Origin of the sequence: Sphingobacterium sp. UBA7249 (assembly GCF_002472835.1) — a bacterium.
In the GTDB taxonomy this organism is placed as follows: Bacteria; Bacteroidota; Bacteroidia; order Sphingobacteriales; family Sphingobacteriaceae; genus Sphingobacterium; species Sphingobacterium prati.
The window spans coordinates 1-57,671 of sequence record NZ_DKST01000030.1 but is presented as its reverse complement, the minus strand read 5'-3'; the positions used below and the strand labels follow the sequence as shown (position 1 = coordinate 57,671).

Here is a 57,671-nt window from a genome sequence, read left to right as displayed (position 1 = left end):
CAGGTAACTTACGGTAGCATGATCGGCACAGATTACAAATAAGGTATTATTAAACCAAGGCATTTTAGAGGCCGTCGCAAAAAATTCACGCAGCGCATTGTCGGTATAGCCGATCGGTTCCTGTACCGGCAGTGGTCCTTTGGGAAATTTCCCCTGATATTTTTCAGGTACTTTAAAGGGATGGTGTGAGGACAACGAAAAGAAACTTGCAAAAAATGGCTGTTTTAATGTATTGATCCTATTGGCGGTGAACTGTAAAAAAGGTTCATCCCAAATTCCCCAGATTCCATCAAAATCCTGATCGTTATTGTATTCGGTTTTACCAAAATAGTGTTGTATTCCCGCTAACTTCATGTAGGCGGAGAAGCCCATACTTCCGTTGGGGGCACCATGAAAAAATGCGGTCTCATAGCCCTTTTTCCCCAGGAGTTTAGCTAGGCTGGTGGTTTCATTACCAGAATACACCGAGAGTACAAAGGGCTCACCGATGGAAGGGATACCCGTAATGACCGAAGGCAATGCATCAATGGATTTACGGCCATTGGCATAAGTATCTGTAAAGGTATAGCCATTGCGAATCAACGAATCTAGAAAAGGTGTATAGCCTTTGTATTGACCACCTTGAATGTCTTTGTTCAATTCGCCAAAATGTTCTTTCGCGAAACTCTCCAAAATCAAGACAACGACATTTTTTTTATTGAAGGGCTTGTCCGTTTGCGGAAGATGAATTGGATCATAAATCTTTACCAGCTCCTGTTCCGGATAATAATTCACTGGTTTAAGGCTCACGGCTTTTAAAGTTTTCAAAATGCTAAATGGCGTATTCAGCACAATATTCATTTCCTCGGGGGTATCTACGTAATCACCGGCATTGCTCAAAGTGATTGGACGGGTGCTATGTGCCCATCCGCCACGGACTCCACCGATAAACAGAAAAGCGGTCAGGAGAAAGAAGGGAACCTGTACCACAAAGGATTTCCATGAATAACGCTTTGGCTTTTCCAGTTGGATCAGCTGATAGGATTTCGACAGCCCATAAACAACCAGTGCCAATACCAGCAGGAGATACCAATAATCAAGACAAAAGTCGAATGCCAATTTAAAAAGATTGGATTCATTTGAGAATTGACTTAGCACCGTACCTGTCGTCCGTTTTAGTGTAAAAGGATAATAGGCATAATCGATTAAATTCAGTGCTATTCCTATCGCGTTGACCACCACAAAAATCCATTTGGCAATCCTTTGATAAATCTGATTATAGGTGAATGGTCCCGGAATTGTTTGCATGACAATGTATAGGATATTCAGATAAAGCAAAGCCACAATATCGAAACGTACGCCACCACCAAACATCACAAACAGTTTTCCCGCATTTACATTAGGGAATAAAGAGGCATTGACGAGATAAAATCCCCATCGCAGTAGGGCATAAACGATTAAAAGAAAAGCAAAACGCATGGCGACTGCAAGGTAAGGTGCTAATATTCCTCTTAATTTCATTGGGTTAATATTTTAGAAATTCACGATAGACCTGCTGGTAGTACGCTTTGGCAATATTCAAGATACTGTCCGTTTTGGCCGCAGGATAGTCTTTATTGGATCTATAATTGATGATTCGGCCAACATTATCAAAAGATACCGCCTGCTCGGGTGTGATTGCGCCAAAGGCATCTTTGGAATTATAGAAAGCGATCTGTGGAGTCGTCGGATTAAATAAATCACGGCTCCAATGATATCTATTGGTCGGAAGCTTGAGCTGTGTCAATAGTGTTGTTGCCAAATCCGTTTGATTACCGATCCGATTGAAGATTTTTCCACGGTATTCAGGTTTGATGACATCCCCAAAAAAGATCAAGGGAATATGGAATCTATTCGGATGGTACAGTTCCCATTTTTCCGATGGCAGACGATGACCATGATCGGCTACAATTACAAAAAGTGTATTTTTATACCAAGCTTCTTTCTTGGCTTTACTGATAAAATCAAAAACAACCGAGTCCGTGTAATTTGCCGTACTTCGGAACTTGTCAGCATTGTTGGTACTTCCGAATTTATAACCGTGTTTTAGTTCAAACGGTTCATGATTGATCAGCGTGAAAATAGTGGAAAAGAAAGGCTGTTTTTCCTTACTAAAATCTTTGATCATCTGATTGAATACCACATGATCGTACACCCCCCAGGAAGCCCGTTCAGCATCGAGTCCAAAATTGGCGTTATCAACTACTTTGGAGATACCGTGTGTGAGCATATAAGATTTGAAATTATAAAATTCACTTTGCCCGCCATGGTAAAACGAAGTTTCATAGCCTGCATGGTCGAATTCTTGGCCAATAGCAGGCATATTTTCATGTTTGTCAATATATTTAATGATACTTTCCGGTCCCTGCGCAGGGAATCCACTCAGGATAGCAACCATTCCTTTATCCGAACGATCAGCAGCAGCGTAGATGTGATCAAACAAGATTCCGCCCTTGATCAATTCCTCCATATGTGGTGTAACCCCCTTCTCGCCGCCCAAAGATTGGATGAGATCACCTACGAAACTTTCCAACATAAGAATCACAACATTGGGCCGAGTGGTAGATAATACCTCGACAGTCGAATCGGGCTGGCTCTGAAAAACCGGCTTCAGATGCGCTCGAATAGTTTGTTCGTCCGAGCCATAGAAATCATAAGGACTTTTCAACTTCGTGCTTTTGGTAAAAAAGTCGCGCAAAAGCGCCCATTGGGTATTCACAGCCGCGTGATTATAAAAAGTAACTTCAGAATAGTAAGCCTTACTTGGGTTTAATGTCGCACGGCCATATCCCCCGCGAATAAAGGTGAAGAGTACGAAAACACCTAATGCTAGTTTCAGAAAGTTTCCAATTGGTGACTTAACATTATAAAAATAGACTTTTTTGAACATCCAACGATAGAGAAAATATCCGCAAAATATCCCCACCAACATGCCCAAGATTGGCAGAAATACGGGCGTTGACTCCGCTGACGCAACAGCGCCCGAAGGCGAGGCAAGGAAAGCATCTATAGCCCGTTTTGATATTTTATCTCCCCATTCGCGATAGATATTGACATTGATAAAACTCGTCACAAAAAACAAAACGAGTACGCTAATCGTATAAATATCAAGGATGGTACGTTTTGGCCGAACCTTTGGAAAAAATCCCAGTATACAATAAATAAGAAATGGAAGGGCGCAGATATAGGATACTGCCGAAAAATCAAGGCTTAGTCCATGAAAATAAATTCTAAAAATTTCGGTGAAATGCCCCGTTCCGATCTTCTCAAAAAAAGCAAAAATAAAAATAAATCTATCTATAAAACAGATGATTAGCCAAAACAAAAAATATTGTGTTAATGCCCTAAGTTCGTTCGCAAATCGTTGCATTCTCTCGTGTAAAAATAAAACAGGCAAATTTACATTAATTTCATGCTAAATGGCTAGTAATATGAAGAAAAGATTAAAAAAGTATTAAGGTTTGAGTATTGCCCCCCTATCCTTGGTCTTTGATCTACAATCAATAACAAGATCAATGATAGCAAGGAAAATAACATAGAATTCCTTACTTTTGTATTCCTTAAAAATTTGAATATAAAATTTAAAATGAGCATAGCGAAAACTTACAATCCAAAAGAAGCTGAAGAAAAATGGTACAGCTATTGGAAAGCGAACGGATTTTTCCGATCTACTCCTGACGAACGTGAACCTTATACGATTGTAATGCCACCACCGAATGTCACTGGCGTATTGCACATGGGGCATATGCTGAACAATACCATTCAAGACGTTTTGATTCGCCGCGCACGTATGCAGGGTAAAAACGCTTGTTGGGTACCGGGGACTGATCACGCCTCCATTGCCACTGAAGCTAAGGTCGTCGCTATGTTAAAGGAGCAAGGCATTGATAAAAAATCCTTATCGCGTGAGGATTTTTTAAAGCATGCTTGGGAATGGAAAGAAAAGTACGGTGGCATTATCTTAAAGCAATTGGAAAAACTAGGCGCTTCCTGTGACTGGGACCGTACCCGTTTTACCATGGATCCTGAATTGTATCAATCGGTGATCCGTGTATTTGTTGACCTTTACAATAAAGGATTAATCTATCGTGGTTACCGCATGGTTAACTGGGATCCAGAAGCAAAAACCAATATTTCCGACGAAGAAGTTATTTACAAGGAAAAGAACGGTAAATTATACCACCTAAAATATCAGGTTGAAGGAACGGACAAATATATTGTCGTTGCCACAACCCGTCCAGAAACAATCTTTGGTGATACAGCTGTATGTATCAATCCAAATGACGAACGTTATACCTGGTTAAAAGGAAAACAGGTAATCGTACCGATTGTAGGCCGTAAAGTGAATATCATTGAAGATGAATATGTGGATCTTGAATTTGGTACGGGTTGCCTTAAAGTAACTCCGGCGCACGATGTCAATGACTACGAACTCGGCAAAAAGCATGATCTGGAATTTGTGGATATCTTTACTGATGAAGCAAAATTGAATGACAATGGCCTGCATTATGCCGGTATGGATCGCTTCAAGGTACGTAAAGAGATCGAAAAGGAACTTGAAGAAAAAGGATTATTGGAAAAAGTAGAGAACTACAGCAATAATGTCGGCACATCGGAAAGAACCGGTGCGGTTATTGAACCAAAAATCTCCAACCAATGGTTCCTGAAAATGGAAGACCTGGCAAAACCTGCCCTGGATAATGTCATGGACGATACCATTAAATTCCATCCAACGAAATTCAAAAATAGCTACCGCAACTGGATGGAAAATGTAACAGATTGGAACATTTCAAGACAATTGTGGTGGGGACATCAAATACCTGCTTATTTCTATGGTGATGGTAACGATGATTTTGTCGTTGCACAGACCGCCGAAGAAGCGCTTTCACTGGCCCAACAAAAGTCGAACAATGCCAATCTAACGCTTGCAGATTTACGCCAGGATGAAGATGTGCTTGACACTTGGTTTTCAGCTTGGTTATGGCCAATTTCTGTATTTAACGGCATTAACGAGCCTGAAAATGAAGAAATTAACTACTACTACCCTACACAAGATTTGGTCACTGCACCAGATATTATTTTCTTCTGGGTGGCACGTATGATCGTATCGGGTTATGAATTCCGTGGACAATTACCTTTTGAAAATGTTTATTTCACTGGTATTGTCCGGGACAAGCAAGGCCGCAAGATGTCAAAATCTTTAGGTAATTCGCCTGATCCTATTGATCTGATGAATGAATATGGAGCCGACGCAACACGGATGGGAATGCTATTGACGGCTCCTGCCGGAAATGACTTACCTTTCGATGTCGAGCTTTGTGTGCAAGGCCGTAATTTTGCCAATAAAATCTGGAATGCTTTCCGTTTGGTAAAAGGGCTGGAAGTTGTGGATGCTCCGGCTTCGGAATCCGATAAAATTTCGGCATCCTGGTTTGATGCACGGTTCAACCAGGCATTGGTGGAGATTGAAGAAAATTTCAAGCACTACCGTTTATCGGATGCCTTGATGACAACCTACAAATTAGTATGGGATGATTTTTGTGCCTGGTATCTCGAACTGGTCAAACCGGCTTACGGTTCTCCTATCGCCTCGGAAACCTTAGAAACGGTAAAATCTTTCTTTCAACGCATATTGACTTTGGTACATCCATTTATGCCTTTCTTAACCGAAGAACTTTGGCATGATGAACTGTTCGGCGTTAAAGACGAGAAAGACTGCATCATTGTCGCTGAATTTCCAACAATAAACCCGTTTGATGAGCAGCTGATCAAAGATTTTGCGGTAGCGCAACAAATTATTTCTGAAGTGCGTAACATTCGCAACTCAAAAGGTCTTTCTCCAAAAGTAGCATTACCTCTGGCGATTAACCAACAATCTGATATTGATCTTGCGCAATACATTGCGATCATCACAAAAATTGCCAACCTCGAGGCAGTCACATTCGTTACAGAGAAAGTCGCCGGTGCGACAAGTTTCCTGGCTGGTAAAGATGAATGTTATGTGCTATTGGAGAACAATATTGACGTCGATGCTGAGCGTGAACGTATCGAAAAAGAGTTGGACTATCTAAAAGGATTCTTGGTATCTGTTGATAAGAAACTTTCAAACGAACGCTTTGTACAAAATGCAAAACCTGAAATCGTTGAAAACGAAAAAAGTAAGAAAGCAGATGCAGAGGCTAAAATTAAGATCCTTCAAGAAAGCTTAACGGCTTTAGGTTAAAAACATAATACCCTAATTTTTCAAAGTCCCGCGAAGTCCGCGGGACTTTTTTTGATGTCCGCTTTCCCTTCCATTAATGGCTTGTTAGAATCGTACTATTTTTTATAGGCTAGCCCTTTGTTGATTTTTAACTTTATAAGGATTCCTATAAAAAAATGAATAACTTTATAAGAACGAACTTAAATTATATCATTATGGGATTCAAGGAAACATTTCAAATCAACGGAGAAAACCTCTTACAAAAGATCAAAGAAATCATTGCAGAGGGTAATGTAAATAAAATCAGTATCTCGGACAAGCATGGTAAAGAAATCATGAGTTTTCCGATTACTGTTGGTGCGATCGGACTGATCTTGGCACCTGTATTTGCCGCAATTGGCGCCGTGGCAGCCCTGCTCACTGAATATACAATCACAGTAGAGCGCAACAGCGAAAAGAAAGAAGAGGATAAAAAGGATGGTCCCGCAGAACCACCCACAACGATCACTGTCAACTAAGTCGGCCTTTAAATTTACGATCATGAAAATCCTAAAGAATATCGTTTGTGTTTTGTTTGGCCTACTTTTTATGAATGCAGGCTTAGATAAAATCCTTCATTATATGCCTATCCCACCAATGGACATGAATATGCAAAAGGTGTTTGAAGCTTTCGGCACGATAAAATGGTTGTTGCCCCTTGTCGGTGTCATCGAAATCATCGGTGGCTTGTTATTTCTCCTCCCTAAGACAAGAACTGTCGGTGCACTGGTTATCCTGCCGATACTAATTGGTATTTTTACGCATAATATGGTTTTTTATAGCCAACAGGGATTGATGATCTGGGCTGTACTTTTCATCATTTGGCTATGGGTGGTATTTGAAAATTGGGGAAAATACAAAAAACTTATGGTGTAGTTGTCTTGTTCTTCCTAATAGAAGCGAAAGATTCTCGAATGTAAACAGCTATCTTTGGACAGATGGATAGGAATCATTAGCTTTTGTTAACATAAAATTAAAAAACAGAAAAGTTTATACTCCAAAAATGGTTTGGTCAATTATTTGATGTGTTTTGTATAATACCTCCTCTTTGACAAGATTTTTAGGCACAGATGGGGAATTAGTTCAAATTTGCTTGTCCATGTGAGCACAATTAACTTGCATATACAAGCAAATTTATCTTAGTTTGCTGAAAAAGCAGTGATATAAGTTAATATCTGAAAAACTTTGCAAACTTTTTTCCGTTTTAATTTTTATTAATAGATACTTAAATCAAATTATACGTTGAACAGATTTACCCGAATTGCATTCAAAACAATATTGTGGATTATTGGAGTAATAATTGCGCTGGTTATTCTAGTTGTATTCTTAATCCGGATACCCTCCGTTCAAAACTATATCGCCGGAAAAGTAACGCATTATGTCGAAGGGAAAATAGGCACTCCAGTTAAAATCGGTTACATCAATATTGATTTTCCGAAAAAGTTAGTGTTACAAGATATCTATATGGAGGATCAGAGCAAGGATACGCTCGTTGCCGGAAAAAGCATTGCTGTGGACATCAACATGCTCAAACTTCTGAAAAATACCGTAGAAATCCAAAGTATCGAAGCGGAAGGGATCACTACAAAAATTCGAAGAACATTACCTGACAGCTCCTTTAATTTTGATTATATCGTCAAAGCATTTGCCTCCGAAAAGGAAAGTAAAGCTACCGCAGATACCACTTCTGCCCTCGTTTTTAACCTAGACAAAGTAAAGCTTGATAAATTTCATATCGTTTACGCTGACGATGTTATTGGAACAAGCGCTGATGTGTATCTGGGCACGCTAAATACCAATATTAAAAAATTTGACCTGACCAAAAACATGGCCTTCAACCTACCGAAGGTAAAAATAGACGGTTTGAATGCGAGCGTAAAACAATGGAAGCCGGTCGTTGAAGGTACTGCTCCATCGGTCGAAGATTTTGGGATTACGGACAAGACGGCGCAAACAACGACGCTCCTTCCAGACGTAGGGATACAGATCGCCGAGCTGGCCAATATCCTTGTTCGGTATGAGGATGAATCCAGTGCGCTGAAAACCAAGTTTAATATCAAGAATCTTCGGGCTGATATCAACAAAATTGATTTAAACAAAGAGATTGTCGACCTCCAAACCATCCAACTTGATGGCGCCGATAATGAGGTGCTCTTTGGAAAGGTCCCTAAGAAAACTCCACCCAAAGGCAGCACGACAGCCGATACCACAAAAATCAAGTGGGTTGTCTCTGCCAAGGATATCAGCATCAATAATACAAGCCTGGCCTACAGAGATGATAATCAGGCACGCATGAAAGGCTTTGATTACTTCAATATTAAAATTCCGGGGATAAAAACAAATCTAACCGACTTATATTACAGTGCTGACTCCATTAGTGGGTCACTGAATGAGCTGACCGCATCCGATCACTCAGGCCTGGTCATCAAACAGCTTAAAGGTGACTTCAAGTATACAAATACAGGAGCAGAAATTAAAAACCTCTACGCGGAAACACCGCGTACACTTATTCGGGATTACTTCAAAGTAACCTACCCTTCCCTGGATATCATTACCAAAAAACCGGAACTGATCTATGTGAATGCGACGCTTAAAAAGAGCCATGTCGATATGCGCGACATTTATTACTTTGCTCCTTTCCTCGATACAATGCAGGTCATGAAACCCTTGATGGACAAAAAGTTCAATATTGATGGACGCGTGATAGGCAAGTTAAACGACCTCAATATTCCTAATATTGATTTCCAGACCCTATCCAATACGCGGGTAATCGCTAGTATGCGACTGAAAGGATTGCCAAATGTGGATAAAATGTCCATGGACCTGAATCTGAAAAAATTAACCACAGGACGTTCCGATATTGAAAAACTCGTTGCGAAATCCATGCTGCCAGCCAATATCGAACTGCCGAATACGATCGGACTAACAGGTACCTTTAAAGGCGGTATGACGGCTTTTGACACCAATCTTTCATTGGTGACCGAAAAAGGAACGGCAAAATTTGACGGTAAAGTCAGCATGGCAAGCAGAGATACCAGCTACGATGCTCTTGTTAGCATCCGCGATTTTGATATTGGGAAGATCATGAAAATGGATAGTACCTTAGGTATTCTTTCCTTTGAAGGGAAAATAAAAGGACATGGCACGGATCCCAAGAAACTTGTTGCCAATTTCGATGGTAAAGTAAATCGTATGGATGCCATGGGCTATCGGTATCAGAATATCGATATGAATATCACTGCAGATAAAGGAGACATCAAAGCATCGGTTGTGAGCCCCGACCCCAATATTAAGCTGAAACTGGATGCCACGGCCAATATGAAATCCGCGTATCCCCAGGTAGATTTTGAATTGATGGTCGATACCATCAACCTCAAAAATCTGAAGCTAATGGCGGATGATTTCAAATACCATGGTAAGATGGTGGGTCATTTTACTTCAGCTGATCCAAACTTTCTGAATGGAGAGGCACATATCACCAACTCGTCCATTGCCTACAACGATGCCTACTATTCCTTGGACAGTATTTCCCTGATTGCAAAATCGGATACATCCAGAAATTTGCTGCTCCTAAAATCTGCTTTTTTCAATGCACACTTGGTTGGGAAATATAAGATTCTAGAATTACAAAATGCTGTTCAGGATATTTTGCAAGTTTATTATCAACCCGGAAAACCTGTCAGCGTGCCCAAATACGAACCGCAGAACATCGAGTTTTCAGCACAATTGACCCGCACCAAATTTGTACAGGATTTTGTTCCGGAATTGACAGAAATGAAAGATATTACCTTAGATGGAATGTTCAATAGTGCCACGAAAACCATATTGGCCAAACTCGATGCCCCTAAAATAATCTATGATGGAACAGAAATAAATAACGTTACCCTAGATATCAATACCCTGGACAGCACCCTTTATTATTCTGCTTTGATCAATAAGATCAAGGTCAGTAATATTGAACTAGTCAATACGGTGTTTAGTGGTAAGGTCATCCAGAATAACCTGGACTTCGGGTTATGGATCAAGGATAAGAAAGAGAAGGAACAATATCATTTAGGTGCCAATATGCGCGTGGATAATGGAGCTTTCGTCTTTAGTCTACTCCAGGACGGACTGATGCTGAACTACGACAAATGGACTGTAAATCCCTCCAACGTGCTCAAATTTGGAAGCACGGGGATTCAGGCAAATGACTTTGTACTGAGCAACAAGGGACAAGAATTGAGTATCTCTTCACAGGACAGTGTATTGAATTCGCCCGTCAATATTTCCTTCAAGAATTTCCGTATTGAAACTATAAGTAAAATGCTCGAAAGCGATATTATGGATCTGGGCGGTGGCATCAATGGGCAAGCGACTATATCACGACTAGAAAGTAACCCTGTATTTGTTTCGGATCTGGTCATCGATAAATTCTATGTCGGAAAAGACACCGTTGGAAACGTGAATATCAAAGTCAATAATGAAAAGGAAAACACCTATAATGCAAACATCAGTATCAGCGAAAATGGCAACAACGTTGTGTTAAGCGGAGATTTTATCAGTCCACCGAAAGGAGAATCGAGTCTGGATTTCACCTTGGATATTCAGCCATTGACCATGCAGACTGTGCAAGCATTTAGTTTAGGCTATCTGAAAGAATCAAAAGGAAACCTCGAAGGTCAACTAAAAATAACGGGCTCCCCTTCCAAACCGCTTATAGATGGCGATGTCAAGCTTAAAGATGCTCAATTTAACATCGCGATGCTCAACGCCCTTTTCAAAGCAAAAGATGAGACGGTGCATTTTGATAATAGTGGAATCAGCTTCCCGAAATTTGCATTGGAAGACAAAAAAGGAAATATCGCTAAGGTAACAGGTTCGATCGATACAAAAACCTATACTGATTTTGATTTTAATCTCAACGTCAATACCGACAATTTTGAGGTGTTAAACTCTACCCAGACAGACAATGACATGTTCTATGGCAAGATGTACCTTACCTCCAATCTGCGGATCAGAGGAAATCTAGATAAGCCTGTTGTCGATGGAACAATTAAAGTACTTGACGAAACTGACTTCACCTTTGTCATGCCAAATGAAAACCCAGGGATGGCTGACCGTAAAGGGGTGGTCGAATTTGTTGATAAGAGTGATACAACCCGTGCGAATGTATTTGCCAAGTTGGATTCGATGACCGTTACCAAATTGACAGGAATGGATGTGGATCTGAACCTGCAGACAGACAAAGAGGCTAAATTTAAAATTCTTCTGGATGCGGGCTCCCAGGATGCCCTTAATATCCAAGGTCAGGCGGAATTAAATGCCGGTATAGATGCCAGCAGTAAAATTACTTTATCCGGAACATTTACTGTAGACAAAGGAAGTTACTCGTTTAGTTTTGGTCCAGTGAAAAAAGATTTTACTTTCCAAAAAGGAAGTACCATCACCTGGAACGGAGACCCTTTGGATGCACGACTGAATATCACAGCAGCATATACGACCAAAGCGCCTACTTTGGAACTAGTTGCGACGCAATTGGGCTCAGAAAACGCAAATCTGTATAAACAACGTGTACCATTCAACGTGTTGCTAAAAATTACGGATAAGCTCTTCCAGCCGCAATTGGGTTTTGACATTGATTTGGATGAGAACAACTCTATTGTATCCCAAGAAGTGGTCAGTAAGGTAAACAATGCACTGACTACCCTCCGTGAAAACCCGTCAGAACTTAATAAACAGGTATTCTCGCTGATTGTATTGGGAAGATTTATGTCGACCAATCCGTTTGAAAGTTTATCCGGGGGCGGTGGCACAGAAGCCATTGTCAGAAACAGTATCAGTTCGTTTTTGAGTGGGCAGTTAAATCGTTTGGCTTCAGAATTGATTACGGGTGTAGAATTGGATTTCAACTTGACTTCTGAAGAGGATTATGCTACTGGTGCTGGGCAGACAAGGACAGATCTGAATATCGGTGTCTCAAAAATGCTCCTCAATGACCGGCTGAAAATTACGATAGGTTCAAATTTTGAGGTTGAAGGCAATACCCGTCCTGGCGAGGCATCCAATAATATCGCCGGTGATATTCAATTGGATTACCAACTTTCACAAGATGGTCGCTATTTTGCCCGCATGTATCGCAAAAACCAATATCAGGTGACGCTTCAAGGACAATATGTAGAGACCGGTATCGGATTCATTATCAATATGGACTATAATAAGTTTAAAGAGATATGGATGAGTTCAAAAAAACTCAAAGAGTACTATGATACCGACAGCAAAGGATTTAGAAAACGTTTTAATGTGGAACGGATGGAAACCGACTCTGTCTATCGGGACAGTGTACGTACAGTGATTAGAGACAGTTTGATGCTTCATAGCCCAGCATATCGAAAACGTATTGAAGAACGCGAAAAAGAAAAACGTAAACAAGAATTGGACTCAAGCAAGAATGCACCAAAAAATCCGAGTCCAAAAACAAATTTAGATACGATCAGAACGACTGCGATTAAAAATGAAGATGAGGAAAGGAGTTATCATGCGAGCTAAACTGAAATTTGCTATCGGAATATTGACACTGACTACGATCATAGCATCCTGCTCTTCTACCAAGAATTTGAAAGAAGGGGAAAGCCTGTATGTCAAAGGCAATGTCATTATAGATTCAGACACCATTTCAAAAGAGAACAAGGAAAAACTTTCGACCTTTCTCCAGTCGTCCTTGATGCCCAAACCCAATAAGCGCCTGGCGGGTGTCCCATTTAAGCTATATTTTAATAATATGGCCGGTGATTCAGCTAATAAAAACATGATCAAAAGATTCTTCAAGAAAATTGGAGAAGAACCCGTTCTGTTGAGCGACGTCAACCGTGAGTACAATGAAAATCTCCTACGTAACCGCATGGAGAACATTGGCTTCTTCAACGCCGAGGTTAGATCAGATACCCTAGTTGAAAAGAAAAAGGCAACTATCAATTATACAGCCAAACCGAATCTGATCTATAGGATACAATCGGTGAAATTTGACATTGATAGCACAAGCCAATTGGGGCGGGATATCCTTTCATCTTCAGACAAAAGCTTACTTCAGATAGGGAAAAATTACAGTCTTGATATTATTCTGAATGAGCGTGACCGTATTGACAATGATCTTAAGAACAAAGGCTACTACTATTTTAGTCCGGATTATATTTTGGTGGAAGTCGATAGCTCACATCGAAATAATCGGGTAGACATGTATGTGACAGTAAAAAAGGAAACACCTGCCCAAGCGAAGATCCCGTCCAAAATCAATAAGATCTATATTTTCCCCAACTACACAGAGACCAGTTCGGGCTACCAGCGGTCAACGCGTAATGCCGAACTCTTTGATAGCAGTTACTATTTTATTGATCGAAGGCGAACCTTTCGCAAGCCTGTCATTGCCAACCATATTTTCTTTAAGCCGGGGGATGTCTATAACCGTACGGCACACAATCAGACCATCAGTCATTTGGTCAATCTAAATAGCTGGAAATTTGTGAAGAACAATTTTGTCGATAGCAAGGAAGTCCCCAATGCACTGGATGTCTACTACTATCTGACACCGTTGCCAAAAAAATCGTTGCGGGTAGAGCTTTTAGGAAAAATGGCATCGGTCTACAACGGTACAGAGGTTAACGTCAACTGGACATTGCGCAATGCATTTAAAGGCGCTGAGCAATTGAGCTTTAACGTCTTTGGCGGATATGAAACCCAGACTGGGGGAAATGCGGATCTAAATTCCAGTTATTACCGTTACGGGATGGAGGCTACAGTAACTTTTCCGAGGATACTCTCTCCCTTCGGGCGTATCAACCCCTCGCGTCGTTTTATTCCCAAAACCTATGTGAAAGGCCGGTACGAATTCTTGAACCGCCGCAAGGCATATACCCTCAATTCCATTGCATTGGATTATGGTTACATCTGGCAAGAATCGGAAGAGAAGCAACATGATTTGGCTTTACTGGAAATTACCTATGTACAGCCAAAAGGCATTTCGGAAAATTACCAAAAGCAAATGGATACGATTCCTGCTTTGCGGCATGCGATCGATCCCCAGTTTACAATCGGACCAAATTACAACTTCACGTTCCAGAATACGATGAAGCAGCATTTGAAGAATACGTTCTATTTCAAAGGAAATCTAGACCTCTCGGGAAATATCCTCGGTCTGATCAAAGGAGCGGATTTTAATAAAGGTAAAACCTTCAAATTATTCGACGCTTACTTCTCTCAGTATATCAAAATAAGCGGTGACGGAAGACATTATCTTAAGTTATCGGAGAATTCACAACTCGCCTCAAGGGTGAGCCTTGGTTTGAGTTATTCCTACGGAAACTCGCGCTCCCTTCCCTATTTGAAACAATATTATGTCGGCGGTCCAAACAGTATCCGCGCTTTCGGTGCCCGCGCTATTGGTCCGGGAACCCTGGCTCCAGAAAAACTGAGCAATGGCCTGTTTTATGCTGATCAAACCGGTGATATCAAATTGGAATTGAATACCGAATACCGTGCTAAGCTAGCGGGTTTTGTACACTGGGCAGCATTTATTGATGCCGGTAACGTCTGGTTGCAACGTGAAGATGTCAACAAACCTGGAGCAAAGTTCAGCAAAAACTTTTTAAATGAACTTGCTGTAGGTGGTGGCGCCGGTTTACGTTTTGACTTTACTTTCCTGATTGTCCGGACGGATTTTTCGATTCCCTTCCGTATCCCTTACTTACCAAAAGGCGAACGTTGGGTATTTAAAGATATCGATTTTGGCAGTTCGAAGTGGCGAAAAGATAACCTGATGTTCAATTTGGCCATTGGATATCCCTTCTAGCGCAAAATCAAGTTATTCCAGTGAATTGATTGATTTACTGATAATAATTCATTAAATTCAAGCATTATTTACTAATTCACATTAATGCTCATGAAATATCCATGCAAAAGAACGGTAAAAGCATTCATTCGTGAAAATGGACTGGATATTCCATATGCCCATAATAAACAAATAATTTACATATGAAAGTAACTATTGTTGGTGCTGGAGCTGTAGGCGCAACTACAGCAGACAATTTAATCCGTCGAAATGTCGCCGAGGAGATTATATTATTGGATATCAAGGAAGGATTTGCGGAAGGAAAAGCGCAGGATATGGCTCAAACGGCTGCCTTATTGGGATTTGAATCCAAAATCAAAGGTGTAACCAATGACTATCTGTCTACTGCGGGCTCCACTGTTGCTGTCATTACTTCCGGCATTCCCCGTAAACCGGGAATGACCCGTGAAGAATTGATCGGAACAAATGCAAATATCGTCAAATCAGTGGTAGAGAATTTAGTAAAACACTCTCCCGATATCATTATTGTCATTGTTTCAAACCCTATGGATACGATGACTTATCTTGCCCTCAAATCGAGTGGCTTGCCTAAAAATAGGATTATCGGGATGGGAGGAACATTGGATTCAGCACGCTTCAAATATCAATTGAGTGAAAAATTAAACGCTTCGGCAGCGGATCTCAACGCCATTGTCATAGGTGGCCATGGAGATACCACCATGATTCCGCTGATCAAGCACTCCACGTGGAACAGCATTCCGGTCAGCAACTTCCTTACGGCCGAAGAGCAGGCAGAGATCGTCCATAAGACGATGGTCGGTGGGGCCACATTAACGAGCCTGATCGGTACTTCAGCTTGGTACGCCCCTGGTGCTGCTACCGCTGCCGTTGTGGAAAGTATCGTACGTGATCAAGGTAAATTATTCACTGCTTCCGTTTACCTCGAAGGTGAATTTGGACAAGAAGATATTAATCTCGGTGTTCCGGTTATCATTAACAAAAAAGGATGGGACCGTATTATTCCATTGCAGTTGGACGAGGAGGATAAAGAAAAATTCAGTAAGAGTGCCGATGCGGTACGCGCAATGAATAATGTATTGAAGGAAATAAACGCATTATAATTGGTATAGGCAAATGAAAGAAAGGCTGTTCTTTCAAATGACAGCTTTTTTTGTAATATCCTGACCAGACCAATCCACTTTACAGTTCGCCATTAACGGAATAGATTATCTATCCGTTACCGTCTATTCATATATGAGACCTCTAAATTTACTTTCAAGGTGAGATAATAAGCCAGCGTCAAAATTTTTTTTAATTAAATTTTTGGCTATGTTTGGGAATATGACGAAAGTACCATTTCAAATCTTGGATCTTCAGGGGCAAGGAACGCATATTCTAGTTGATGTAACGTTATACGAACGCAATTTTAAAATGGTGATCGACACGGGAGCATCCAAAACTGTATTTGACAAAACCCAAATGGCCCATCTCCTGGAAGATCAATTGCTGCTGGAGCCATCAGAAACCCTTTCAACTGGTCTCGGTACCAATTCCATGGAGAGTTTTACCATGGAAATCCCCAGTTTGTCGATCGGCACCTGGCAAATCAATAAATTAAAAACCGCAGTATTGGACCTAAGTTCCATCAATTATGCTTATGGACAAATGGAACTTGACCCCGTCATTGGGGTATTGGGGGGTGATATTTTTGCCGACTATGGCGCCGTCATTGATTACGCCAAGCAGACATTACGCTTACGTGACCGAAAAATCAAGAGTAAGTAAGCCGCCCGCTTACAGTAGCAAAATCCCACTACTAACTACTGCACACTAAAGTTTAAAAAGCCTTTTGTGAATATGCAGGCGAAGGTAAGTATAATAGAGGATAGCGATCAATATCCCCAATCCCCCCATGGCATATAGAGTCGCCCTTAGACCACAATAACTGGCCAGCGATCCGATCATCAATGTCCCTATCGGAAAAATTCCCTGAAAGGCCATGACATAATATGAAATCGCCCGGGCCCTGTATATCGGTATGGCATGTGTCTGAATATAAGTATTGATACTCGAGTTCTGCATCATCATTGCAAAGGAAACCAGCATGACATAGACGAGCGCCATTTCCAGCATGCTCGAATGAGCAAGGAAAAGCAAGGCCAATCCCATCAACGCAGCGGCCCCCATCACTTGATACCGTAGGTTTGATCCTGACTTCAAGCGAGCCATATTAAATGCACCGATCATGGCCCCTAGTCCAGCTGCGCTCTCAAACCAGGAGAATGTGCGTTCATCCCCATGGAACATTTCTTTTGCTATGGCCGGCAAGAGCGAGGTATAAGGGATCACAATCAAACTGGAGAACGTCATAATAATAATTAAGGAAGAAATATGTGGCGAACGCTTGAGGTAGCGGAAACCTTCAACCAGGCCTTCCCAGTTGCTCCCTTTACTGAGTTGCCCTTTGGTTTCATCTACCTGCATCATTAGCAAGGTAATGATAACCGGGACAAAACTGATAAAATTCAATGCAAAACAGACCAGCTCGCCATAGGTACTGAGCAAAATCCCCCCAATAGCAGGTCCTAACATCCGTGCACCGTTAAAGATGGTGGAATTGAGTGCAATGGCATTTGGCAAGTCTTTACGGTCACCGACCAGATACATCATCAACGACTGCCGGCCGAGCACATCAAAGGAGTTGATGACCCCTTGTATCAGACCAAGGACCGAGAGCCATAGGACACTCTCCCACTTGAGGTAAACCACCAAAGTGAGTATACCGGCCTGTATCATCAGACCAATCTGCGTCAATAACACCAATTTATATTTTTTGTGCTTATCGACGAAGCTTCCGATAAAAGGGGACAATACCAACGAGGGCAATAAAGAAATAAACTGAACGAAACCCAACCAGAACACAGAACCTGTCAGTTCATACACCAGCCAACTGATCGCTATCCGTTGCATCCAAGTTCCCATCAGGGAAATTGCTTGTCCTATAACATGTAAACGGAAGTTTCTATAATGGAGAGACCTAAAAACCTGCATATTGAAAGATAATACTATAAAAGTATAACAAAAAAGAAAGAGAAGAGATTCTTATTTGCAAAAATAATGATGCAATTCATTGAAATCAATGTGTAATACTGGAATATAATCAATAACTTTGCACCTATTATTTCGAACGTTAAAATAATCAAATAATTATCATTCAATAACATACACAATGAAATTTTTTATTGACACAGCGAACCTAGAGCAAATCAAGGAAGCCCAAGACTTAGGCGTATTAGATGGTGTAACGACCAATCCAAGTTTAATGGCTAAAGAAGGTATCAGCGGTGATGAGAACGTAATCAACCACTACAAAGCAATCTGTGCTATTGTTGACGGCGACGTGAGTGCTGAAGTTATTTCGACTACTTATGAAGAAATGATCAAAGAAGGAGAAGCATTGGCAGCTCTTGACAGCAAGATCGTGGTCAAAGTTCCTATGATCAAAGATGGTGTGAAAGCAATTAAATATTTCAGCAAAAAAGGTATTAAAACAAACTGTACATTGGTATTCACTGCCGGACAAGCTTTATTGGCAGCAAAAGCAGGCGCAACTTATGTTTCTCCTTTTATTGGCCGTTTGGATGATATCTCAACTGATGGGTTGGCATTGATCGAAGACATCCGTTTGATCTATGATAACTACCAATATCCAACACAGATCTTGGCCGCTTCTGTACGCCATAGCGCGCACATCTTAGGCTGTGCTAAAATCGGAGCAGATGTGATGACAGGCCCATTATCGGCAATTTTATCTTTATTGAAACATCCTTTGACAGATAGCGGTTTAGCAACATTCTTAGCTGACCACGCGAAAGCTGCAGGTAAATAAAATAGCTATATTTCGGTATAGTTTTTAAACCGATAAGGGGAAGATGACAATATTCTTAACCTTATCGGTTTTCTTATGTGGATAAATTCCGTATTTTTGTAGTTGATCTAAGGTTTAACGAAGAAGTCCATGGAACAATCCAATATCGTATATCCAGAAATTCTGAAACGGAATAGCTTAAAAGTCACCCAACCGCGGTTGAAGGTACTTGAAATTATTTCAACAAAAGATTCGGCCATCTCCCAGCCTGAATTGGAGAAATTATTGGGTAAGGATATCGACCGTGTGACATTGTACCGTGTACTAGCCAGTTTTGAGGAAAAAGGTATTATCCATAAGATCTTTGACCTACACGGGACCGCCACCTATGCCATGTGTTCCACCAACTGTTCCGAACACGACCACCATGACCAGCACGTGCATTTTATCTGCCGGATATGCAACTCCGTTTATTGTTTAGATGAAATTACGTTACCAAAAGTTTCTATCCCCAATGGGTTCAGCCTGGAGGCGATTGCTGTAAATGCACTTGGTGTATGTAATCATTGTAAAAAATAAATCCACTGAACAACGGCAAAACAATTTTTCGCTTGATCTGTCTATAATTTGGGAATCGGAATTGCTCCGATTAGCTCGGCTATTGTACTGGCGAATGCTGATTTTTTTGTACCTTGTATGGGTATGGGCTGGCCATGCAAATGCCCCTGGAGGCTAAAACAAATGCGTAAAAAATAACACGAATGAAGACAAGAAAAGAAAATCCCTATAAAGAAGTATTAACGCAGCTGATTACCGATATTTTCGAAAAATCAGAGAACAAACCGCTTAATTATAAGCAAGTTTCTTCCAAACTGAACCTCACCGACAACGACTCCAAAGTGGCTATTGCCGATATTTTGCAGGACAATGTCCGGAGCGGACTATTTGTCGAGGTTGAGCGCGGAAAATTTAATCTGAAACAAATCAAAGTATATGTCACCGGAAAAGTGGATATGACCGCTGACGGCTCCGCGTATATCATCCCAGACGATGAGCTTGAGAACGATATCTATATTGCACCGCGTAAATTAAGACAGGCCCTGCATGGGGATATTGTCAAAGTCCATACTTTTGAGAAAAGAAAAGGTGGCCGCAAAAAAGAGGGAGAAGTTGTCGAAATCTTACAACGGGCCAAAACCGATTTTACCGGAACGATCAGCATCTCAAATAATTTCGCTTTTTTTATCGCCGACGACCGCAAGATGCTCCACGATATCTTTATCCCATTGGATAACCTGAATGGTGCCAAGGACAAGGAAAAAGTCGTGGTTTCGATCATTGACTGGCCAAGTGGTAGTAAAAACCCCGTAGGAACGGTCAAGCATGTCCTTGGGGTCAAGGGAGAAAACAATACCGAGATGAATGCGATCTTGGCGGACTACGGTTTCCCATTAGAATTCCCGAAGAAGGTAGAAGAAGAAGCTAATAAGATCACGGAGAAAATCAGCAAGGAAGAGATTGCCAAAAGACGTGATTTCAGAGGCGTCCCAACCTTTACGATCGACCCCGCCGATGCCAAAGATTTCGACGATGCCATATCTTTCCAAAAGCTGGAGAATGGCAATTACGAGATCGGTGTGCATATTGCCGATGTATCCCATTTTGTGATTCCGGATACCGAACTGGACAAGGAAGCTTTTAACCGTGCGACATCCGTTTATTTGGTTGACCGTGTTATTCCAATGCTTCCGGAACGTTTGTCCAATGGCGTCTGTTCATTACGGCCACATGAAGACAAACTTTGTTTTTCGGCAGTATTCGAACTGGATGAGAAGGCCACGATACATGAGCAATGGTTTGGCCGCACAATTATCCATTCGGACAGGCGGTTTAGCTATGAAGAAGCGCAGGAGGTCATTGAGACGAAATCCGGTGATTTCAGCCATGAAATTTTAAAATTGAATGAACTTGCTTATATCCTTCGTGAGCGTAAGTTTAAGAATGGAGCGATCGCCTTTGAAAGTGAGGAAGTCAAATTCACCCTGGATGAGAATGGCAAACCTACGGGCGTATATACCAAGGTACGTAAAGATGCCCACAAACTGATTGAAGACTTTATGTTGCTGGCCAACCGTAAGGTGGCTGAATATATCGGTAAACAGGGTCGCGGTAAAAACAAATTAACGTTTGTGTACCGTTATCACGATGTACCAAATCCAGAAACCTTAACGACATTTTCGCAATTTGCCGCACGATTTGGTCACAAGCTGACCATTAAAACGGACAAGGAAACAGCAAAATCCCTAAACGCCATTATGACCAAGATCGAAGGTAGTAAGGAGCAAAACATGCTGACCTCTTTGGCGGTCCGTTCGATGGCCAAGGCGATTTATACAACGAAGAAAACCAGCCATTACGGATTGGCATTTGATTATTACACCCATTTCACCTCCCCTATCCGTCGATATCCCGATGTGATGGTGCACCGTCTTTTACAGTTCTACCTGGATGGTGGTACAAAGGTCAATGCCGAGCACTATGAAAAGATGGCAGAGCACTCTTCGCAGATGGAGAAAAAGGCAGCAGAAGCTGAACGTGCATCTATTAAATACAAGCAGGCGGAATTTCTACAAGACCAGATTGGTACCGAATACACGGGTATTGTATCAGGTGTGACCGAATGGGGCATGTATGTAGAGATTCAGGAGAACAAGTGTGAGGGTATGGTACGTTTGCGTGATATCACGGATGATTTCTATGTACTCGATGAGAAGAACTATGCGATTATTGGCCAGCGGAAGAAAAAGAAATTCCAGCTGGGTGATGAGGTGCAGATTCGCGTAAAGAAAGTGGATCTGGATAAAAGGCAGATAGATTTTACGTTGTTGTCTTAGCGACACAAAATAAAAAAGGAGAATGAATTCTCCTTTTTTATTTTTTTATAACTGAAAGACAAAGATCTTTTAATTAACTTCATTAAATGAAATCATTTTTAAGAATTGAGGATCGGCATCTTTAACAATCACTTTGCTACCTTCGTCAACTACTTTTCCGTTGTCTTCGACTTTCCAAGTAACAGTATACGGAGTACTTCCGAATTCAAATCCTCCGAAGTTCAAACTACCTATCTGGAACTTTTCTAATGATTTTAATACTATTGTCTTTCCTCCATCAAAATCATCGGTCCCTAATTTTATGATGTCATCTGTCACTTTAGTACCATTTATATCCCAATCCACAAAGGTGCCATTTTCTTTTCCTCCTGTAATTGTTAAATTAAAATAATCGTTTTCAGCTTTTTTGAATTCTTTCGACAAAGAAATCGTAGCTGTCACATTGTGATCTTTGAAGTTTACTGGTTTTGGATCGTCATCCTTCGAACATCCAACAAAAGCGAAGGTCACAAGCGCCAATACCATTGCATACATTAATTTCATTTTCATAACTTGAATACTTTAATTTGTTTTTACTGTTAATTATCTGTCCGTGTTTGACAAACGTCTTGCCAAAAAGATGCATGAACACGCAAAAAGATAAAATATACTCAAAAACCAGTAGAAGAATATTTTCACGAAAAAACACAGAGCAAACTAGTATTCAAGACAATAAAGATTTTTACGAGTCAAACATTGTTTCCTGCTTTTTGCTCCAGCCTAAGACAACGCCACTATCATTGTCCTTATTTGACAACATAATATTAACCCAGTAGCAGCTGCTAAACTTGCGAGCGCAATATCGGATTGTACAAGCATTAAACGAGGAGCCCCATTATTATCACAGTAAATCTTTATTATTGCGCTATTGCGGAAAAGGAAACATTCCGCACTGTGTTTACTCCATTTCGCCGAGTAAAATATCGATTCTGCGCCATGTCGGAATGAGCCAAACCGGTGTCAAAGCCATCTTTCCATGCGGAGAAATGAAAATTCCACCCGACTAAATCATCCAGACCAAGGAAAAAACGGAACAGACAGACGACTAAATCATTCCGACGCCCGACAAATCCATTTCGTCACGGGGGAAAATGACATAGTCGTGTGTCGAAATGATTTCGACAGGTGAGTAAACGAAAATCCCACCCGACTAAATCATCTAGACGATGGAGAATATCCAGAAGAAGGAGCGCGGACTTGTCAAACCACGAGGGGAAATGGTTCCGTCTCAGGGAAAAGAGAGTTGTCAGTGCGAAAAAATAATCTAAATTTTATACACTAACTATTTAATATTCAAAACGGAATCAGTATCTTTGCGAACTTAAAATAATTTAGGTATCAAATTTATAAACAAAAACAGGTAAATGCCTACTATTCAACAATTAGTTAGAAAAGGTAGAGTAGCTCTGGTTGATAAGAGTAAGTCACCAGCGTTGGACTCATGTCCACAGCGAAGAGGTGTATGTACACGTGTATATACTACTACCCCTAAAAAACCAAACTCAGCAATGCGTAAAGTAGCTCGTGTACGTTTAACAAACGGTAAAGAGGTCAACGCTTACATCCCTGGAGAAGGTCACAACTTACAAGAGCACTCGATCGTATTGATCCGTGGTGGTCGTGTTAAGGATTTACCAGGTGTGCGTTACCACATCATCCGTGGTGCATTAGATACTTCAGGTGTAGCAGGTCGTAACCAACGTCGTTCTAAATATGGAACTAAGCGTCCTAAACCAGGACAACCAGCGGCAGCTCCAGCAAAAGGTAAAAAGAAATAATTAAACGGAGGAAAGAAAAATGAGAAAATCAAAACCGAAAAAGAGAATCATTTTACCTGATCCAAAGTTTAACGACGTTCAGGTAACACGTTTCGTAAACAATATGATGGTAGATGGTAAAAAATCTATCGCTTACGATATTTTTTACGATGCAGTAGAATTAGTAGAACAAAAAACACAAGAAAGCGGACTAGAAGCTTGGAAAAAAGCTTTGAACAACGTTATGCCTGCTGTTGAAGTAAAATCACGCCGTGTTGGTGGTGCTAACTTCCAAGTTCCTATGGAAGTACGTCCAGACCGTAAAATTGCTTTGGGTATGAAATGGTTAATTTCATACGCTCGTAAACGTGGTGAAAAAACAATGTTCGAAAAATTAGCAGGAGAAATCATTTCAGCTTCTAAAGGTGAAGGTGCTGCTGTTAAGAAGAAAGAAGATACGCACAAAATGGCGGAAGCTAACAAAGCGTTCTCACACTTCAGATTCTAATTTTGAAGACATTCAAAAAAATATGATTACACCGACCTCCGATAAACGAACACTCTTTTATCAAGGTCGGTGTACTTATTTAACATTACATTTAAACACATAAGGCCCGTAAGGCCAGCTGCTTAAAAATATTATGGCAAGAGATTTAAAATTCACTAGAAATATCGGTATCGCTGCCCACATCGATGCTGGTAAAACTACAACAACTGAGCGTATCCTTTATTACTCAGGTGTAAACCATAAAATTGGTGAGGTTCACGAAGGTGCTTCAACAATGGACTGGATGGAGCAAGAGGCTGAGCGTGGTATCACAATCACTTCTGCTGCAACAACTGTATTCTGGAACTACCGTGGCAACAAATATCAAGTAAACGTAATCGATACACCTGGACACGTGGATTTCACGGTTGAGGTAAATCGTTCATTGCGTGTATTGGATGGATTGGTATTCTTGTTTTCAGCGGTTGATGGTGTTGAGCCACAATCTGAAACAAACTGGCGTTTAGCTGATGGTTACAAAGTACCTCGTATCGGTTTCGTTAACAAAATGGACCGTTCAGGAGCTGACTTCTTGAAAGTTGTAAAACAAGTAAAAGATATGTTAGGTTCTGAGGCTGTAGCTTTGCAATTGCCTATCGGTGCTGAAGATACATTCCAAGGTGTAGTTGACTTGATCAACAACCGTGGTATCGTTTGGAACGAGCATGATAAAGGAATGACTTTCACTGAAGTTCCAATTCCAGAAGACATGTTGGAAGAAGTTGCTGAATACCGTGAGAAATTATTGGAAGCAGTAGCTGGTTATGATGAGACTTTGATGGAGAAATTCTTCGAAGATCCAAATTCATTGACTGAGCGCGAAATCTTAAATGCTTTACGTGCAGCAGTATTGGATAACTCTATCGTTCCTATGGTTTGTGGTTCATCTTTCAAAAACAAAGGTGTTCAAACTATGTTGGATCTAGTAATGGAATTATTACCTTCACCAATGGATTCAGAAGGTGTTAAAGGTACTAATCCTGATACAGGTGAAGAGATATTACGTAAACCATCTGTTAGTGAGCCTTTCGCAGCTTTAGGTTTTAAAATTGCGACTGACCCATTCGTAGGTCGTTTATGTTTCATCCGTGCTTACTCAGGTAAGTTAGATGCAGGTTCTTATGTATTGAACACGCGTTCAGGAAACAAAGAACGTATCTCTCGTATCTTCCAAATGCACGCGAACAAACAAAACCCTATTCCTTTTATCGAGGCAGGTGATATCGGTGCAGTTGTAGGTTTCAAAGACATCAAAACTGGTGATACACTTTGTGACGAAAAAGCGCCTATCGTATTAGAGTCTATGACTTTCCCTGAGCCAGTAATTGGTTTAGCGATTGAGCCTAAAACGCAAGCTGACGTTGATAGATTAGGTATCGGTCTTGGTAAATTGGCTGAAGAAGATCCTACATTCGTTGTAAAAACAGATGAAGAAACTGGTCAAACAGTTATCTCTGGTATGGGTGAGCTTCACTTAGAGATCTTGATTGACCGTTTGAAACGTGAATTCAAAGTTGAGGTTAACCAAGGTGCTCCACAAGTATCATACAAAGAGTCTATCAACGGTACAACCGAGCACCGTGAAGTATTCAAAAAACAATCAGGTGGTCGTGGTAAATTCGCGGATATCAAAGTTGTTATTTCTCCGGCAGACGAAGATTTTGATTTAACTAAATCACCGCTTCAATTCGTAAATGAAATCGTGGGTGGTAAAATTCCAAAAGAATTTATCCCTTCTGTTCAAAAAGGATTTGAAACATCAATGAAAAATGGTGTATTAGCAGGATTCCCATTATCAGGAATGAAAGTTCGTTTGATTGATGGTTCATTCCACGCTGTCGATTCAGATTCATTGTCTTTCGAATTGGCTGCTCGTCAAGCATACCGTGAAGGATTGCCTAAATGTTCTCCAGTGTTAATGGAACCAATTATGAAAATAGAGGTTTTAACACCAGAAGAAAACATGGGTGATGTAATGGGAGACTTAAACCGTCGTCGTGGTCAAATGCAAGGTTTGGATTCACGTGCCGGTGTACAAGTAATCAAAGCATTGGTTCCACTTTCTGAAATGTTCGGTTACGTAACACAATTACGTACAATCACTTCAGGTCGTGCAACATCTACAATGGAATTTGATCACTTTGAAGAAGCTCCTCGTAACGTTGCAGAAGAGGTAATTGCAAAATCAAAAGGTAGAATCAAAGGTTCTGTTGAATAATTGAACTCAAGAATAAAGGAACAAAGATGAAAGACTTCAATCTTTTCTCTTTGTTCTTTCATTAAAAAATACACACCGATTGCTAGTTGTGAATAGCTCTAATTAGCAATCATTTTAAATAAATAAAAATGAGCCAAAGAATCAGAATTAAATTGAAATCATACGATTACAATTTGGTTGACAAATCAGCTGAAAAAATCGTAAAAACAGTAAAACCTACAGGTGCAGTTGTTAGTGGTCCTATTCCATTGCCTACTGAGAAAAAAATCTACACGGTATTACGTTCACCACACGTTAACAAGAAAGCACGTGAGCAATTCCAATTGTGTGCTTACAAAAGATTGTTGGATATCTATTCATCAAACGCTAAAACTGTTGACGCATTGATGAAACTTGAATTACCTTCAGGTGTTGAAGTAGAAATCAAAGTGTGATAGATTTCAGTCACTGAAAAAAGAAAGGGCCTTTCGTAAGAAAAGCCCTTTTTTATTTTTATATTTTTTTGCTTAGAATTGGTAGCCAACACCTACTGAGAATACGCGGTTTTTCTGCTCAAGCCCTAATTCATTATCATAAACTATGTTTGTAAGCCCCAATCCATAACCACCATTGATCAAAAAGCCATTTGATAATTTATATCCCAGTAAAAAATTCAAACCTGCATCGAAACGTTTCACTCCGTCCTCATCAGCACCATTCCCAAAATTCACGTCGGTGGAAATGCCATTGATCTTATTTTTTGCACTTAGAGCATACGCGGCATACGGGCCCGCACCCAAAAATATGTTACCGGAACCAGCAGGAACATAATACACAAAATTAACCGGCAACTCCAAATACATAATATTGCCTTTAACTTCGTCAGCTCCATCTTTAGATTTAGAACCCTTACCTTGTAATGAAAGTCCCGGTTGAATAGATAAGTTCGATGCAATAGGAGCATCAACGAAACCTGTAACATAAAAATTCGTTGAGGCACCAGAACTGAATGAACCAGAAGTCTCTTTCTGCGTTACAGATAACTTAGGAAAGTTCACACCGGCCTTGAAACCATAAGAAGTTTGTGCTTTTGCTCCAGCAATAAAACATAATGCTGCTGCAATTGAGAGTAATTTTCTTTTCATAAAAAATAAATTAAATATAGAGCTAAAATAAGATATAATTCCCTGAAACACAACAAGAAAATTAAGCAAAATAATTTTCGTAAATGATTCGCTATAGATTATTCTATCCGCCTGTAATTTAGACTCAACACGTATTTAAAGACTTAATCAAAAATTTTCACATAGCAGAAGCTGCGAGCGTTAACCAATACGATCTGCTGATTCTACTCAATCAAATAATTCCAGTTTCCTAATACATCCGGTATCTTCCAAGACTCCGCCTTAGTTTTGTAGTTGCTAAAGTGTCCTTTATCCCATTTGGTAATATGGTATCCTTTACAAAACTTACAATAATAAGCCCTTTTGCAGGCATCTTTTCCCATCCGGTGTTTGATACGCCTGCCGTCTAATTTGTTTCTCACCCGTGATTTGAACTTAAAATGAAGCATTGCCCATTGGGCTTCAATTAAAGAAGGAAATCCAACTTTACCAGTAGCACGGCATTTCCAGGTGTTATCCTTTGCTTTTTCCATAATCTATCTTTTAAAGTTTATCTCATTATATTATTCCTTTTCTATTGGTACCTGCAACATGATCCATTCTTTGATATGCTTAGCAATCTTATCAGACACCTCAAAATTATAACGCCCTTCAAACGGAAGCTTGAGCACAATACGCAACCTGCCACGCTTCAGTTGATGACAAGACTGGATCATACCAAACGGTATCGCCTTATCTCGGTCTATCTTTTGTACGAATCCTTTTGTACTATTCACGACTTCCTTTAGGCTACGCTGTTCACCACAAGTAAGATTTTCGTGCATCGCAGTTTTTAAATAAAGGCTGACGATACTATTTTTAAAAGTAAAAATTCCTAAATATTTATACAGTATCTTCTGGGACAAGATTTTATTATTGAGCAAGAATACTTCCTGCTCCGGATCTATGGATTTGACCAGAACTAAATCTATTTCATCCATGGAATCAGGATCTCTATCTCCCGTCTCAGCTTCCAGGATTTCCCTCATCTCTTCCAGATCCGGAGATAACAGATCAATCTGCTCCTCAAGATCTATTATCTTAAATTGCTGCTGATGGTTTACTTCGTTCAATTCAACAAGTAGCTTTTTTTGTCTTTGACAAATGGCAACATAGAAATACACTGTATAGCACATATTCAAGACCAGAACCCCACTAAATATGACCATTAAAGGAAATAAAAGCCATTCATCCTTAGCCATTGCATCGGGGCCGATAATCCAGAACAAAAATAATGTGGATGATTTGTCTGAATTCAAAAAATCATATGATAACATAACTTAGATATGTTACCAACCTCTTATTAAAATGGTGTTTAAATCATTAATCAAAATACTCCCTTCAAAAGATTATCTGTTCGCGAATATTCTTTCAATTATCATTTTTAGCTTTTTTATCTCGCAATCTTTTGCACAAGAAAAGCTAAAAGTCAATTATAAATACCTAACCTATCTCCCCCAAAATTATAATACAGACACATCCAAATATCCTCTAGTTATCTATCTATACGGTGGATCTCAAAAAGGTAATGATCTGGAAAAGCTAAAGATCTATGGTCTTCCCTATTTAGTAGATCAAGGCAAGGAATTCAATTTTATTATGGTCGCTCCGCAATGTCCGGAAGGCAGATATTGGTCCACGGAAAATTGGTTTGATTCGCTATATAATGAAGTTACTTCAAAATACCGCATCGATAAAAGCCGAGTATATGTAACCGGAATAAGTATGGGTGGCTACGGAACCTACATTACAGCATTGGATCACCCTGAAAAAATTGCAGCGATTGTGCCATTATGTGGTGGCGTAAATGACAGCGACATCTCCCGAATTTGCACACTCAAAGATATTCCCATCTTGACGTTTCACGGAACCACTGATGACGAAATCTCCATACACGAAACAGAACGAATTGAGCAATCTTTAAAGAAGTGCAATGGCAATATCACTTTCCATCGGCTCGAAGGTGAAGGGCATGGTATTCAATATCTTTATGAAACTGAGCCTTGGATTTATGAGTGGTTGTTGATGCAGAGGAAAGGCAATGAATATTGAACTATTTTAAGTTTATTAAATGATTGAATTATCAGATTGATTATTTCTATTTTCTCATCTCTCTTTGGGTAGCATTATGATGATACCGTTTTCCATCTTTTGCACCATCCCATACCTCAGTAATGCCATAGAATTTAAAAGGAGCCTCTTTTTCCAAACGTATCAGTTTTCTACAGATTTTTCTAAAAGTCCTATTCCATCTTCTTTTATCTTGTTTTTCAGATTCTGCACCAGTAATCCCGAAAATTTTAGTTTTTCGCACCGATCTTGCCATAATTTATTGTTTTTCACAAATATACTATTATTTACACTGTTGGTAATCGAAGATAGATTGTAAATGGGTATTTCGGAGTAATGAATTCTTCCCAAATTTTGGTGGTCAAGACGGAGCATATACCGCACGTTTGCTCTGTAGGTCAAATCCCGCTCTACCATACATCTGTCGTTTTATCGTTTTCAGTCGGATAACGTTTCCTTCTACTGGACCATTATTCCATGGTAAAGTGAGCGCGTTTAATGAGAATATATGGGGGGTTAGTGATAATTAACATTCCTGACCTTCTATCACAATGGCAGTTTCACAATAATTGGTTCAGGACAACTATTGGCGGTATTTTTGATTGCGTGAGATCGAGCACCTGCCTTTAAAAATAGTCACAACATCGGAGCCTGAGCGATCAGCAGTCGATTCAGCAACGAAATGCCCTATAACCATCAACATTTGATTCAAAAATCTTATTTCTATACACAAATGTGTAGTATTATAGTCCCGTAAAATATATTTAGAAATATTTAATAAATTTATCACTAAATGATTTTGTTAGAGCCATAATGGGAGAGATTAATAATTGTTTTCTCTTTTAGAGATCTAAGAAGTAAAGTCAGATTACCTAAATTATTTTAAATGAAAGCATTTTTATTCTATGTTTCAATTTTCATTCTTTTAATTGGTTGTAAGAATGAACCTATGCTCGACGATGGGAGTGATACTGTAGATATTAATATGATTAAGACGGATTTTCAGAGAAAAACAGGTTACCGCCAATCTGATTCATCTTTTATCAACCCTAATTTTAAATCAGTTGTTGATTGGAAAACGTTTTATGAGGTTGGACAAGATACACTTTATGTTAAAGTGAAGGTGATTGACAGACTTGAGGTCTTAGTTTCAGACTCAACACGGATACCTCTGAATGATAATATTTGGGTTCGAGGAACAAGGAAAAATGATAAATGGCAATATAGTGTACTCACATTTATACCTAGTTCAAATAAAATGGTGTACGACGGCATAATAATTTCTAAATCGTTGCAGAATGGTGCACAAAATATTTCTTTTTATGAAGCTAACACAAAAGTCCCTGCCCAGCTGGTGAAAAGAGCAGGAAAGGCTCCTGCAATGCCTACGGATTGTATTTATGGATATGTCAGTGGAGTCTTAAACGAAATTTCATGCTCCGGTGGCTCCGGGGATGATGACGGAAGTAATGATCCACCATATTCAGGTGATCCAAGAGATTATCAGAATATTCCTCCATTAGGAGATGGAGGTAGCGGAGGGAATAGCGATGGAACAGTTCCAACCTATACTTCTGATGAAGACAAAGAAATCATAGATTCTTTGCAGGGATATCCATGTGCACAGGAAGTTCTTAAAAAATTGCCTAATTTAGAAAATAAGATTTCAATATGGCTGAATTCAGTATTTAATAAAAAGACTGCCGAAGATGAACGGAAATTTAATATTGTCTTTAGTGCCAGTCTTCAAATGAGTAGTGATTTGGATGGTCATTATATCGGTTATGAAACATCTGCTAAAGAAGTCCATTTTATTAAATTGAATGGGAATATGCTAAAAACTGCTTCTCAAGAGTATATTGCCGTGACCATGTTTCATGAGGCACTTCATGCATTTTTAAGATCTGAAAAAATGAGATTAAAAGCTGAGAATAAAGAATATCAGTTTCCTATTTTATATCCTGACTGGACTGCTTACACCATTGGCGGGCAGGAAAAATATGTGAATAAGCACAATGATTTCGGTCCGTGGATGAAAGATCTACAAAACGCATTACAGACTTTCAATCCCTCTCTGACTGATATTGACGCGATAGCATTAACAAAGGGAGGGGTAATAGCAAATATGACCCAAAATGAAATAGACGTAAACAAAAATTATAAAAATGGAAAAGTTGGAACAAAATGTAATCCTTAAAATTGGTTTCTGTGTCTTGCTTATATTAATAGGATTTTCAGGGATAGCGAATGAGAAGTCACGGTACTTTTTGCTCGATGAAAATTCAGAAGCATACACTCTCACTAAATTTGATCTTTCGACAAAGTCCCTATATGGCATAGACAAAAAAGTTACATTATATAATATTATGTTGAATGACCTGAGAAGATCGGGTACGAATGACTTTTATTATAAAAGCTCGGAAAAACTTTCCCTCATCTTGTTTTCAGTACTACCCGATCTGAACGGAGGCCCCGATTGGAAAGAAATCTCACTGGATAGTATTGAGAAAAAAATAATTAAAGCAGGGTATTTACGGCATTTACTTTCGGCTAACACGATGGATCTTCCTGATCAAATCCTCAGGAATGAAACAAAGTATTTTAATGACTATCAGGTAATTACCAAAAAGGAAAATAGATACTTCGTTTCTAAAAACTGCCTTCTGCAGTTTTATGTTATAAGCAATAGGCCAGAACCATTTCCCAATGTTTATGGTACAATCAATATTAAACAAACTCCTATTAGCATTCTAAATTTTGAAAAGATTTATAAAAGTGTTTATCCTAATGAAATCTTTCCTTTGTTTACAATGGGTGAAAGTGATAAATTAATTACTTTTCAAAGATCGCGTGATCGCCGAGAATATCTTTCCAAAATATTCAAAATAGGTAAAGACACGGCATACCAGTTTTGGACGTATTCTGACTGGCAAAAAGATGATCGCTTTTATGAGGTTGATCGCGGGATAGACCGTTTTGTTTTTATCCCTGATAAAGGCATAGCTGGTGGTTCATTTGACTTCTATTTTTACTTTAATAGAAAGAAATTGCCGATAAAATACTCGGATCTAATGGATAATATTAAAGAAGAAAAGGTTATGATAGCTGATACATTCAAATAAAAAAACTAATCCCACTCACGAAACCCTCCAAGTTGCAAGTGAGTGGGATGATGATAGGCGAGATATAGGTTCTAATTTGAGCCTTTTAATAAAGTTGGCATATTCAAAGGTACAACCTACCTGTCTGCGCTTTTCATCCATATTACGTTGTTTCTCCTTAAGTTCCTTAGCCTCGTTTTCGGCAATACGTTTTTCCAACCTATGAGAAGTCATAACTTGGACTGGACCTGTACTTGGATTTACTTGTGATGAATTTTGTAATTGGGATAGACATTTAAATATGATCTATAATAGCGAAACACTTAAAATTGAAATAAAGAATGGAGGTACCTGATTTTGAAATTGCAGGCAAGAATGGAATTGTTTCTAAATCATTCAACAATTTAAAGATTGAAACTTTTGCCCCCACACTAAGTGAATATGACGCAATGGCTTTAGCTAAAGGAGGTGTAGTTAGTGATATGAGTAGTGTTGTAAAAAGTGCGAACTATAATCATAGAGAAGGTAAGGCTGGAACTAGATGTACCACCAAATAACTTGATGAATGGATGATTATTCATAAAAGCTAAACAGAACTATATTGGCTTAGATATAAATTGAGTAAAAAAATTAAAATCATAACGCAGCAGGAAATGAGACAATTTATAAATCATAAAAGTAAATTTTGTTTTTTTTTGCCACTATTATTCGTTACGGTAAGTTTATCCGCAAAAGTGAAGTATTTTATTATACCTGATAAACCGGTTGACTATTTGATCAATGAATACAAATTATCAACAGCGGAGTTATATAGTGTTAAAGAACATGTGGAACTCTTCTGTTTGACTTTCCCGGTGCAGAAGTCACAAAAGCAAGATGAAGAGAACCCACATGCGGATTGTAACTTAGTATTGCTTTCGGTTCTTCCTGATCTAGAAATTAATAGTGACTGGACGGAGATTAATATGGATAGTGTGAAAGGCAATATCATCTCCGATTCAGATCTCAGAAGGTTATTTAATTTGAATACATTTTCGGAGTTTGATCAGAAGTATGGTGCAAAGACGAAATACTTCGATGAATATCAGGTTATCAAAAAAAGAGGGAATAAATATTTCGCATCTAGGCATTGTTTGGTCCAATTCTTTGCTGTACGCAATAGACCTTCTGTTTTTCAAAATAGCTTTGGAACCATCAATATTGAACAGGAACCTATTAAGATTATCGAAATGGAACAGATATTTAAGAAAAGATATCCCCAAAGTAAATTCCCTGTATATACCATTGGAGATACTCCATATGATTATAATTCTTTTGATTTTCTTAGGGATCGGAAGGAGTATTTATCCAAAGTGATAAAGTTAAAAAATAACGATATAGCTTACCAATTTTGGACTTACACGGATTGGCATGAACATGATGATATCTATGAGATTGACAGAGGCATTGACCGTTTTGTCTACCTACCAGGCAGAGGTATAGTCGGCGGCTCCTTTGATTTCTATTTTTACTTTAATAAAAAGAAATTACCAATAAAATACACAGATTTCATGAACAATATTAAAAAAGAGAAAGTCATGCTGGCTGAAGGACTGTAAAGTAAATAGTTTACCAATCGAAACCAAATTTGGATATGCTATGAATATCCGCATTACAATATGCTAACAAAAAAGACAAAGGTCTTACACAAAAAGGAGTTCACTTGCGTTGCTAAACTTCTTTTGCAAAAAAGTAAACAGATGCATATCTTTGTTGTAACAGTACACGCCACGCTACCCGTAAGAACAGCGTCCCAGGGCGTGTCTTTTGTTTTATAGCCCTTTTTTAAGCCACATTCTAAAGCTTTCACGATAGATGACTAAATTCAACAATTAAAAGATCGCGGTTTATTTACCTCATATCAGTTACTATAGACGAGTTGGTTACCGGTAGCCAATGCAGGAAAATAAACTGCTCACAAATTCAAGCCAAATGCAAACCTATTCCTTCTCCTCATTTTCAATAATTTTCTTCTCAATGGGATTTAAAGTCTCAAATAAATCTTTGTATACCTCATCTTTGCTATCCTCTTCCCCTAGCAGAAATCCCCAAGGTTTAAGCTCTTTGATACGGTCCATCACAATCTTGGCTATCGCCAAAATAGGAATGGCTAAGAACATGCCCGAAATACCCCAGACCATCTCGCCGATAATAATGGACAGCATGGCAAATAAGGAATTGACCTTTACTTTGGATCCTACAATTTTGGGAACGATAAAATTGCTGTCAATCATATGTACAATAATCAATGCTAAGATTACTAACACCACATGGGTCAACGACGAGGTAGCAAAGGTAAGAATGGAGATAATAAGCATGGACGAGAAGATACCCACATATGGCAGTACATTGAAAACGCCTGTGATTAAAGCCAAGAGTAGACTGTACTTCACACCAATTAAGGAGAGGCAAATAAAAACCAAAAGCGAAACCAAACTCATTTGGATCAGTAGCCCAATCAGATACTTTTTGACTACATATTGAATTTGCCTGACAACATCCACAACAATAGGTCGATCTTCGACACGGTTAACAAACAAAAGAAACTTGACAATATGCCCCCTGTAAATCAGTAGGAAGAAGGTATAAAGAAATGTGAAAACAAATAAAATAAACAGGGAGGAAAGTGAAACCAACGCCGTTCCTAAAAACAGGGTACCTGAATCAACCGACTTTGAAGCTGTTTTGTTGATGAATTCCATCTGCTCTTTATGCTGTATTCCAAACTGTTGACTGACCCAGCTTTGCAATTTACCTGCGCCATCCATGATCTGCTCTTTAAATGCTGGAAAATCTTCTTTGAGCAGTGTAAGCTGTGACGCCAGAAGAAATAAGCCGTAACCTAACGCGCCAAAAAAGAGAATCACACTGAGTATTCCGGCCAATGTTCTTGGAAAATGCAACTTACGCTCCATAAAATTGCTCAGTGGAATCAAAAGCAGAGAGAACAGCAAACCCAAAATCATCGGGATCAGTATTGTATCACCTATCTTGGCCAGATAACCTAAAAGAAGGATACTGATTAATACGCAGGCTAACTTCACATAAAAGGGTAAAGTGAGGAATCTTTTCATTGAATATTCTTTTGAATAAAAATAACAATTTAGGCTGACTTAATTTTAGGAAATAAAAAAAGTCCCTACACATGCAGGGACTCTTTCCTCATAATAAGTTTAAGTACTTATATTTCTTATAGTCCAAAGCCGATACCAACAGACCAAACACGGTTTTTAATTGAGCCACTATTAGGCGCTAAATTTGTTAAACCCAAACCATAACCAGCATTGATCTGGAAACCATTGGTTAATTGATACCCCGCTAAGAAGTTTACACCAAAGTCAGTACGTTTTAAGTGTTTACCTTCGCCGCTACCGAATTCAATATCTTCTTCATACTTAACATCACCAGCGGTTCCTTTTTGCTTACCACTTAAACCGAACCCTACATATGGTCCCGCCCCGATAAAGAAATTACCTGATCCACCTGTAGGCAACTTTGCCACTAAGTTTACAGGAATATCCAAAGACATTACACTTTCTTTAACCTCTCCATTAGAAGTCTCTAACCACTTAGCACCTTTATTTTGTAAAGACAAACCAGGCTGCACCGAAAAATAGGGTGATACAGGCGCATCCAAATAACCTGTTACAAAGAAACCTGTGTTGGATTTGGTATCGCCGAAGCTTGTTGAGTATTTAGGAATGTTTACACCCGCACGGAGTCCATATCCCAATCCACCTTGTGCAAAAGCTCCTAATGAACCAAATAAAATTGCTGCAGATAATAATAGTTTTTTCATGTTTCCTAATTTAATTTACTTTGTTCTTTTATCATTTACTCTCATATATTTCTTGTACGAGAATTATTACAGTGACATTTGCAATATCTATTCCAAAATGCATAAACTATTCATATTCACTTCAAAACAAAAGAAAAAACTTATGCCTTATTTTTTTTGAATGTCCTCTAAAAGATACAGTAGCTTATTAAAGCTGGCCCTTATTCAACCATGATACTCATTAAAGCATGTGCTCTTAAAGTCTGGATAAGTACCATAACCAAAAACTACCCCCTTGGTTTTCAGAATAATGCTCGAAAACGCAAAAGTTTTATCACAAAGATTTTTTAATTCCAATTATAAGTTTTATTTTTGCAGACCTTCAAAAGGAAAAAAATAGGGTCGGATGGCCGAGTGGCTAGGCTGAGGTCTGCAAAACCTCCTACAGCGGTTCGAATCCGCTTCCGACCTCGTTTTATTTTAAACAATAAAAATATTATCAAAATGGGAGTTACACGTTTAAAAAGAAAAGATAGAAGAAATAAAACTGTTTCACGTGTTGAAGTTCAGTTCTTGAAATTAGGAACTAACGTTGAGTTAGGTTCAAGATCAAAAATGAAAGCTGACAACCAAATCGTTAAAAACGATGCTATCTTAAATCAATTAGCTGCAGAAGCTAAATAAGCACAAAGAAATTAGCAGCCTTTAAAGTTTCACTTTAAAGGCTTTTTAATAAGTCTACCATTTGGTGGACTTTTTCTTTTGAGCTCATCCACTGCGCCTCATCCATCCCCTTCACCTGATCCTGCGAAAATTTCATCTTTGATGGTTGGCTCTCTTTTGCTGAACTATGGATCGCAATGGCGCCAGTATCCGCCAAGATCGTCTTAATATTGGAAGCATCCACTCCGGCTCCTGGCATAATCACAATACGCCCGGCAGCCTGTTCAATCAATTGTTTCAGCAACGGTGCACCTGACAAAGCTGAATTTCTCAAACCCGAAGTCAAGATACGGTCAATACCTAAAGCAATGACATCTTCCAATGCGCCAAAGGGATCTTGAACACGATCAAAAGCGCGGTGAAATGTTACATGCATAGGCCGTGCAGCATCAACCAAACGCTTCGTATTGGCCTTGTCCACGGTCCCATCCGCATTTAACACACCGATAACGACTCCATCCATCCCCAATTCCTTACAGAGCTCGATATCGGCGATCATCTCTAGCATCTCTTCCTCCGTATACAGAAAGTCACCCCCACGCGGTCTGATCAGCACGTGAATCCCGATTTTAACAAGTTTGCGCACCAACTTCAATTGACCAAAAGACGGGGTTGTACCACCATTCTCCAGATTTTGACAAAACTCAATGCGCGTTGCTCCTCCTTGCTCTGCTTCAATTGCTGACGCCACCGAATTGGAGCATATTTCTAACTGATAATTTCCGATTGCTGTTTCCTTCATTCAATTCTATTTTTAACCTGTTTTATGCAATGCGAATAACGCAAAAAAAAAGCAAATTACCTATTTTCTAATAGGCAGCAGACATATCGCCTTTTTAAAGCTCCGCAAGAATTGTCCATCTTTTAAAGATAGCTACCCGGTGGTTGACCATGCTTGATTTTATACTTATTGTTAGTCTATTATTCAAGTTAGGAAAACATTTCTCCAAACCATTTGTATATACCTTACATGCTTTTATTTAAAATATTAATAACCAACACTATATAAACTTTAAGTAAAATATCATGGCTATTATATCAAGAAATATGGAGACACAGGAAAAGATCATCAGTACTTTTGAGGAACTCCAGTCGACTTTACATGGCCTGAAAAACCAGGTTGCTGAATTTGAAATTTTATTTAATCAGGCATGTGATCGGCATATCGAATCTGATTTTCAAAAAGAATGGTTGCTGGACCGTATTTCTTCCCGCCATGCGACAATTGTGACCAGGCACGACAGCCTGCAACTTATTCAGGAAGCGGTTTCAGCTTACCGAGATTACGATGGTTTCTTTTTAGATCATCATCAGTTGATACAATCGCTCGAACTGCTCATGCTAAGCCATGCAGAAAAAGAGGAATATGAAATCGCAGCCATCATCAAAAAATGGCATAAAAAATTTGCTCAAGCAGTTGATTTCGCTAAAGACCTCACCTATTAAGTCATTGTTTTATTTTACATTTGCGGTATTGTAAAATATTGAAGCATGCGCAAACCACCCGCTATAGTTGATCTACATGCAGATGCTTTCCTCGAAGACTGGGAAGACTACTCCGCTGACGAACTTATGCTAGAATCCATTGATTTCCTCAGATCCAACTTGGATGCTGCCATTTATTGGGAAATGAACGAAATCAAATTTATTCACGGCAAAGGAAAGGGTACTTTAAAAAAAATGATATTTAAGGAATTACAAGATTACAAAGAGAGTGGTTCAATAGATCGGTATTACACCTCTTACCAGAACGAAGATGTGGTGGTAGTCGTGATCGGAATCTAAAAGAGACTACCCAAAAAGATAGTCTCTCCTAAAATAAATATATATCACTATTATTTGATCGCTGGCGTGATAATTACTTTACGGAATTCAACTGGCCCGTGATCACCCTGGAAATAAATTGGTCCCGGTTCAGCTTCCCTACTATCTAACGCGCCTCCGGTAATGCCTGGGATCTCCTGATTACTAATTACTGTTTTACCATTAGCTACCACAGTCACCAGACGCCCTACCAATGTAATATCATAAGTCTGCCATTCACCGGCTCCTTTATTCACCATTTCATTTGCAGCCAAGAAGCCATAGACTCCTGCAAAAAGTACCGCATTAGGATGTGCATCTTTTGGACTGTCTTCAATCTGCACCTCATAACGCCCTCTGAGATAAACTCCACTATTACTTCCTGCAGGGATTTTAAACTCTACATGTAGTTTAAAATCTTCGAATTTTTGCTCCGATACAAGGTTAGAACCGGATTGAGGGCTGGTTAATATGCCATTTTTCACAATCCATTGATTGGTTTTTCCGGTAGCCTTCCATCCGGAGAGGTCTTTTCCATTAAAAAGTTGGATTGGTTTCCCCCATTTTACGGCGGCTGTCCGTTTTAATTCCGGCGCACGTACTCCTTTAAAGCGATGTGTTTTCCCATCTGGTTCTGTTATGGTTCCCTGCAAAGCCCCGTTTAAAATCTCGCCTTCTACACTGAGATTCATCTTTCCGCCTTCCCATTGTGGTGGTATCGCAAATTTGAACTTCCCATTTTCATAAAAGACCTGTGAAACAGGCCGTGCACTTCCTGAAGTACTTACATAGTGGCCTACCAAAGTCTTGTGGCCTGACAATTTCACTTCAAGCCAGGAAGGTGCCGGCGTACCATTGACGTCGACTTCAATATCCCAACGCCCGATCAACTCTTTTCCTTCAACTTCTTGCCCGTAATGTACATATTCTTTTGCGAGTGGCTTAGCAGAAATCACTTGTGGCAACGCACAAGAAGCTAAAATCCCTAAAAGAAAAGCAGTATTTCTTTTCATCTTATTTATGTTTATATTCTAATTGACAATAAATTTTAAGCAATTTAACTGTTTAATAGCGGGTTTACAAGCATATAAAGTTAAAAAACACTAAGAAAACAAAGCCTTGCAAGTAATATGTTCTGATTTTTCAGTATTGATCTTATAAAAAACTTGCTACATTAACATCAATTTAAGCCCGATTTATAAAAACTTTATTGGCTGCGCGCCATGGAATCAACGCACTGATAAGTATTACTGTAGCAATTCCGCCAACCAATGGAGAACCGCCTGCAAAGAAAAAGCACAATACGTACAGTAACAACGCAATAAAGGTGAGCGAAAATGCAATCATTTTCAATCCAAATTTATTCTGGCTTTTTAATGCGATCTCCTCTTCTTTATCTATTTGCTGTATAGCTTCCTTGCGCGCGGCTTTAGTTAGCTTGAGCGAAAGGTATTCTGAACTTACCTGTCCACGTGCCTTTGCATACAATTCAACACAAGCCAACAAAACAAAGGGTAGCATAACACCAAGCAGCATCTCATTGGCTCTGCTAAGTTTATAGTCTATCAATAAAGGAAAAACAATTTTAAACAGAAGATTTACGCTTAAACTGACGGCTGTTATATATACTGTGGCCTTACCTGTCAACCGCTTTGAGAACAAGGCCCATATCGGCGGTGCCAATAACGGTCCTCCTGTAATGGCGCCTATACTCAAAGTAAACTCTACGATTCCCCCAATCAGTGGTACGATCAGTGCAACAATAATCATAAAAAATCCAAAAAACCAAGATGATGCACGAGCGATAAACATCAGTTTTTTTTCCGATGCTTGCGGGTTTAACGTTCCCTTATAAATATCGTTCGTAAAAACAGCTGATACAACATTCAAGGCTGTATTTGCGGATGCCGATGTAGAGAAGTACATCCCCGTAAGCATCAATCCAAGTAATCCCGCAGGGAGCACTTGCTTACAAACCATAATGTAGGCCGTCTCTGTAGCCAATCCGGTCAAACCCGGATTGATCGCCTTGTAAACCATGGGCGGAATCATCCACAAAATCGGGCTAGCGATATATAAGGCTGCAAATAAATAAGCAACTTTGGATGCCGACCGTGGTGTATCAACACTTGTATAGCGCTGTACAAATGTCCAATTACCTCCAATATAAAAAATATGGTATAATGCAAAAGCTACAATAAAACCCCAGGTATACTCACCGTTGACAACATTGAAAAAATCATCCGGTACTTTATCCAAGAAGGACTGCACACCGCCAACTTCCTCAAAAACCAACGGAATGACGATCACGATCGCTGCTGTCAGGACAACAAATTGTAGAATATCTGTCACCATTACCGCCCACAACCCTCCGATGGCCGTATAAGCAATCATTAAGATCCCCAAAACGATGGTAACTGGTATTAAAGGATAGTCCAACGATTCGGAAACCAGTTTGGCTACCGAATACAAAACCGACCCTTTCAGAAATACCGACACGATCATAAAGACGTAGATGTAACACTTCTGCACAGCACTCCCCAGACGCTCCTTAATAAACTCAGCAGCAGTAAGATTTCCTGTTGCCTTCCATTTAGGAGCTAGGTAAAGCCCTGTTATCAGCCCGCCTATACACATGGTCCACTGAATGGTAATCGCGACCCAGCCATGGCTATAGGCTATGGAGCCCCATGCAACAAAAGTTCCGGCTGAAAAAAAACTCATGAACAGGGACATCCCTCCTATAAACCAGGGCACGGATTCACCGCCAGCAAAAAAGGACTTTAGGTTTCTTCCGGTTCGTGAGAAGCTTATCCCGACCAGCATTATAAATACCGAAAAAACGATTATGACTATTGTATCTATCATCTTGTATCAAACATTAAATTACTGAATATTATCATTTTATAGACTATGCATAACACCTAATAGCAAAGACGGCTGCTGGCACTTCCGCAGAAGGGTGCTCAAGAGATACAATCAGCTGGTCGGTAACACAGGATTCCGGAAGTTCTATCACATTTCTAGTCTGAAAATTTCCCCGGTGCGTATATATAGTCTTTCCATTTCCATCTTCAATGCTATAATTCCGCACACAGAATGGCATAACGGTCTCAGGGTGGGTCATTAATACAGACTCCATTGCATGATCCCAGTCGGTATCAAAATTAATTTCGATCCTTCTAATGCGCTGTTTCTGCTTCCATTTAACTGAAATCATCGGCTGCTTATCGTCAGTAGTGGCGACCCAGATATTCGGACGAATTGTTGGTCGGTCTATACCATTACGCACATTTTCGACTCCAAAGACCGATAGGCCCGCTGTTAGCTGAATGGCGAGATTATGTCCTTCGGGGCGACGTTGTGGCGTCCAAAATTCAAATGAATCTACTCCAGATCCCGGCAGTGCTGCCTGTTTCCCGTTGTTTGAAACCGCTTTGTTCACGCCGTTAAAAACGGATAGTAATCCCGATATCCGTTGGCGGGTATAGGCCAAGCGAATATGCTCGTTTTGGAGAAATGTGAGGAAGATATACTGATCCTCACTTATCTCCAATCCAAAATCCAGTGTTAATGTCTGAAAGCCCGGTTTTACACGAATTTGCATTTTCGCCAGCTCCCGGTCTGGCGTGAAACCACCTTTCCGATCGCTACCCCTCAGCTCCACGTCCAATACTGTTGTCTGTGTAGCTTCAATATCCAAAAAAAAGATGGGCAAGGTACCCGCAGTGACAGGAATAAGTTGTGCCGCAGCTATATTCAGGGTTTTCCACAGCATATTCTCTTTGGAGAATCCCTTAAAGTCCAGGTTGCTCGAAGAGGTTAGTTCGGCCTGCTGTACAAGATCGCTGCTATCAGATAGATGAAAACCAGGAATATATTGACCGGACCGTTGCAGTTCTTTTTGTAATTCCTTCATGTAACCTGGCTGACCAATCTCTCTTGGTAAAAGCTGCTGCTGAATACATAGTTTTGCTGCCATCGCCACAGCTTGTGCTACGTAAGCACATGTCGCCATTACCCGAGTAGCTCCAAATGCGACATGGGATACACTGATCAAACGACCTGCTAAAAAGAGATTTTCGATGTTATGACTATATAAACAACGATAAGGTATTTGAAATACTCCTTTACTATGCCATTGATTGCACGGCTGACGCTCGCTAAACACTCCGTCTGCAGGGTGCAGATCAATGGACCATCCGCCGTAGGCAACAGCATCCGGATGTTGACGCTGCTCGATCACATCCTTCTGTGTCAAGATATAATCACCTTCAAACCGACGGCTTTCTCGTTTTCCGGGAACCATTCCAACCCATTCCAATGTCAAGGTATCGGCTTCGGGAAATTGTCCGGAATTTTTGATATAATCCCATACGCCATAGATGACTTTCCAAAGTTCCCACTTGATCTCTTCGGTATCGTGTACGGTATCTAAACGCCCGCCGTATTCCACCCACCACAGCTTGCATCCATGTTCTTTGGCATTGAAGTTTTTGAATCTCGGTATTTCTTTGGTGACATCCATCGCAAAAGCCGGGGCAGTATAAGACACCGATTTTCCGACATCTTTGGTATAGAAATAGAGCGTGTGCCCCAATAGTTCACCATACGAAGTATCTGGCGCCATGGCCTCATCGAACTCTTCACGGGTTTCAGCGCCCATACGGAAAGCTGCTCCAGATAAAAAGCCGACTATCCCGTCTCCGGATGCATCACAAAATAAGGATGACAATAGCTCATATTGTGTTGAATTCTGGCTGCAAAAAGCGCTCAAAGATTTTATACGATCACCAGCTTCCTTATGGACTTCGTAGACACTGGTATTGAGCAACAACCGAATGTTGGCCTCTTGCTTTACCTTGTCGAGTAGAATCATATCCAATATAACAGCATTGCCCTCCGGATTGCGATACACATTTTCAACCAATATCTCGTCAATAACACCACCTTCTCGACTCCAACGATTGTTGTTACCCATATGGGAAGTAGCGCCCAATATCCACAACCTCACCTCACTGGAGGCATTTCCCCCAAGTACAGAGCGATCCTGTACCAAGACGACGCGCAAACCTTGCCTAGCTGCCGTAATCGCAGCACACACGCCAGACATCCCTCCGCCAACAACTACGAGATCTGCGGCAATAACTTCTTTCTTCAATGTCCTGGAGGCTCCTCCCTTACTATAAATCATATATGCTTTCTTTTTTATCTTATTTGTAATTCAATTTAACACCTAATTATTCTTGGGTAAATTCACCTATTTTATAAATTTGGAAATTACATCTTTCCAGATGTGGTATCCTTCGGTAGTAAGGTGCAGTCCGTCCTCGCGATAATATGCTGGTATTAAATCACCATTGGCATCCAGCATCCGGGTATAAACATCTGCATATCCGGTATGGGACTGCTGTTCCATAAACTGTTTAATCTTGGCATTGACCTCTTCTATTTGCATTTTGTCTTTCAATCGCCGCGGTGAGGGCTTAATGGAAATATAAATTATCTCGGCATGTGGTTTCATCTTTCTTATCTCGCGGAATAAGGCAGCGAACTGTTCAACAATACGGTCTGTCGACCAACGGAGTCCAATATCATTGTCGCCTTCATAAATAAAAATCTGCTTTGCATCGTATGGCAAAATCAGCCGTTCTCGATAGGTATGAAGATCCACTGTCTTTGTGCCGGATACTCCTCTATTTAGTACAGCCTGCCCTACAAAATCTTCTTTTAGCGTCTTCCAATTTTCGATGGTCGAACTACCGACAAAAAGAATGACCTTCTTGGGCGGTGGATTTTGCGCATCCAGGCGTTCGTAACGTTGTATCTTTTGCTCCCATTTCTGCTGTTGCGTCAATACAGATTGGGCATAGGTATATGACATACCCAAACAGAGTAACAGGCAGTTCAGTCGCTTTAATAGCTGAGTTATTTTCATCCTTATAAATTATTTGTTCATCAATTATTCTTTAACCAAGGTATTATGTCATAAGTATTTATTTTCAATGGTATTCATGAGCTCGTTTATTCATTAAATCGGTATTTTTAACGTGTTCGTAAGCTCAATCGTTCAGTACACTCGTTTCACGTTGCTTTCGGCGGTTTCATCCTTTTTCTTTTCCGGCAATCTTTAAAATTGGTGTGCCACGTAATAGTATCCGCCCTAAATAAATCTTGGATGAATCGTATTTCTCAGGATGCCGGTCAATATCCTCTTGTTGGGACGGGCCTAATATCATCTTTTTATCTGCTCTCAATGGCGATATACGAAAACTGACTTCATGCTTTCCTTTGGGCACCTTGATCACATCATATTGACCTCGATATCGGTTATTACAGTAGCTATTAAACCGATTCAACAGGATATTGTCGTGATTCTCTGCCACCATTTGATAAGGTTGAAATCCCCCTGACTGCGATTTATGGAGCCCTATCTGATGACCATCTACCCATACTTCAAGCTGCCCTACCTCCGGCCCACCTATGTCAAACAGCCCAAATAGATCACCTTCAAAAGTGAATGAAAAGCGCGCGCCTTTTTCATCAGCGACCATCAAGCTGTCAAACCATCCATTGAACGCCCTTAATTTAGATCCTCCTGTAGGAAACGCGGCCCATTTAACATCAAAATCAGCAATATCACTAGGTCTGTACATCCCCGCGATATCCCACTCATCAGATATCAGCGGCTGAGGCAATGGATGTTTCTCCATTTGGTAATGTCCTTTCATCTTCTCAATCCCACGGGCAATGGCTGCAGCGTAAAGGTCCCCACCGGCTTTCAGTGGGTGGATTCCGTCCGTAGAAAATAAAATACGTTCTCCTGCAGAGCCTGCATCTCCCTTCCACAACAACTTGTCCTGACATTCCAAGCGTGCTATCTCCATTCCCAAATGTATTGTAGGAATACTGTAATGATCGGCCAATGCTTCCAAAGCTTCAATATGTGGCGGTATCTTTCCATAATTATATACCTTGGTTTGTGCAGCCAAGATGGCATAAACTAAACAGATATCGGTATGCTGACCATGTAGGATAATCTGCCTGACCATACCTTCCATGCCTCCAGCATAGGCGCCATTGACTGCAAAATCGATGATGACCAGATCGGGATTCTGCGATAATACCTGCTCCCTGATTCTGAAGGATCCCAAATCCGTACCTGTCCCGGAGACTCCGGCATTGACCCACTTGAATCTAGTGGATGGGTAGCGTGCCTGCAAGTAAGCTGAAATCTGCATTCGGTAACAATAATTGGCTTGTGTCAGGCTTCCACCAATGAATGCTACAGTTACATCCTGACCTTTGCTGACCTTGGCAAAAAAATTGGGCATACCACCACGCACTACACACTCATCGTCACGCTTAAAATCACCAGGCGCAATAAGTTCTTCTTTCGCCAGATCCACAGAAAATAACAGTTGCGAAGCTGCACCTTGTGAGGCTGCAATCTTGTTGAGCTCCCCACTATTCTGCGCGCCCAGATCGGTCATTATTAAAAAAAGCAATAGGATCGTTATAACTGATTGATATGTACGCATCTCGTTGATTTAAGTGATCAGAAACCAGTTGAACATCAATTCACAACGGTGATATTCGAGGTAAAGGAATTCGCTACGATATCAGACTGCAACATATTCCTACCCCCGACTTTTACGTTTTTGAAAGTCACATCCTTAATCATGTGATCGGCATCGTAGCCCTCGAAAATTGCCGCCGTCGCACTGCTGACGCAATCAATAAATCGAATATCAGAAATAGTCCCGGGCCTATACACCGGATTTGAGTTTGCATTTTGCTTGATATACATCAGCACAAATCGCGTATTTCCCGTTGTCTCATCGCGGATGCCCTCAAACGTGATATTCTTAACATCAGCCCAGTCGGAATGTGGAATCGCTACCGAATGACCACCCCAAGTCATTTTGGCGATATCAATATCTTTGAAGGTGAGCTGTTCGACACTACTGGTCTCTAAGGAAGATCCTATACGGATACCCACGCCTACCTGGTTTTTCCAGATCATGCAGTCGTGGGCGCTACAATTTAAAAGCGGTGTTTCACCATCTGCAGCCGCATTTGTTGCATGCCAACCAAAACCATCATCTCCCGATCCGATAAAACAGTGGGAGAAATGCACATCTTGGCATCCTGAACCCAAATCCAAACCATCATTGTTCTGCCCAAAGCTCAACAAGTTGAGATGGGACACATCGACGTTCGACGAATTGACCATATCCACCTGCCAGCCTAAGGCCGCATGCCGAACGCCAAATCCGCGAAGTTCCACATTTTGGCTCCGGTAGACCTTAACAAAATTTCCCGCCACAGGGGCGGTGCGATCATCAATATAGCCCCGACCGATCAATTTGACATTAGATACGTTTTCTATCAATACCTTTCCCCTGAGAATCGCCCCTTCTTGTAAATAATAGGTTTTATTGGATTCAAGTTTAAAAACTCCATTTACACCATGATGGATTCCTTTGGCAAAAACAACTGCCCCCTGTTTATAGGCGCTGTAATCCGGAGATCCAAACAAAAGTAAGGGCGCACGACCAGGGATAGCCAATGCATAATTGTAGTACTCTGGGATGGTAAACGTCAATTCATTTCCGTTCTTGGTAACCGGTATATTCAACCTTTTAGGCGACAGCGTAAAATTTGAGAAAGAACTGCTGCAAATAATCTTGACCTGAGTACCTGGCGCATACGTAAATAAAGCGGTATGTACATCTGTCTGCCCCCCATTCTCCACCAGATCATAACAGGTTTCTTGCCATACGTCCAGCGTATCGTTGTTGACGATCACCTGATAAGCCAGACTTTTCACCATGGGTGAATCTAACTGTCCGGCTGTAGATGCCATTCTTGCAAGTTTATTTTCTACTTGGGTTTCATTTGCCTGTAGACTTTTTTCGACTCCAGTACAACTTAAAACCGTAAACATCATTCCAAAGAATACGGATATAATCCAGCATTTTTTTAACTGTTTCATGTTGCTATTCATGCTATTGGTAGTTTAAATGTTATTAATAACTGATTTTCATTATTTTTAGTCCTGTTGCCGGCAGGGAAATTTTCCAGTCTGAGGATGTCGCCATCCGTATCGCATCCGTCCCATCGGAATTGAGAAGATAGGCCTCCTTCTGAGCTAGCCCAAATAGATCCCGAGAATGGTCTGCATCTAGTGTCAGCCTAGCCTGTTGTTGATCCACGCTATTGTTCAGTAAAACAACATAGAGCTCTTTATTGTCGCTATTGGTAGCAAGAATGTAATCTATATGTGCATTATCAAGACTGATAAGCCCTTTTTTCATTTTCAGATCGACAGGCTTGCCAAATATGCTCCCTTTTTCAAAACCATAGCTGCGATGTGGCCCTACTTTAGGTGTTATAAACCCGCCTGGAAAGGTGATGTTACCATTGGAGCGAAGAGCTGCCTCGGAGAGCAGATAATCGGTAATCCATCCCAGCTGCCACCAGGCATGATGCGGAAAAGGTCCTGCTCCTTTATTCATGGCATCCCAGTAGTAAGAAGCGACCCCTGTACTTGCGTCCACAAATGCGTCCCGTCCCCATACCGCAGCTCTTGCCATATTCAGCAATAAGCTGTCTTTCGTCTGTGCATAAAGTCTTACAAACAGCCCCGCATGACTCGACAGCAAAATAGGACCATGATGATTTGCAGAGCCCATAATACTACCATGTTCAAATCCCAGCCCCACTTGACTGATTTCCCAATCCTGACGATTTATACCGTTCACGTGCTTGACTTCACGAGAGGGTATGGGATGTGTATAGACCGATGTCGTATAGTATCGCGCGACTTGGTAGGCGGCTGTTTGATATTGCTGATCCTTGGTCAATGTATACATGTCCAGAAGAGCCTGAATAGACTGTGCTGTTGCAAAATCGGGTGCAAATCGCGTATCACCACAAACACCCAAGAACCAGCCTTTTTTGGCCGCGTGTCTGACAAACCAGTTCGCACCTTTGATTGCCCCTTCTCTATATTTTTCATCTTTTAGTAACTGATGAGCCACCAATAGTCCATAAAATGTTGGACGCAGATCGGACACATCCTCAAACATGGGACTGCCTGACTTGTTATCATAAGCAACCTCCCAGTGTCCATCGGGATGCATTTTTGACAGCAGCCAATCTGCTGCTGTGCGCAACGCTAGCTTAATATCAGACCGATCTGGTTCAAAAAGTAAAATATTACCGATGTCCATCAACATATAATAGGTGGTGCCGATGGGTTCACTATAGGGCCCCCATTCTTCGGTAAACCGATGACTGCGGTATAGGTAATACTGTCCCGCAGCTGATCCATAAAAGAACCCTGGGTCGCGCTGTTGTTGTTGCAACTTGAAGTTTAAGGCTTCAGGTAGCCGTTGTTCCTGCAGTTTGATATCTTCGGTCAGTTTAGCCAGCATCCACATGGCACCATAATCAGAATTTTTCATGGCGTCTTTTTCAGACCCATACACTCCTCCAAGATAATCCTGCGCACCGATCTCGGTATTTTTATAATGTGCTGTCCGCCACCTGGAGGTGCTATCGCTGATGACATAATCATACATCGCATAGAGACGATCCGTAAAGGAACGATTAGTCTGTTTCAATTTTAAAAAATCACTAAATTGGTATATATCTTTTATTATATGCCCCAAAACGTTATACCAAGAAGTTTTCTGAATTGTATATCGAAAAGAAAATGTTATTTCTTGTCCCGCTCTCAGGTAAGACCCCTCCTCCCCCAGTACCGGATGATAAAGCGTGGGTGTGAGCTCATTATTTCGGTTCATCAATGACAGTCCAAGCTTCCAGTCCGAATGAGTTTTTACACCTTTTAACCAGGGGTCCCTTCCTGTACCGGGTTCGGCAACGGCAGCTAAGGTAACTCCAGATTGCGTGGTCAATAGCGATGCTAATGTAGATGCTGTACGCTCCCGAACAATGACCGGACGGTCTGGGATACCATGTCCGTAAGCGTAGGCACGCACAAAGTCGGGATTGAGTGCTCCTCCTTGAAATAATCCGGGAATAACCGCCCACTGAAACTGCTTCCGGTCACCAATCGCTAATGAAGGGGATGACAATGAATAATAACCACTTTCCTTAGCTTTTAAAGTCATTCGTACACAGATGTCATACCTATGATCTGGATCAAGATTCCATTCTTCGGACAAAGCAATTTTTTCATTTTCATATCGGAATCTCAGTCCGGAGCGCAAAGTTGAAGCCACCGCAGTCGGCTGATAATGCAATACTTCACCGGCTGTGTTCAAGCTCACAGGTGACAAACTCTGTGACCACACTGGAATCACATAGCGATATTGGGAGTCGGGGAAATGAATAAGCTTCCCATCATTATCATAAACAGTTGCCAATTTATCCAGCGGCTTATTTTTAGCGTAAAGGATCGTTCGCTGCTGTGCAGCCATTGTTAAATGCTCCTTTTGCCCCGCATCATCCTTTAGGGTAAGGGATTGAAGATAATAACCATTTTTGTCGCGACTCCAGATCAGTTGTAGCGTACTATTTTCCAAACGCAACTCAGACCTGCTTTGGCCGAAAGCACTTTCCAACCATACGAATGGCAGTAGCATCATCATACTCCAAACCATACCACAATGACCATATTTTCTATTTAATAGCTGCGTAATTATCATGGCTGGATATTTATTGTTACTTCGGCATACCCTTCCTTGCTACCGCTGTACCAGTTGGAGGAAGTTTCAAATACAGCTTTATAGACGCCCGGGGTCTTGTATACGTATTTGTATTCCCGCAGGTGTGAACTAATATTTTTAAGTGCTATTCCTTTGTCGGCAATAGACTCTTTTACTTTAAAACCCTTTGTAATTACCCAATCATCATTGTCGGTATCGGCTGCAACACCGCCATACATCAATAGCTGTGTTGCGGAGATTGTCCATACCTTACTGTCGTTTAGAAAACTTACTGCATTCCAGCCCGCATTAGATATCGTGGCGACATTGGTCTGTACGCCCTCTGGAGATACTTTGACCGCATTAAAACTGCGAATGACCCATCTGTTCTGTTGCGGCTTTTGAAAGTCGGTATATCGGAACGCCAGATATATTGACCCTGTATCAACTGGGCTGAGATATGATTTCAGGCTCACTATTCCAGAAGGTGTATTGTCTTGCCCGATGGAGAAAACAGCTTTGTCTGAAATATCGGTCCACGTGGCTTTGTCAACCTCTTCTTTTGTGTATATTCCACTAAAATTACTGGAAACCAATAGTTTTAGATTGTCATAAATAACACCCCATTGTACAAGTGTTTTAAAATCCACCTGTAAATCGTTATCCGCATACAGGCGGTCCTTCAAGGCGTAGTTGTGTCCGTTCTCTCCAGAATAGAATACAATATTGTCTGGAGCACCCTCAAATCGGAAGACAACGGTGTCGCCAATCCTGTAACTTGTGGCGTCCGTCCTGACTTGCATATCGGCGCTGGCGATATCTTCTTTCATGCAACTGGCAAACAATATGGCCAGCATGAGATACATCATCGATATTTTCATTTCTGTTAATTTATTGTGTGATCCACCAGATTTACCAACCCGGATTTTGAATAATCTGTTTATTAATGGTTAACTCTGTGTTAGGAATGGGAAACAACACGTTTCTTTCAGTCGTATTCAGGCCGGCATTACTGCCATATCGATGTGCGGCGGGTGCATTGACCGAAATTTCCCGTCCTAAAGCATTCATAATGGGCACGTAAATCCCCCAACGAATCAGATCATGCTTTCGGATTCCCTCGAAACAGAATTCGCGCAGGCGCTCATCCCGTATATAATCGAGAAACGCCATTTTATCCAATCCTACAGGTGCATCGCTATCTGCATTGACCACATTTACTGGATGACCGAAAGCTCTCCTACGGACTTGATTGAGCGCTTCATATGCGGCTGTAGTCGGAGACTCGTTGACTTCATTTTCTGCCTCAGCTTTCATTAATAACACATCACTATATCTTATAATTGGAAAGTTGGTCGAATTGGCACTCCTTGCCCTGGTACCTGTCTCGTATTCCCTTCTCCATTTACCCGGATTTCGATCATAAAGCTGGGTGGCGCTATAGTATTGCTTCTGAGTTGCGCCTGCGCTAACCACAAATCGGTAGGGACTGATACTCCAATCGCGTCGCATCGTATCTTTCTGACCAAACAGATCGTATAATTTGGCCGTAACCCGCATGGCTCCGCCTGAATATCCAATACGCTCATCAGGACATTCTATACCATTTTCGATCCCAACCATACCAGCCTGATCGATGTTACCAATCTTATTTCCAAACATGCCAACTTCCCAAAGACATTCCTTCGGTTCGTTGATATCTTGTGAATGATTGATAAATATTTGCTTGTAATTGGGATTGAGCTGATGCTTTCCTGAAGCAATCACTTTATCTGCATATTCGATAACATCTTGATAACGGGAATTGTCATTAAGAGGCTGTCCGGCCATTTTTAAAAATACACGGGCCAGTACGGCCTGAACGGCTGTTTTGGACACTCGTTCGTTGGCAACGACACCACTCTCGTGGACCAAATTTTCTGCTTCTTGCATATCTTTTACAATTTGCGCATACAAAGTGGGCAATGTAGCCTGAGCGGGATAAGGGTCGTTGGGAGATTGTGTAGAGGACAGTTTTAAAGGTACTTTTCCAAAGAAATCGGTCAAGATATAGTAGTAATATCCGCGCATGAAGAGCGCCTCGCCCTTGATAGCGTTTCTCTTGGTGACATCCATCTCTACGCGATCGACATTTTCCAATAATAAATTTGTCCGATTTATCCCTTCGTATAAGGTCTCCCACAATCTAGTAATGTCCAAATCAGCAGCGTCCATGACCATTACCCGAATATTGTTTATTGATATATTCTTGAAATAGGCTTCGTCACTCACAACAAAATAACTGAAAAGCCCTCGACTATACATGCGCCCATAGGTATCGATGAGTCTGTTGTAAACGCCATTGAGGCTGTTCATCAATTCGCTTTCATTTCGAAAATAGTTTTCAGTGGTCACAAAATCAGGTTCTTTATCCAGCAATTTGGAACATGAGCTGATTAGACAAACAATACAGATGGAAAAAATAAAAATGCGTTTCATCTCGATCAAAGGTTAGTTTAAAAATTAAGGTCAAGTCCGACAGTTATCGTACGAGGACGTGGATAAGCGGACCAATCGAAGGAAGGGGTCAGTGCTCCTGGGCGGGTGCTCACTTCGGGATCGAGCCCGGAATACGGTGTCCATGTAACCAAATTTTGCGCGGCCAGATATAATCGTATGGACTTCATCCGTAATCTTCGGAGCTGATCGGCATTGAACGTATAACCCAAAGACACGGTCTTGAGTCGTAGATAGGATCCATCCTCGATCGTTCTGGAAGAATAAACTGCGGGGCCCTGGCCTCCAACACGATAAAGTGCATCGGTCTGGTTTTCTGGCGTCCAGCGGTCGGCAAAAGATGCGAACATATTCAAAAAACCACGCGCAACAGGATCCCCACCTTCAAACTCAATGCGATTGGCGTTTAAGATGTCTCCTCCATAACTCCATTGTAAAAAGACATTCAGATCGAAGTTTTTATAATTAAAGTTGTTGTTGAATCCGCCAATATGTTTTGGATTTGGATTACCTATTATTGTGAGGTCATAATTGTCTACTTGTCCATCGCCATTGATATCCTTGAAACGGATATCGCCGGGTTTAATATTTGTTCTAGGGGTACCATTATTGGGCTGACCTGCTTTAAGTAGATAATTCCCGTTGACGAGATCAAAATCTGCGTATTGATATACACCATCGAAAAGATAACCATAAAATAAAGCTATCGGCTGTCCAGGTATTGCTATATAAGGATAGGCATTATTGAAATTGCCCCAGGTAACGCGTGTAGCCAAACTCGGTTCCCCTTCGTTGAGTTCAAGAACCTTGTTTTTGTTAAATGCGATATTAAAGCTCGAATTCCAAGAGAAATTGGGCGTTTGTACGTTTTTGGTCTCCAATGTAAATTCGATACCACTGTTGGATACACGGCCGATATTTTTGAATCCGGTAAGGAATCCCATACTGGGAGCCAATGTCGCATTCAATAATAGGTCACGCGTCTCTTTGTGATAATAGTCTGTAGTAAGTGAGACTCTATTCTTGAGTATTGAAAGGTCAAGCCCAATATTGGTTTGAACAGTAGTTTCCCATTTTAAAGTTGGATTTCCAAGATTTGTCGGTACCATTCCCTGACCAGCACTGTTGCCTACACTGTAACCTGAGGCTGGATTCATCTGCAAGGCAGTCAATGAAGCATATTCTGATACGCGATTATTTCCGGTTGAACCTATTCCAACCCGCAACTTTGCATCACTGATGATATTTATCGGTTTCATGAAATTTTCTTCTTTCAATCGCCATGCAAAAGATCCCGAAGGGAAATAAGCCCATCTGTTTGATTTTGGAAATTTGGATGAGCCGTCACTTCTGAAAGACAATGTCAGCAAATACTTTGAACGGTAATTATAATCAAGCCGCCCTAGATAAGAAATCAGCCCGCTGGAAGCGTCCGTAACTGGCGCCATCGTAATCTGCCCTTCGTCCAGCCCTTTGATGCCCAATGTTTCATTAGGTATCAAAATGGATGTAAAGCCGTTGGTATAGTTTCGTATATCTTGTACTGTAAACCCCACGACTGCCTTTAGCCTATGCCCACCTTTAAATTTCTTGTCGTAAGACAATGTATTCTCATTCAATAGATTTGTGATCTCATTGTTCCAAATAGAACCATTGACTTTATTGTTTGAAAATGGATGTCCTGCTCTGGATTTTGAATTAAAGAACACTTCCCGTCGCTGGTTTATACGCGTATAACCACCAGTTGCCCTAAATGTTAACTCCGCCGCCAATTTATATTCGAAATAACCATTGGCCACGAGATTTGCACTGAACAGTGGATTATACTCATTCTGCACGGCTAGATAGGGATTGATGCGCAAATCAGTACCTAAGCTAGGATCCATATCCGGATCAAAAAGATCGTCTATCAGCGAGGCATCTGTAAGTGGATTTCCGGTGATTGGCCTAAATCCCCATATTCCATACATCAGACTTGCTGTTGGACTAGCCTGAGACTCTGACACTACGGTACCATATCGCTTATAGGCTGTATAGTTTAAATTCAACCCCACTTTTAATTTTTTATTGATGGTCTGATCTAGCACTATTCTTCCTTGATATTTATTAAATCCACTGTTTAGTATGATCCCATCCTGATTTAATAATGATCCGGAAACGGCATATCGTGTACGATCGGTACCACCACGTATAGCAATAGAATGATTATGGGTAACCGCATTTCTAAAAACTTTGTCCTGCCAATTGATACCCTCCATGCTGCGGTAATCGTCCAGCGTCTTTCCATCCTTTAGGTATATAGTTGTATAGAGGGTGGGATTCTGTTCCAATTGATATTTCACAAATTCATAAGGATTTAGCAGCTCCTGCGTTTTGATGATCTGATTGAGTCCTACCCAGCCGTTGTAGTTAATAACCGGAGTTCCAACCTTACCTTTCTTGGTTGTTATGAGGACAACGCCGTTAGCTCCCCTGGCTCCGTAAATCGCTGTCGCAGAAGCATCCTTTAATACTTCCAGAGATTCAATCTCTTCGGGATTAATGGTATTGCCAACAGATGTTTCGACGGGAAAGCCATCAACCACATATAGCGGAGAATTATCTTGGGTGACGGAATTATTACCCCGAATAACAATACTAAGTTCCGCACCTGGCTGTCCATCATTTGAACTCACCTTAACGCCAGCTACCCGACCAGCTAAGGCCTCCTCAAAGTTGGCAACGGGGGCTTTGCGCATATCTGTTAGATTAGCCTGACCTACCGCTCCGGTCAGATCACGTTTAGTGGTTGTACCATAACCGATAACGACAACATCATCCAGCATGCGCGTATCTTGCAGTAATTTGACCTGCATATACTGGCCGAATACTGCTGTTTTCTTTACAGCAACATAACCCACCATTGAAAATAGCAGTGGTTCATTAGGTGAAATTACAGCTATTGAAAAGTTCCCGAGCGAATCTGTGGTCGTTGTCTTAGATTTATTTTGATTTGAAACCGTAACTCCAACTAAAGGGTTTCCTTCAGTATCGAATACCCCACCCTTCACAGTCGAGGACTGTTGACCAAAAGCGAAGTAGGAGAGAAAAAGAGTGCCCAAGAGCAGAGCAACCCTTAAATTAAATAGCATCATAGTCGTCTTTATAATTAGTTATTTTTTGCAATCTAGTCTGGTCTAGACTGGTTTGCTTTTATAAAAGTATAAATTATCTTTGCACTTGCAAAAAATAAGTGAAAAAAGATGTTATTTTTTTCAAAGATCGTCTTAAAGGGAGAGAAAATAGTTAAACCTACCGCTAGATTAGGATATATCAACACTTGCATATAAAAGCAAGTTTATCTAAGTTTGACTCTATTATCGTAAATCATTATTCATCACATGTCCACTACAAGCGAAACAGGCAACGGCTCTCGAATGAAGTATCTTCAATTGGTCGATCACATCCATACATTGATCGAAAAGGATGATTTACATATCGGAGACCGCATCCCCTCATTAAATCAATTGCAGGATCAGCTCGGCATGAGCAAAGAAACGGTTTTGAAAGGTCTTAACTATCTACTCGAAAAGGGGGTAATTGAGTCTGTCTATCGTAAAGGATATTATGTCAAGAAAAAACAGGTACACCATTCTTACCGTATCCTGCTTCTCCTCGACAAAATGAATACCATGCGTGAACAGATCTATCAATCGTTATTAGCCGAAACCAAAGGTGCAGCAGCGATCGATGTCTACTTTCACCATCACAACTTTAATGTATTCCGTAATATTATTACCGAAAACATCAACAACTATACTCATTTTGTCATTGTTACATTTTTGAAAGATGATCCCGCCCCTATCATCAACCTCATACCACCAAACAAGCGGATTATCATCGACTATAATCAACTTGGGCTCTCAGGAGATTATACGGCTATTTATCAGGATTATGAATACGATATTTATAATAGTCTTACGCTACTGCAGCACAATATCAAAAAATATCAAAGAATCATACTTATAGCACATCCGGAAGCCTTACATGCCAAACATGTTATCAATGGATTCATCTGTTACTGTAAGGAATCGGGAATCGATTATGATATTCTACCAGAAGTAGATGAGACAAAATTTGAGCAGTACTGCGCCTTTATCACCTTTAGCCGCTATGATTCCGATGATGTATCCTTAATTAAATTGGCAAAGAAACATGGGTTTACATTAGGGGAGGATATAGGTCTTATTTCCTACAATGACACTGATGTCAAAGAGATCCTTGAAGGGGGTATTACGGTCATATCTACTGATTTTTGGGCGATGGGAAAGACGGCAGCTGGGGCTATCCTTCAGAAGAAAATATTAAACGAGCGCAATCCCACCCAAGTTATTATTCGGAAATCTCTTTAGCCCTAACTTTCGTTAGCGCTTTTTTAGTCGGGGTGGCAGGA

At 40.6% G+C, this 57,671-nt stretch carries 44 protein-coding genes and 1 tRNA gene (1 of these 45 running past the window's edge); 24 read left to right on the top strand and 21 right to left on the bottom strand.

Going from position 1 to position 57,671, the window contains the following annotated elements:
- Together B4A24_RS21730 and B4A24_RS21725 are read right to left on the bottom strand one after the other, a co-directional pair.
- Window positions 1-1,500 carry the 5' portion of an LTA synthase family protein gene (locus B4A24_RS21730; protein WP_293947059.1) on the bottom strand. It extends 426 nt beyond the left edge of the window, so 1,500 of the gene's 1,926 nt are visible here — the first part of the coding sequence; it begins with the start codon at window positions 1,498-1,500; the stop codon falls past the left edge of the window.
- Between the two features lie 4 nt (window positions 1,501-1,504).
- The gene (locus B4A24_RS21725) at window positions 1,505-3,388 is read right to left on the bottom strand and encodes an LTA synthase family protein (protein WP_293947058.1); all 1,884 of its coding nucleotides are present in this window, start codon (window positions 3,386-3,388) and stop codon (window positions 1,505-1,507) included.
- 216 nt (window positions 3,389-3,604) lie between these two features.
- Here B4A24_RS21725 and B4A24_RS21720 point away from each other — a divergent pair, with 216 nt between their 5' ends.
- From B4A24_RS21720 to B4A24_RS21690, 7 genes are all read left to right on the top strand, one after another.
- Window positions 3,605-6,241 carry a valine--tRNA ligase gene (locus B4A24_RS21720; RefSeq protein WP_293947057.1) on the top strand — a complete coding sequence of 879 codons (2,637 nt, stop codon included), beginning with the start codon at window positions 3,605-3,607 and terminating at the stop codon, window positions 6,239-6,241.
- Window positions 6,242-6,435: 194 nt separating this feature from the next.
- Window positions 6,436-6,738, top strand: coding sequence for a DUF4342 domain-containing protein (locus tag B4A24_RS21715; RefSeq protein WP_293947056.1), 303 nt, complete (start codon window positions 6,436-6,438; stop codon window positions 6,736-6,738).
- Between the two features lie 22 nt (window positions 6,739-6,760).
- Window positions 6,761-7,135 carry a MauE/DoxX family redox-associated membrane protein gene (locus B4A24_RS21710; protein WP_293947055.1) on the top strand — a complete coding sequence of 125 codons (375 nt, stop codon included), beginning with the start codon at window positions 6,761-6,763 and terminating at the stop codon, window positions 7,133-7,135.
- 366 nt (window positions 7,136-7,501) lie between these two features.
- Entirely contained in the window at window positions 7,502-12,787 is a 5,286-nt protein-coding gene (locus tag B4A24_RS21705; RefSeq protein ID WP_293947054.1) for a translocation/assembly module TamB domain-containing protein, read from the top strand.
- Window positions 12,759-15,083 (top strand): BamA/TamA family outer membrane protein, encoded by a 2,325-nt coding sequence (locus B4A24_RS21700; RefSeq protein WP_293947053.1) that lies wholly within the window; start codon window positions 12,759-12,761, stop codon window positions 15,081-15,083. The genes B4A24_RS21705 and B4A24_RS21700 overlap by 29 nt, the downstream gene beginning before the upstream one ends.
- A gap of 182 nt (window positions 15,084-15,265) precedes the next feature.
- Window positions 15,266-16,204 (top strand): malate dehydrogenase, encoded by a 939-nt coding sequence (locus B4A24_RS21695; protein ID WP_172396616.1) that lies wholly within the window; start codon window positions 15,266-15,268, stop codon window positions 16,202-16,204.
- Window positions 16,205-16,412: 208 nt separating this feature from the next.
- Window positions 16,413-16,868 carry a retropepsin-like aspartic protease gene (locus B4A24_RS21690; RefSeq protein ID WP_293947052.1) on the top strand — a complete coding sequence of 152 codons (456 nt, stop codon included), beginning with the start codon at window positions 16,413-16,415 and terminating at the stop codon, window positions 16,866-16,868.
- Between the two features lie 45 nt (window positions 16,869-16,913).
- Here B4A24_RS21690 and B4A24_RS21685 read toward each other — a convergent pair whose 3' ends face one another.
- A complete protein-coding gene (locus B4A24_RS21685) occupies window positions 16,914-18,134 on the bottom strand; it encodes an MFS transporter (protein ID WP_293947051.1) in 1,221 nt (406 codons plus the stop codon).
- Window positions 18,135-18,312: 178 nt separating this feature from the next.
- Here B4A24_RS21685 and fsa point away from each other — a divergent pair, with 178 nt between their 5' ends.
- The 3 genes from fsa to rnr all read left to right on the top strand — a co-directional run bounded on the left by fsa (window position 18,313) and on the right by rnr (window position 21,845).
- Window positions 18,313-18,972 (top strand): fructose-6-phosphate aldolase, encoded by a 660-nt coding sequence (fsa, locus tag B4A24_RS21680; protein ID WP_121126753.1) that lies wholly within the window; start codon window positions 18,313-18,315, stop codon window positions 18,970-18,972.
- A 129-nt stretch (window positions 18,973-19,101) separates the two neighbouring features.
- Window positions 19,102-19,530: a Fur family transcriptional regulator gene (locus B4A24_RS21675; RefSeq protein ID WP_293947050.1), complete on the top strand. Its 429-nt coding sequence runs from the start codon at window positions 19,102-19,104 to the stop codon at window positions 19,528-19,530.
- Window positions 19,531-19,712: 182 nt separating this feature from the next.
- A complete protein-coding gene (rnr, locus tag B4A24_RS21670; protein ID WP_293947049.1) occupies window positions 19,713-21,845 on the top strand; it encodes a ribonuclease R in 2,133 nt (710 codons plus the stop codon).
- Window positions 21,846-21,914: 69 nt separating this feature from the next.
- On the opposite strand, the gene B4A24_RS21665 is transcribed toward rnr, so the two are convergent.
- The gene (locus B4A24_RS21665) at window positions 21,915-22,394 is read right to left on the bottom strand and encodes a hypothetical protein (RefSeq protein ID WP_293947048.1); all 480 of its coding nucleotides are present in this window, start codon (window positions 22,392-22,394) and stop codon (window positions 21,915-21,917) included.
- A gap of 854 nt (window positions 22,395-23,248) precedes the next feature.
- On the opposite strand from B4A24_RS21665, the gene rpsL reads away from it, so the two are divergent.
- From rpsL to rpsJ, 4 genes are all read left to right on the top strand, one after another.
- Window positions 23,249-23,662 carry a 30S ribosomal protein S12 gene (gene rpsL, locus B4A24_RS21660; RefSeq protein WP_108636809.1) on the top strand — a complete coding sequence of 138 codons (414 nt, stop codon included), beginning with the start codon at window positions 23,249-23,251 and terminating at the stop codon, window positions 23,660-23,662.
- A gap of 19 nt (window positions 23,663-23,681) precedes the next feature.
- Window positions 23,682-24,149, top strand: coding sequence for a 30S ribosomal protein S7 (gene rpsG / locus B4A24_RS21655; RefSeq protein ID WP_172396610.1), 468 nt, complete (start codon window positions 23,682-23,684; stop codon window positions 24,147-24,149).
- 133 nt (window positions 24,150-24,282) lie between these two features.
- Complete coding sequence (gene fusA, locus B4A24_RS21650; protein ID WP_293947047.1) at window positions 24,283-26,406, top strand: elongation factor G; 2,124 nt, start codon at window positions 24,283-24,285, stop codon at window positions 26,404-26,406.
- Window positions 26,407-26,534: 128 nt separating this feature from the next.
- On the top strand, window positions 26,535-26,840 hold the full coding sequence (rpsJ, locus tag B4A24_RS21645; protein ID WP_028070501.1) for a 30S ribosomal protein S10: 306 nt from the start codon (window positions 26,535-26,537) through the stop codon (window positions 26,838-26,840).
- Window positions 26,841-26,912: 72 nt separating this feature from the next.
- Here the strand turns inward: rpsJ and B4A24_RS21640 are convergent, their stop codons facing one another.
- The 3 genes from B4A24_RS21640 to B4A24_RS21630 all read right to left on the bottom strand — a co-directional run bounded on the left by B4A24_RS21640 (window position 26,913) and on the right by B4A24_RS21630 (window position 28,825).
- Window positions 26,913-27,530 carry a porin family protein gene (locus B4A24_RS21640; RefSeq protein WP_293947046.1) on the bottom strand — a complete coding sequence of 206 codons (618 nt, stop codon included), beginning with the start codon at window positions 27,528-27,530 and terminating at the stop codon, window positions 26,913-26,915.
- A 203-nt stretch (window positions 27,531-27,733) separates the two neighbouring features.
- The gene (locus tag B4A24_RS21635; RefSeq protein ID WP_108636794.1) at window positions 27,734-28,042 is read right to left on the bottom strand and encodes a hypothetical protein; all 309 of its coding nucleotides are present in this window, start codon (window positions 28,040-28,042) and stop codon (window positions 27,734-27,736) included.
- Between the two features lie 30 nt (window positions 28,043-28,072).
- Window positions 28,073-28,825 (bottom strand): hypothetical protein, encoded by a 753-nt coding sequence (locus B4A24_RS21630; protein ID WP_293947045.1) that lies wholly within the window; start codon window positions 28,823-28,825, stop codon window positions 28,073-28,075.
- Between the two features lie 31 nt (window positions 28,826-28,856).
- Between B4A24_RS21630 and B4A24_RS21625 the strand changes: the two genes are divergently transcribed.
- Window positions 28,857-29,600, top strand: coding sequence for an alpha/beta hydrolase-fold protein (locus B4A24_RS21625; protein WP_293947044.1), 744 nt, complete (start codon window positions 28,857-28,859; stop codon window positions 29,598-29,600).
- Window positions 29,601-29,646: 46 nt separating this feature from the next.
- Here B4A24_RS21625 and B4A24_RS21620 read toward each other — a convergent pair whose 3' ends face one another.
- Window positions 29,647-29,874: a hypothetical protein gene (locus B4A24_RS21620; RefSeq protein WP_293947043.1), complete on the bottom strand. Its 228-nt coding sequence runs from the start codon at window positions 29,872-29,874 to the stop codon at window positions 29,647-29,649.
- A 630-nt stretch (window positions 29,875-30,504) separates the two neighbouring features.
- Here B4A24_RS21620 and B4A24_RS21615 point away from each other — a divergent pair.
- The 4 genes from B4A24_RS21615 (at window position 30,505) to B4A24_RS21600 (ending at window position 34,317) form a co-directional block, all read left to right on the top strand.
- Window positions 30,505-31,815, top strand: a complete 1,311-nt coding sequence (locus B4A24_RS21615; protein ID WP_293947042.1) for a hypothetical protein — start codon at window positions 30,505-30,507, stop codon at window positions 31,813-31,815.
- Window positions 31,784-32,740, top strand: a complete 957-nt coding sequence (locus B4A24_RS21610; RefSeq protein WP_293947040.1) for a hypothetical protein — start codon at window positions 31,784-31,786, stop codon at window positions 32,738-32,740. Before B4A24_RS21615 ends, B4A24_RS21610 begins: the two co-directional genes overlap by 32 nt.
- 320 nt (window positions 32,741-33,060) lie before the next feature.
- Entirely contained in the window at window positions 33,061-33,276 is a 216-nt protein-coding gene (locus B4A24_RS21605) for a hypothetical protein (RefSeq protein ID WP_293947039.1), read from the top strand.
- Between the two features lie 138 nt (window positions 33,277-33,414).
- Window positions 33,415-34,317 carry a hypothetical protein gene (locus B4A24_RS21600; protein ID WP_293947038.1) on the top strand — a complete coding sequence of 301 codons (903 nt, stop codon included), beginning with the start codon at window positions 33,415-33,417 and terminating at the stop codon, window positions 34,315-34,317.
- Window positions 34,318-34,698: 381 nt separating this feature from the next.
- On the opposite strand, the gene B4A24_RS21595 is transcribed toward B4A24_RS21600, so the two are convergent.
- Window positions 34,699-35,832, bottom strand: coding sequence for an AI-2E family transporter (locus B4A24_RS21595; protein WP_172396594.1), 1,134 nt, complete (start codon window positions 35,830-35,832; stop codon window positions 34,699-34,701).
- Window positions 35,833-35,948: 116 nt separating this feature from the next.
- A complete protein-coding gene (locus B4A24_RS21590) occupies window positions 35,949-36,557 on the bottom strand; it encodes a porin family protein (protein WP_293947037.1) in 609 nt (202 codons plus the stop codon).
- Window positions 36,558-36,936: 379 nt separating this feature from the next.
- Between B4A24_RS21590 and B4A24_RS21585 the strand changes: the two genes are divergently transcribed.
- Together B4A24_RS21585 and B4A24_RS21580 are read left to right on the top strand one after the other, a co-directional pair.
- Window positions 36,937-37,007: transfer RNA gene (locus B4A24_RS21585), tRNA-Cys, on the top strand.
- A gap of 33 nt (window positions 37,008-37,040) precedes the next feature.
- Entirely contained in the window at window positions 37,041-37,220 is a 180-nt protein-coding gene (locus B4A24_RS21580; protein WP_104385646.1) for a spore protein, read from the top strand.
- Window positions 37,221-37,254: 34 nt separating this feature from the next.
- Here B4A24_RS21580 and B4A24_RS21575 read toward each other — a convergent pair whose 3' ends face one another.
- A complete protein-coding gene (locus tag B4A24_RS21575) occupies window positions 37,255-38,001 on the bottom strand; it encodes a copper homeostasis protein CutC (RefSeq protein WP_172396593.1) in 747 nt (248 codons plus the stop codon).
- A 284-nt stretch (window positions 38,002-38,285) separates the two neighbouring features.
- On the opposite strand from B4A24_RS21575, the gene B4A24_RS21570 reads away from it, so the two are divergent.
- Window positions 38,286-38,705: a hypothetical protein gene (locus tag B4A24_RS21570; protein WP_172396592.1), complete on the top strand. Its 420-nt coding sequence runs from the start codon at window positions 38,286-38,288 to the stop codon at window positions 38,703-38,705.
- 45 nt (window positions 38,706-38,750) lie between these two features.
- Window positions 38,751-39,044 (top strand): Smr/MutS family protein, encoded by a 294-nt coding sequence (locus tag B4A24_RS21565; RefSeq protein ID WP_172396591.1) that lies wholly within the window; start codon window positions 38,751-38,753, stop codon window positions 39,042-39,044.
- 50 nt (window positions 39,045-39,094) lie between these two features.
- Here the strand turns inward: B4A24_RS21565 and B4A24_RS21560 are convergent, their stop codons facing one another.
- From B4A24_RS21560 to B4A24_RS21515, 10 genes are all read right to left on the bottom strand, one after another.
- Window positions 39,095-40,075, bottom strand: a complete 981-nt coding sequence (locus B4A24_RS21560; RefSeq protein ID WP_293947036.1) for a 3-keto-disaccharide hydrolase — start codon at window positions 40,073-40,075, stop codon at window positions 39,095-39,097.
- Window positions 40,076-40,247: 172 nt separating this feature from the next.
- Window positions 40,248-41,930, bottom strand: a complete 1,683-nt coding sequence (locus B4A24_RS21555) for a sodium:solute symporter family protein (RefSeq protein WP_293947035.1) — start codon at window positions 41,928-41,930, stop codon at window positions 40,248-40,250.
- 43 nt (window positions 41,931-41,973) lie between these two features.
- Window positions 41,974-44,256 carry an FAD-dependent oxidoreductase gene (locus B4A24_RS21550; protein WP_293947033.1) on the bottom strand — a complete coding sequence of 761 codons (2,283 nt, stop codon included), beginning with the start codon at window positions 44,254-44,256 and terminating at the stop codon, window positions 41,974-41,976.
- 66 nt (window positions 44,257-44,322) lie between these two features.
- The gene (locus tag B4A24_RS21545; RefSeq protein WP_172396587.1) at window positions 44,323-45,000 is read right to left on the bottom strand and encodes a GDSL-type esterase/lipase family protein; all 678 of its coding nucleotides are present in this window, start codon (window positions 44,998-45,000) and stop codon (window positions 44,323-44,325) included.
- A gap of 166 nt (window positions 45,001-45,166) precedes the next feature.
- Window positions 45,167-46,603 (bottom strand): SGNH/GDSL hydrolase family protein, encoded by a 1,437-nt coding sequence (locus tag B4A24_RS21540; RefSeq protein WP_172396586.1) that lies wholly within the window; start codon window positions 46,601-46,603, stop codon window positions 45,167-45,169.
- 35 nt (window positions 46,604-46,638) lie between these two features.
- The gene (locus tag B4A24_RS21535) at window positions 46,639-48,072 is read right to left on the bottom strand and encodes a hypothetical protein (protein ID WP_293947031.1); all 1,434 of its coding nucleotides are present in this window, start codon (window positions 48,070-48,072) and stop codon (window positions 46,639-46,641) included.
- A gap of 22 nt (window positions 48,073-48,094) precedes the next feature.
- The gene (locus tag B4A24_RS21530) at window positions 48,095-50,743 is read right to left on the bottom strand and encodes a glycerophosphoryl diester phosphodiesterase (RefSeq protein WP_293947030.1); all 2,649 of its coding nucleotides are present in this window, start codon (window positions 50,741-50,743) and stop codon (window positions 48,095-48,097) included.
- Complete coding sequence (locus tag B4A24_RS21525) at window positions 50,740-51,624, bottom strand: DUF5017 domain-containing protein (RefSeq protein ID WP_293947029.1); 885 nt, start codon at window positions 51,622-51,624, stop codon at window positions 50,740-50,742. The genes B4A24_RS21530 and B4A24_RS21525 overlap by 4 nt, the downstream gene beginning before the upstream one ends.
- Window positions 51,625-51,655: 31 nt before the next feature.
- Window positions 51,656-53,221 (bottom strand): RagB/SusD family nutrient uptake outer membrane protein, encoded by a 1,566-nt coding sequence (locus B4A24_RS21520; RefSeq protein ID WP_293947028.1) that lies wholly within the window; start codon window positions 53,219-53,221, stop codon window positions 51,656-51,658.
- A gap of 17 nt (window positions 53,222-53,238) precedes the next feature.
- Window positions 53,239-56,373: a SusC/RagA family TonB-linked outer membrane protein gene (locus B4A24_RS21515; protein ID WP_293947027.1), complete on the bottom strand. Its 3,135-nt coding sequence runs from the start codon at window positions 56,371-56,373 to the stop codon at window positions 53,239-53,241.
- Window positions 56,374-56,619: 246 nt separating this feature from the next.
- On the opposite strand from B4A24_RS21515, the gene B4A24_RS21510 reads away from it, so the two are divergent.
- On the top strand, window positions 56,620-57,630 hold the full coding sequence (locus B4A24_RS21510; RefSeq protein ID WP_293947026.1) for a GntR family transcriptional regulator: 1,011 nt from the start codon (window positions 56,620-56,622) through the stop codon (window positions 57,628-57,630).
- The last annotated feature ends 41 nt before the right edge of the window (window positions 57,631-57,671 follow it).

What these genes read in the sequence shown, in the direction of transcription:
- B4A24_RS21725 (WP_293947058.1), bottom strand. Translation starts at nt 3,388, where the DNA reads ATGCAACGATTTGCGAACGAACTTAGGGCATTAACACAATATTTTTTG.
- B4A24_RS21720 (WP_293947057.1), top strand. Translation starts at nt 3,605, where the DNA reads ATGAGCATAGCGAAAACTTACAATCCAAAAGAAGCTGAAGAAAAATGG.
- B4A24_RS21715 (WP_293947056.1), top strand. Translation starts at nt 6,436, where the DNA reads ATGGGATTCAAGGAAACATTTCAAATCAACGGAGAAAACCTCTTACAA.
- B4A24_RS21710 (WP_293947055.1), top strand. Translation starts at nt 6,761, where the DNA reads ATGAAAATCCTAAAGAATATCGTTTGTGTTTTGTTTGGCCTACTTTTT.
- B4A24_RS21700 (WP_293947053.1), top strand. Translation starts at nt 12,759, where the DNA reads ATGAGGAAAGGAGTTATCATGCGAGCTAAACTGAAATTTGCTATCGGA.
- B4A24_RS21695 (WP_172396616.1), top strand. Translation starts at nt 15,266, where the DNA reads ATGAAAGTAACTATTGTTGGTGCTGGAGCTGTAGGCGCAACTACAGCA.
- B4A24_RS21690 (WP_293947052.1), top strand. Translation starts at nt 16,413, where the DNA reads ATGTTTGGGAATATGACGAAAGTACCATTTCAAATCTTGGATCTTCAG.
- B4A24_RS21685 (WP_293947051.1), bottom strand. Translation starts at nt 18,134, where the DNA reads ATGCAGGTTTTTAGGTCTCTCCATTATAGAAACTTCCGTTTACATGTT.
- fsa (WP_121126753.1), top strand. Translation starts at nt 18,313, where the DNA reads ATGAAATTTTTTATTGACACAGCGAACCTAGAGCAAATCAAGGAAGCC.
- B4A24_RS21675 (WP_293947050.1), top strand. Translation starts at nt 19,102, where the DNA reads ATGGAACAATCCAATATCGTATATCCAGAAATTCTGAAACGGAATAGC.
- rnr (WP_293947049.1), top strand. Translation starts at nt 19,713, where the DNA reads ATGAAGACAAGAAAAGAAAATCCCTATAAAGAAGTATTAACGCAGCTG.
- B4A24_RS21665 (WP_293947048.1), bottom strand. Translation starts at nt 22,394, where the DNA reads ATGAAAATGAAATTAATGTATGCAATGGTATTGGCGCTTGTGACCTTC.
- rpsL (WP_108636809.1), top strand. Translation starts at nt 23,249, where the DNA reads ATGCCTACTATTCAACAATTAGTTAGAAAAGGTAGAGTAGCTCTGGTT.
- rpsG (WP_172396610.1), top strand. Translation starts at nt 23,682, where the DNA reads ATGAGAAAATCAAAACCGAAAAAGAGAATCATTTTACCTGATCCAAAG.
- fusA (WP_293947047.1), top strand. Translation starts at nt 24,283, where the DNA reads ATGGCAAGAGATTTAAAATTCACTAGAAATATCGGTATCGCTGCCCAC.
- rpsJ (WP_028070501.1), top strand. Translation starts at nt 26,535, where the DNA reads ATGAGCCAAAGAATCAGAATTAAATTGAAATCATACGATTACAATTTG.
- B4A24_RS21640 (WP_293947046.1), bottom strand. Translation starts at nt 27,530, where the DNA reads ATGAAAAGAAAATTACTCTCAATTGCAGCAGCATTATGTTTTATTGCT.
- B4A24_RS21635 (WP_108636794.1), bottom strand. Translation starts at nt 28,042, where the DNA reads ATGGAAAAAGCAAAGGATAACACCTGGAAATGCCGTGCTACTGGTAAA.
- B4A24_RS21630 (WP_293947045.1), bottom strand. Translation starts at nt 28,825, where the DNA reads ATGTTATCATATGATTTTTTGAATTCAGACAAATCATCCACATTATTT.
- B4A24_RS21625 (WP_293947044.1), top strand. Translation starts at nt 28,857, where the DNA reads ATGGTGTTTAAATCATTAATCAAAATACTCCCTTCAAAAGATTATCTG.
- B4A24_RS21620 (WP_293947043.1), bottom strand. Translation starts at nt 29,874, where the DNA reads ATGGCAAGATCGGTGCGAAAAACTAAAATTTTCGGGATTACTGGTGCA.
- B4A24_RS21615 (WP_293947042.1), top strand. Translation starts at nt 30,505, where the DNA reads ATGAAAGCATTTTTATTCTATGTTTCAATTTTCATTCTTTTAATTGGT.
- B4A24_RS21610 (WP_293947040.1), top strand. Translation starts at nt 31,784, where the DNA reads ATGGAAAAGTTGGAACAAAATGTAATCCTTAAAATTGGTTTCTGTGTC.
- B4A24_RS21605 (WP_293947039.1), top strand. Translation starts at nt 33,061, where the DNA reads ATGGAGGTACCTGATTTTGAAATTGCAGGCAAGAATGGAATTGTTTCT.
- B4A24_RS21595 (WP_172396594.1), bottom strand. Translation starts at nt 35,832, where the DNA reads ATGAAAAGATTCCTCACTTTACCCTTTTATGTGAAGTTAGCCTGCGTA.
- B4A24_RS21590 (WP_293947037.1), bottom strand. Translation starts at nt 36,557, where the DNA reads ATGAAAAAACTATTATTATCTGCAGCAATTTTATTTGGTTCATTAGGA.
- B4A24_RS21580 (WP_104385646.1), top strand. Translation starts at nt 37,041, where the DNA reads ATGGGAGTTACACGTTTAAAAAGAAAAGATAGAAGAAATAAAACTGTT.
- B4A24_RS21575 (WP_172396593.1), bottom strand. Translation starts at nt 38,001, where the DNA reads ATGAAGGAAACAGCAATCGGAAATTATCAGTTAGAAATATGCTCCAAT.
- B4A24_RS21570 (WP_172396592.1), top strand. Translation starts at nt 38,286, where the DNA reads ATGGCTATTATATCAAGAAATATGGAGACACAGGAAAAGATCATCAGT.
- B4A24_RS21565 (WP_172396591.1), top strand. Translation starts at nt 38,751, where the DNA reads ATGCGCAAACCACCCGCTATAGTTGATCTACATGCAGATGCTTTCCTC.
- B4A24_RS21560 (WP_293947036.1), bottom strand. Translation starts at nt 40,075, where the DNA reads ATGAAAAGAAATACTGCTTTTCTTTTAGGGATTTTAGCTTCTTGTGCG.
- B4A24_RS21555 (WP_293947035.1), bottom strand. Translation starts at nt 41,930, where the DNA reads ATGATAGATACAATAGTCATAATCGTTTTTTCGGTATTTATAATGCTG.
- B4A24_RS21550 (WP_293947033.1), bottom strand. Translation starts at nt 44,256, where the DNA reads ATGATTTATAGTAAGGGAGGAGCCTCCAGGACATTGAAGAAAGAAGTT.
- B4A24_RS21545 (WP_172396587.1), bottom strand. Translation starts at nt 45,000, where the DNA reads ATGAAAATAACTCAGCTATTAAAGCGACTGAACTGCCTGTTACTCTGT.
- B4A24_RS21540 (WP_172396586.1), bottom strand. Translation starts at nt 46,603, where the DNA reads ATGCGTACATATCAATCAGTTATAACGATCCTATTGCTTTTTTTAATA.
- B4A24_RS21535 (WP_293947031.1), bottom strand. Translation starts at nt 48,072, where the DNA reads ATGAATAGCAACATGAAACAGTTAAAAAAATGCTGGATTATATCCGTA.
- B4A24_RS21530 (WP_293947030.1), bottom strand. Translation starts at nt 50,743, where the DNA reads ATGATAATTACGCAGCTATTAAATAGAAAATATGGTCATTGTGGTATG.
- B4A24_RS21525 (WP_293947029.1), bottom strand. Translation starts at nt 51,624, where the DNA reads ATGAAAATATCGATGATGTATCTCATGCTGGCCATATTGTTTGCCAGT.
- B4A24_RS21520 (WP_293947028.1), bottom strand. Translation starts at nt 53,221, where the DNA reads ATGAAACGCATTTTTATTTTTTCCATCTGTATTGTTTGTCTAATCAGC.
- B4A24_RS21515 (WP_293947027.1), bottom strand. Translation starts at nt 56,373, where the DNA reads ATGATGCTATTTAATTTAAGGGTTGCTCTGCTCTTGGGCACTCTTTTT.
- B4A24_RS21510 (WP_293947026.1), top strand. Translation starts at nt 56,620, where the DNA reads ATGTCCACTACAAGCGAAACAGGCAACGGCTCTCGAATGAAGTATCTT.